Here is a 57,671-nt window from a genome sequence, read left to right on the forward strand (position 1 = left end):
CCAGAACGTTTAAAAAGACATGAGGATGCGGCTAAACATCCAAATGAAGAAGATTTTAGTAATGCTAGAAGTTTTGTGAAAGATATAATCAATAGTTTATAATAGGAGAAATTAAAATGAAGAAAATTGCTATTTACGGTAAAGGTGGTATAGGAAAATCAACTACTGTATCAAATCTATCTGCCGCCTTATCTAATTTAGGATATAAGGTTATGCAGGTAGGATGTGATCCAAAGGCAGATTCCACTAAAACCCTTATGGGAGGAAATTTTATACCAACAGTATTAAACGTTTTAAGGGATAAAGGTGATGATATTGATTTGGAAGACATAGTATTTGAAGGATATAATAGAGTTTTATGTGTAGAAGCAGGAGGACCTACTCCTGGAATAGGATGTGCAGGTAGAGGGATTATTACTGCATTTGAAAAATTGGAAGAATTAGAGGCTTTTGAGACCTATAGGCCTGATATTGTTATATATGATGTATTAGGTGATGTAGTTTGTGGTGGTTTTGCTATGCCTATTAGAAATCAATATGCTAAAGAAGTATATATTGTGACTTCAGGGGAGATGATGTCCATGTATGCCGCATCTAATATTTCTCGAGCTGTGATGCAGTTTAAGTCAAGAGGATATGCAGAACTAAGGGGACTTATATTAAATGCAAAAAATGTAGAGAATGAGATAGAATTAGTTAATAAATTAAGTGAAGAAATAGAAACTAATGTATTTCACTATATTCCAAGGGATCCAATTGTTCAAGAGGCAGAAAATATTGGACAAACTGTAATAGAAAGTTTTATAGATTCTGATATGTCAACGATATATATTGATTTGGCAAAAAAAATAATGGAGGTAGAATAAATGAAAAAAAATAACTTATTTATGATTTTAATGTTATGCCTTGTATTAAGTCTTGCAGCTTGTACTGATAAAAATAATGCAGTAGATTCAAATATAGAAGATGTTGAGTTAGAAGGAGATGCAGAAAAGGGACAAGATATAGTTGAAGAAATAGAACCTAAGAATATAATAGCTGGTACACTTATGTCAGCAGAATTATTGGATTTATTTGATATAAACCCAGTAGGAGTATTGACTACCGAAAAGAGTTTACCAGAAAGGTATAACGATATAACAAAAATAGGTTCTCCTATGAAACCAGATTTAGAAATAGTAGCTTCTTTAGAACCAGAGCTATATATAACAGATGCTAATTTAAAAGAAAGTCTTGAGGAGATTTTTAAAAGTACAGATTTTGAAATGATGTTTTTAAATAATAATTCCTATGAAGATATTTTTACAAATATTGAAAGTCTTGGAGAATATTTAAATAAAACAGATAAAAGTAATGAAATTATTCTTGAAATGAGAAATAAAGAAAAAGAAATAATAGATTCTATTTCAGGAAAAGAGTCACCAAACGTACTTATTATATTTGGAACTCCAGAAAGTTTTATGATTGCAACATCAAATTCTTATACTGGAAATTTAGTGGAGAAGCTAGGTGGAGTAAATGTGGCAAGTGATTTAGCCAAAGGAAGCCCAACTCCATATTTACCCTTTAGTTTAGAAACTATAGCAGACCTTAATCCAGATGTTATTTTAAGATTGACTCATGTAAGTCCAGAATTAAGTAAAAAAGCTTTTGATGAAGAATTTTCAAAAAGATTTTGGACCAATATAGATGCTGTTAAAAATGAAAGAGTATATGATTTAGATCCAAATTACTTTGGAGTAACAGCTAATTTAAGAGTGATGAAGGCCTTAGAAGCGTTAGCAGAAATCTTATATAATTAGGTGGAGTATCTATGCTTAAATCATTGGGTAGAAATAAATATGCTTATATAGCTTTATCAGTATTTGTTTTAATGTTTATTATTTTACTATCAATAAGAATGGGTAGCGTGGAATTTAGTTACTCTAAAATATTTAGTATTTTATTTAGTTCAGAAATGAATTCAAGTAAAAATGTCCTTTTAAATATAAGATTACCTAGAATAGTTATTGCTGCCATAGTAGGAGCAAATCTATCTGTATCAGGTGCATTACTTCAAGCAGTAATGCAAAACCCACTGGCTGACCCTGGTTTAACTGGGGTTTCAGCTGGTTCAAGTTTGGCAGCAATAATAATTATGTTGCTATTTCCACAGTATAGTTATTTAGTTCCAATGGCAGCATTTTTAGGTGGTACTGTGGCTTGTGCTTTAGTATATTCCTTAGCATGGAAAAATGGAATCAAACCTGTGAGAATTATACTGGCAGGAGTAGCTGTTAATGCCATATTAGGCGGAGGGACTTCTCTATTATCTATTTTATATAGTGATAGGATTCAAGGTGTATTACTTTGGGTTAATGGAAGTATTAGCGGAAAAACTTGGTCTGATGTAAAAGTATTATCTATATACAGTGCTATAGGTATAACGATGGCAATGTTCTGTATAAGGAAAGCTAATATTCTTCAGCTTGGAGATGAAATGTCATCAAACCTTGGTGTAGATACTAATAAATATAGAGTTCTTATTTCCCTTGTTGCAGTATTTTTAGCGGCTGTTTCAACAGCTTTAGTAGGGGTAGTGGGATTTGTAGGACTTATTGTGCCTCATATAGCCAGATTACTAATAGGATCTGATTATAAATATTCATTACCATTTAGTGTAATACTGGGAAGTGGACTTTTACTTCTTGGAGATACTTTTGCTAGAACTGTGGCTAGTCCAATAGAACTTCCAGTAGGTGTTATTATGGCAGTAGTGGGAGGTCCATTTTTTCTATACTTATTAAGGAGGGGAAATGCGTAATGATAGAAGCTAAAAACTTGAAAATATCATATGAAGAAAGAGTAGTAGTTAAAGATTTTTCCTTCAATATAGAGGAAGGAGAAATGGTATCTATTATAGGACCTAATGGCTCGGGAAAATCAACTATATTAAAAACTATATCAAAACTTCTTAAACAACAAGAAGGATTAATTTATCTAGAAAAAGAAGATATTAGCAATATGAATATTAAAAATATAGCAAAGAAGATGTCAACTTTATCTCAACACAACAAAAGTCCAGAAGACATAGAGGTAAAGGATTTAATATATTATGGAAGATTACCTCACAAAAAATGGTATGAAAGAAAAACTAAGGAAGATGAAGAAATTATAAATTGGGCAATTAGTCATACTTCCTTAAATGGATATGAAGAAAAAAAGGTATCAGAATTATCTGGAGGAGAAAGGCAGCGAGTCTGGATAGCCATGGCATTGGCACAAAAACCAAAGATTCTATTACTAGATGAACCAACTACATATCTTGACATATGTCATCAATTAGAAGTCATGGAGCTTATAAAATCTCTCAACAAAGAGCTAGGTCTTACTGTAATAATGGTTTTGCATGATTTGGGACAAGCGGCTAAATATAGCCATAGAGTAGTGGTTATTAAAGATGGGAATTTAGTGGCAAAGGGTAGTCCTTATGACATATTAACAGAGGAGTTAATTAAAGAAGTATATAAAGTAGAGGTATGTATTAGAAAGGATATATTAAAGGGAGAAATTATAATACATCCTCTGGGTGTTTGTAAATCTTGCGAAAAGAGGTGTCAATATGAAGCAATTTAATTTGGAAAAACTATCAAAATTAAGTGAAATAAATAAAAATGAAGATATAAAAGCTTTATCCCATGCCATATTTCCAGGTACTCACTGTCCATTATTTGGAGTTGCTATGATAGCATCATTTATTGAGGATTTAGTAGTAATAGTAGCTGGGACTCAAGAGTGTACATACTATGCTAAAGATTTTGCATATCAGAGACAATATGGTAAGGATAATTTTTATTCAGTAGTTACTAATAAGCACGATATTACATTTGGATGTGAAGAAAAAATAAAAGATGTAATATTTGAAATAGACAAGACTATTAAACCAAAAGCAATAATGATAGTATCGACCTGTGTTTTAGAGTTAATTGGTGAAGATTTTGTTTCCTTAGGAAGTTCTATTCAACATAAGGTAAATGCTAAAATATTAGTAGTACCTACAGAACATTTTAAGTGTAATAGTCATATTCCTGGTATGGAAAGGTCACTGGAACAGCTTGTTACCCTTATGGAAAAATGTCCCATAGATGAAAAGAGTATAAATATTTTAGGACATAGGCAGCATGGAGTAGAAAATACAGAACTTATGAAAATCCTAGTAGAAGAAGGTATTCATATTAATTCTGTTATTCCATCAAAAACAACTATAGATGAATTAAGATTTGCTCCAAAAGCCAGATTAAATATAGTCACTGACTTTGTGGCACTGCCCATGGCAAAGAAGATGGAAGAAAAATTTGGAATACCTTATGTCTATTTTGATAAGCATCTATCTTTAGAAAGAATAAGAAATAGTTATAGAAAATTAGAAGAATTTCTAGGAATAGAGATATTATCTAAGCTTAGTTCTAAGGAAGAAGAACTAATGGACCTTATGGAGGAAGCTAAAAAGGTATTGAAAGGTAAAACCTTTATATATGGAAATACTCCTATGATGGCATTTGAAGTTACTAGTTTCTTATGTGATTTAGGACTTGAACCTATATTGGTACAAGTTAGAGATTTATATGAAAATGATTCAATATATATGGAAGAAATCAAATCTCATGGATATGACCCATATATAAGTAGAATTGCCAATATAGCACCTATGCAGTATATATATGAAGAATGTAAGCCTAGTTTTTACTTTGGACATGAAAATCCTATGAATTTAGCTAAGAGAAATATTATACAGGTTACATTAGACGAAGTCACAAAGAAACTAGGATACGAAATACCTATAGACAGTATAAAGAAAATATTATTATCTTTCCAACAACATGAAGAAATTAAAGAAAAGATGATGAAAATAGCTGCTAAAGGAGGTATGAGACATGGAGTTTTATAAATTTTTTCCTACACCTTCTGATAGAATGGGAACCATATGGACATTAAGTACCATAAAAGATGCTTATATCATTGAATTTGGTCCAGCGGGAACAACCCATTTTGCCATAGAAGGGCTTATGCAGTTAAATGGTGAACATAAAGCTAATGTATATACTACTCATATTAATGAAACAGATATTTCCTTTGGGAAACAAGATAGATTAGAAAATGCTATATTGGAAATAGATGGGCAATATAATCCTAAATATATATTTGTTATGGCATCTTCCATATCAGCCATTATAGGAACAGATATTGAAAGCATTTGTTTTGAAATGCAGTCTAAAGTTAGTGCAAAGTTGATTCCCATAACTACTGGTGGATATAATGGAGATCATACATTGGGTATAGAAAGATCTTTAAATATGCTTTGTAAAGAAGTGGTAAAACCATCTGAAAACAAACAATCTAAAACTTATAATATTATAGGAAACAATGTAGATGTTTTTAATTTCTTATCAGAGATGGAAGAAATTAAAAACATGATGAAAAATGGATTTGATTTTGATCCAAATACTATTTTTACAGCATATACGTCTATAGATGAAATAGAAAAGACTACTATGGGTGAAATTAATCTTGTACTTAGGGGAGAAGGATTAAAAGCAGCAAAAACTCTACAAAAAGAGCATAATATGGATTACTATTATGGCAGGCCATATGGTTTAGAAGGAACAACTCTTTGGTTAAGAAATTTACAGGAAGCACTAGGGATTAATGTTAATGAAGATTATATAAGTAAAAAAACATCAGAAATAAGAAAACATTTAATGAGTTATAGATTTATGATTAGAGAAGTAAGAAATAAATCTGCAATATTAGTAGGAGATTATGATGTAGTTATAGGTTTAGCCAATTTATTGGAGGAATTAGGACTTTCAATAAAGAAAATAATAGTTAAACATAAATTATGTAAGGAAGTTAGAAAGTATATACCTGAAAAATGGGAAGAAATAATTGAGTTTAATTTAAGTGAAAGAGAATTAGAAGAATATTTAAAATCAGCACCTTCATATTTACTTTTGGCTGATGGAGGTACGTTAAAATTGGAAAATCAATCTAGACTCCATCTTCAAATAGCAAATCCCAATTTCTCAAAGTATAGTATTTATCCTTATACCCCCTTCGTAGGATATAACGGCACTTTATATATGGTACAATGTCTATTTGAGTTGGAAAAAAGCAAATCTAAATATTAGCAAGTTTTTAAGGTTAAGGAAAAAGGTTCCCTAAGGGGAATCTTTTTCCTTTTAAAACATTTATATATAAAATATAGTGGAAATCAAAATTAAAGATTTAGCTTAAATATAAGTTTTGAAGATTGGGAAAATAATTCCTTGTTTTATCATACAATTAAAAAAATACAATATATACAGAATATACTGTAAATATGGAAACGTGGTAATCTACATACCTTCCTCAAAGATTCATTAGCCTTTTAACATTTGGCATAATAGTTCCAATATACATTGACGAAATATAAAATAAGGGGGCATGTGTTAAATGTTAGATACAAGGAGTTTGAAATTAGTGGCAGATAGGCTTCATTTAGTAGATACTTTATTAGATGAGAATGTTTATGCAGATAAAGTATTGACAGGTGGTAAAGTTGTAAATGTGATTACTAAAGAAATTTATGAAGCAGAAATAGCCATTACAGGTGAGTATATATTAATGGTTGGAGACTGCTCAAAGCTTAAAGGACCTAAAACTGAAATAGTAGATGTTACAGGAAAATATATAATGCCAGGATTTATAGATGCACATATGCACTTTGAATCAGCAATGCTTACGGCAACTGAATTCTCAAGGCTATCTTTACCTACAGGTACAACTTGTTTAATATCAGACCCACACGAAATAGGAAATGTATTAGGAAAAGTGGGAATGAAGGCAATGGCTGAAGAAGTAGCCACTCTTCCACAGCATGTTTATTTAAGAGTTCCTGCTTTAACTCCAGATTCACCAGGACTTGAAACGGCAGGAAAGAATATAACATCAAAAGATATACCAGAAATGCTTTCTTGGGAAACCGTTACAGGAATAGGAGAAACCCAAGGGGTAACTACTATAAAATTTGTATACGAACATAACTATGAAGTTATAAAAGATACTATAGCTTCTACAGTATATGCCAGATCTATTGGAAAACAAGTTGATGGAAATATTGCAGGATTATTTGGGGAAGAACTAGCGGCTCATATAATCTGTGGAGGAACTGATATATCCTGTCATGAGACAACAACTAAAGAAGAAGCAGTTGAAAAACTAAGATATGGCGTATATGTTCTTATGAGAGAAGGATCTACTCAATATAATATGGCTCAATCTGTACGGGCTATAACTGAGGAAAAGTTAGATTCTAGAAGAGCAATCATTGCTACTGATGATATGTTAGCAGAAGATATTATAAACAAAGGACATATGAATGACATCATAAGAAGAACTATAAAAGAAGGGGTAGATCCAGTTGAAGCTATACAAATGGCTACTATAAATCCAGCTACTTGGTTAGGACTTAGCCAAATAGGAGTATTAGCACCGGGTAAATATGCTGATATAGCAGTTATAGATGGAAAGCTTGAGGATATGAATGTATCACAAGTATTTCTAAAGGGAGAAAAAATAGCTGAAAACAAGGAACTTCTAATTGATCTTCCTGTTTATACTTATCCAGATACAGTTAAGCAATCGGTAAAGAGAGAACCAATAACGGCTGAAAATTTAATGATAGCTTCTAATGATAATAAGGTGCTGGCAAATTGTATAGGACTTATTCCTCTAAACAATTTATCTGAAAAGCTACAGGTAGAATTACCAGTTGAAAATGGATATGTAAAATCAAATGTGGAGGACTTACTTCCAGTTGCAGTAGTTGGCAGACATGGGCAAAAGGATATAGGTAAATCATTTGTAAAAGGATTTGACCTTAAAGAAGGAGCTTTTGCCGAGACAGTATCTCATGATACCCATAATCTAATAGTTATAGGAACTAATTATGAAGATATGGCAGTAGCTGTAAATAGAGTTATAGAATTACAAGGCGGAGTTGTTATAGCTAAAGGTGGAGAAGTGGTAGATGAATTGCCACTTAGAATATCTGGACTTATGACAGATGAGTTAACAGCTTATGAACTTACAGATAAAATGACAGCACTCCATGAAAAGGCAAAAGAAGTTCTAAAATGTTCTATACCTGCACCTTTTATGCACTTAGCATTTTTATCTTTATCTACAAGTCCAAAGTGGAAGATAACTGATAAAGGAGTAGTAGATGTTGAAAACTATAGAGTAATACCATCTATTGAGCCTATAAAATAAGTAGAAATCAAAAAATAATTAGTAGATAATAATATTTATGGCTGGAGATATGTCTCCAGCCATATGTAAGAATTCAAGTGATTTTTATTAACTAAATACCACAAAATAAGAAAGAGGGTATAATATGATAGATGAAAAGCAAAAAATCACTAATAAGACTACAGCTTCTTTTCTTGGACTTATGATAATTTCAATAGTAGGTCTTATTTTATACTTATTATTGTCTAATATTATGATTGTAACAAAATGGCTTCCTTATGAGTCCATAGTAGAGGGCATAATGGAAAACAATATAATATCTAAATTTATTTGGATGATAAAAGATTTTTCTGAAGGACAGTTTTATGGAGGACTATTTGCAAGTATGAGTCTTATTATAGGTGCTATAATACCATGGAGATTAGATGTAAAAAAATCTAAATATGCTGGTATAAATATATCCTATGGCTTAAATATATGGCCATGGATATTTGCATCGCAGATTTTGACCATGTTAATAGCAGTATTTGTATTGGGATATTTGAGTCTTTTAGATAATGACACTTTTTCATGGATTCCTACATTTCTATTATTAGTGGGAGCGCCACAGGCAGTGTTGTGTGTATATGGACCTAGTGTTAAATCACTATTTACAGGTTCAATTTTAGGGGGATTGCTTACAGTTCCCATGGCAAATTGGATTAATAACTATATAATAGTACCTATTGGAATGCCAGGAACTATAGCAAATTACTTTGCCTTAGCAGGGGCTATAACTATAACTTTGCAAGTCTGTAGTTTGCTTCCATGGATGGAGAAAAGGCCATTTAATACCATTGATTATGGACCATCGCCTAATGAAGAAGAAATGTATAAAACTTTGAAAAATCCTCTATGGATTATTAGGAGAACTTTGGCAGATTTTACTGACCCACTTTTCTATGGAAATGAAATAGCTTCTTTTTTTCTAATAGTTGGAGCTATAATAGATTGGTTTCTAAACTCTAAACATGGATTTCTCGGTTCACAAGTTTTTCCAGCAATATTATTGTCTCAATTATTAAGCGGAGGAATAGGGGTATATTTGTATGGCAGAAAACATTTAGAAAATGGTTGGTATCCTACTTATGTACCAGTAGTAAGTATAGCTCCATTTTGTGTTTTAACTTTTGGAACTACTTTGCCTGTAATACTATTTTCTTCAATCTTTGGTGCAATAATAGGTGCGCCCTTTGCTGAATTATTAAACAGAAATCTTCCAGAACATCTTCATGGAGTTATACCAAATGTACTAGCCATGGGTATTACTACTATGTTTACGATAAGTGTTATGAATTATTTACCTTGGTTTTAAGGGTACCCTTTAAGGATACCCTTTTATTTTATTATTGGTAATATAATTTTTAGATTATATGGATTAATTGATTTTCAATAGGGTATTACTAGAATTAGAATATGATATAAAACTAGGAGGATTTATATGGCAAACTTTGAAACTGAAAGTTATTCTAAAATAATTGAATACATTTTAAAGAATCATCACACTCCATTGAAGAAGGAGTTACCTGAGTTGGAGAAATTAGTATATACAATATTTAAAGTTCATTTTGAAGATATGGGTGATGTTTTAGAGAAGGTTCATAAACTATATGGACAGCTAAAGATTACTTTAGAATCCCATATAATAAAGGAAGAAAGAGCATTATTCTTTAACATAAGGGACTATGATAAAGATAAATCAAAGGATTTATTAGAGGAAATACTTAAAGAAATCAAAAGTGTTGAAATGGATAATAAAGAAATAGAAGAACTGGTAAAGGAAATTAGAAAAGCAACAGATGATTATTTAATTCCACCTACCAGTTGTCCTACTTATGAAAATACTTATGATAGATTAAAAGATTTAGAGAAAAGCTTATATGAACATATAGAAATAGAAAATATATTATTTCTTAGATTAAAAGATGAAAAATAGTAGACAAAAATAAACATCTCAAACTGCTTATTAATGCAGTTTGAGATGTTTTATATATACTTAAATAAATTCTACTCTGTTCTTAAAGCCTCTACAGGATCTTTCTTAGCTGCCATTCTTGCAGGAAGCATACCTCCAAGTAATGTAAGAGCTACACTTATTCCTAATAAACTAAGTCCATGCAGTGGATGTAATTGTGCTACATTAGTTAAACCTGTCATGTTTTCAATTACTACATTTACTGGGAATGTAAGAAGATATGCAATGCCTATACCTAAAATACCAGAGAAGGTTCCTATGATAAAGGTTTCAGCATTAAATACACGGGTTATATCTTTCTTTCTTGCTCCAAGGGCACGCAATATGCCTATTTCCTTTGTACGTTCTAAAACAGATATATAGGTTATTATTCCAATCATAATTAAAGAAACTATAAGAGAAATTCCTGCAAAAGCAATAAGTACTATGGTAATGCCATCCATAATGCCACCAGTCATTTCTGTCATAGTGTTTGCAAGGTCAGAATAAATAATTGCATCTTCTTTAGATTTATCTCTATTATATGAATCCAGTTTATCTAAGACAGCATCTTTAGACTCAAAATCAGAAGGATATAGATAAATCATTTGAGGAATGGAATCTCCCCCTATATAAGCTAGAAATGTAGTTTTAGCTGTTTCATCTAATTTTTCCATAGTTATAACATTATGGTCTGCATCACGTTGTGCTTTTACAATTTCAGAATCTTTAGCTAAGTCTATTATGCGTTGAACAAGTTTGTCACTATATGCTATTCCGTTTCCAACAATACCAAAAGTCATATCTTCCTTTAATCGTACAATTCCAGATAGTTTTAAAGGAATATTATCCTTTGAGTTATACACTTCTTTGTAATCGGAACTAGGAAGAAAGGTATTCATTTCAGTCTTAGTATAAAAGTTATCATTGGAAATTAATTTGAATTCTGTTCCTACTAAGTCTTCAAAATCTATACTTTCTATATTGTCAGTGTCAAAGCCTAGATTTTTAAGTACTGAATAATCTATACGATTTTGATTGTCAATAACCAACACTAAGTCTGTTTCATCTTTTGGATATTCACCAGCAAGAAGATCATAATTTTTTTCTAAATAAGATATTCCTGAACTATCCAAAGGTTCAGGATATGATGATAAGCCACCTGTACCTAATGCCATAGGTTGACCATTTCCATTATTCATATTTAAGCCAATAGCCAAGGATACTGGCAATACTTCTCCATCTTTTTCACGAAGTATATTCATGCCTGTCATTCTAGTATATCCAATACTACTTAGGATTTCAGGATCCATATCATTAATATATCTAATATAGTCTTCTGTAATAATATTTTTGTGTGTTATGGTATTCTCAGTAGAGTCATAAAGATAAACTTTACTTGAATTTCTAATCTTAGTATTATTTTCTACATTGTTAGTATGCTCTCCATACATCTTCTCAAGACTTTCTTTATCTGTATCCATAGTATTTTGAGAAATTATAATAGGAAACTCCGAAAGTGCATCTCTTTGAAATTGGTCAATTTGAATTTTGAATCCAGTAGAAAGACTGAGTATCAATGCTATACCAATAAGACCTATACTGGAAGCAAAAGCAGTTAGAGCTGTTCTCCATTTTTTTGTTGCAATATTTTTTCCAGATAGCTTTAGTGCTGTAGTAAAACTCATGCTTGTTTTCTTTATTGAATATCCAGTTTCCTCTTTAATATCTTCATAAGGGTTGGAGTCATCTATAACTTGCCCATCTTTGAATTTCACAATACGATCTGCATATTGCTCTGCAAGTTCTGGATTGTGAGTAACCATAATGACTAGCTTATCATCAGCAATTTCTTTAATAAGCTCCATGATTTGTTTGCTGGTAGAGGTATCAAGAGCACCTGTAGGTTCATCTGCTAGAATGATGTCTGGATCATTGGCAAGGGCACGAGCTATGGCAACTCTTTGCATTTGTCCTCCAGAGAGCTGGTTTGGTTTCTTGTGCATATGATCCTTTAGACCAACTTTGTCCAATACCTCCATTGCCTTTTTGTACTTTTCTACAGAGGAAACACCACTTAAAGTCATTCCCATTTCCACATTATCAATAATACTTAAATGTCCAATTAAGTTATAGCTTTGAAAGATAAACCCTACACTATTATTACGATAAGCATCCCAGTCAGAATCCTCAAATTTCTTGGTGGATTTGCTGTTAATAATCAAATCCCCACTATCATACTGATCAAGACCGCCGATTATATTGAGACAGGTAGTTTTTCCCGAGCCACTTTGACCTAAAATAGCCACAAATTCATTTTGTCTAAAGTTTAAGCTTACATTATCTAAGGCGATTTGTGTAAAATCACCGGTAGTGTAGCTTTTTTTAATATTTTTTAATTGTAACACCATATCCTCTCCTTCGTTATTTTACTGCTATAAGGGAAGTATAATACATTATTATTAACTCAATATAAACTATAGATAACTAATATCATAATAAAAGATACTAAGAGAGTGCATTTGTAGAATATGGAATAGCTCCCAATGAATGAAGCTATAAAAGCCGTTAAGAAATTTATTTGTTTGAGGGAAGCGAGTTATAAATTTTAGGATTTTGTAGCTGAATGAATTGTAGGAGTTATCCATATTCGAAACAGCACGAACGTGTATTTTTTCATTATGGTTTATGTTAGTTATCTATAAAATAATTTTTAATTTTATATTTGTTTAAATTCAGTTAATAAAAAAGAGATATTATAAAAAATAGGATAATGAGTTAAAATTTAAATGTAAGTTTAACTATGATATAATAAATTCAAATTTTACTGGGAGGCTTGAATATGTTTAACATAATGGTTGTTGAAGATAATGATAATACTAGAAAACTAATGGAAGCTGTACTTTTAGAAAATGGATATATACCAGTTTTGGCAAAAGATGGCTTGGAGGCTTTGGAAATTTTAGATAGGCAACATATAGATTTAATAGTATTAGATATTATGATGCCCAATATGGATGGATATGAATTGACAAAAGTACTGCGGGAATCAGGATACAACCTTCCGATTTTAATGGTAACAGCAAAGGAGGAATCTTCAGATAAGAAGAAGGGATTTATCATAGGAACCGATGATTATATGGTAAAACCTGTAGATGAAGAGGAGATGATTTTACGCATAGCAGCACTTCTAAGACGTTCCAAAATTGCCAGTGAGCATAGACTGGTAATTGGAAAAACTGAACTATATTATGATGAACTTACAGTGAGACAAAAAGGGAAAATTGAAGAACTGCCTCAGAAAGAATTTATGTTACTTTTTAAATTGTTATCCTATCAAAATAAAATTTTTACTAGAAGGCAATTAATGGATGAAATATGGGGGCTAGAAAGTGATTCTGATGAACGTACAGTAGATGTACATATTAATAGACTTAGAGAGCGTTTTAAGAATAATAAGGATTTTGAAATCATTACAATACGTGGGTTAGGTTATAAGGCGGTGAAAGGTAAATGAATAGGTTCCGAAGCTTAAATTTTAGTCTTGTGGTTCTTGTATTTGTAATTATGATATTTTCTAGTATATTATCGGGACTTATCTTGTTTATATTAATTAGATGTGATTTTCTTTCCTATATAAGGGTAACTCCAAGACTATTTCTAATGATTGGACTTATTGTAAGTACAATTATTGGAACGATTCTTACTTTTCCCATAGGGAAGCACTTTTTAAGACCTTTAAATCAATTGATTGAAGCAACACAAGAAGTAGCTAAGGGGAATTTTAATGTTAAGGTAAAGGAACTCAAGAAAAATTATGAAATAGATAAACTTATTAGAAGCTTTAACATTATGACAAATGAATTAAGCAGTATAGAAATGTTTCGTAAAGACTTTATTAATAACTTTTCTCATGAGTTCAGAACACCAATAGTGTCCATAAGAGGATTTGCAAGACAACTTAAAAATTCCACTTTAACAGATGAAATGCGTAAGGAATATATTGATATAATAATTAGAGAGTCTGAAAGACTTACAAATATGTCCTCAAACATTTTGCTTTTAACAAAACTTGAAAATCAAGAAATAGTTACAGACAAAAAGTTGTTTTCATTGGACGAGCAGATTAGAAACTGCATACTCTTATTACAGATGGAGTGGGAGAGGAAAGATATTAGTTTTAATATTGAGTTAGACTCAGTTGAGTATTATGGAAATGAAGAAATGTTATCTCATGTTTGGTTAAATTTATTAGGAAATGCAATTAAGTTCAGCCACAATGGGGGAGAAATTAAAGTAAAATGTTGTAATGAGGGTAACTATATTAAAATCAAAATATCTGATAATGGTATAGGAATGAATGATGATACTAGACATCAAGTATTTGAAAAGTTTTATCAAGGGGACTCCTCACGTTCTTCAGAAGGTAATGGTTTAGGGCTTTCTCTTGTGAAACGTACTGTGGATTTATGTGAAGGGAAAATAAATGTAAAGAGCCGCTTGGGAAAAGGAACAGATATTGCTATTAGATTACCAAATTGAATAAAAATGAAAAGTTAAAGAGTATACAATTAAATTTAAATAGACAAAAGAGGTGTGTTTAAGATGGAAATAAAAGCAGCAGTAAATATGAATCAATTAAAGATGATGGAAAAGGAACTAAAGAGATTTTTAATGTCCTATAAGTTTGGACTTGAAGAAGTAAAGACAAAAATCAATATTTTGAATCAGGAATTTCAATACATTCATGACTATAATCCTATTGAGCATGTGAAATCTAGAATTAAAACTCCTGAAAGTATTATAGAAAAATTAAATAGAAAAGATTTAGAGATTTCTTTTCCTTCAATAAAAGAGAACATTAAAGATATAGCTGGGATTCGGATTGTTTGTTCATTTGTATCGGATATATATAAAATAAGTGAAATGCTAAAGCAACAGAAGGATTTGAAGGTCATAAAGTATAGAGATTATATAAAAAATCCTAAGCCCAATGGGTATCAAAGTCTTCACTTGATTTTACAGGTACCGGTATTTATGTCAGATAGGATTGAAGATGTTTATGTAGAAGTCCAGATTAGAACAATGGGGATGGATTTTTGGGCAAGTCTAGAGCATAAAATTTATTATAAATATAATAGTGACATTCCTCAAAGATTAAAGGACGAATTAAAGGAAGCTGCAATTACAGTGTCCCAATTAGATAGAAGAATGGAAAACCTTAGCAAAGAGGTTACAAAGATAAAGGATTCCAATAGTTCAGAGGAAAATTTAATAAATATTTTTGTGAAGGATAGTAACTTATACCTTCCTAATAGTTTTTTAAATTTAGAGAGAGAATTGGAAGCATAAATTTATAAATATAAAAGAAAAATATGCAAATTCTTGACATAGAAAAATAAATATGGTACATTTTTCTTATTAGCACTCTAATGATATGAGTGCTAATTTATTTAAAATAAGAATTGAGAAAGGGAAGATACTATGGAAAAGAGAGAATTTAGGGCAGAATCTAAGCGTTTATTAGATCTTATGGTAAACTCAATTTATACTCATAAGGAAATATTTTTAAGAGAATTAATTTCTAACTCATCTGATGCCATAGATAAAATTTATTACAAGGCATTAACAGATGAAAATATATCTTTCAACAAGGACGACTATTATATCAAAATAGTTGCAGATAAGGACAATAGAACCTTAACCATATCAGATACGGGAATAGGAATGTCTAAAGAAGAGTTAGAAGAACATCTTGGAGTAATAGCCAATAGTGGAAGCTTTGCATTTAAAAACGAAAACCAAATAAAAGATGGGTATGATATAATAGGTCAATTTGGTGTTGGATTCTATTCTGCATTTATGGTAGCAGATAAGGTAACAGTCATAAGTAAAACCTTTGGATCAGAAGAAGCATATAAATGGGAGTCAGAAGGAGCAGAAGGTTATATCATAGAAAATACGAAAAAGGACATAGTAGGAACAGATATAATTCTAAGTATAAAGGAAAACACAGAAGATGAAAAATATGATGAGTTTTTAGAAGAATATAGACTTAGGGGAATCATAAAAAAATATTCTGATTTCATTAGGTATCCTATTAAATTAGATATAACAAAGAGCAGACTTAAAGAAGGCTCAGAAGATGAATATGAAGAATATCAAGAAGAACAAGTAATTAATAGTATGGTTCCTATTTGGAGAAAAAATAAAAATGAGTTAAAAGAAGAAGACTATGAAAACTTTTATATGGAAAAACATTTTGGTTTTGATAAACCAATGAAATCCATTCATTTAAGTGTAGATGGAACTTTAAGATATAATGCTATATTATTTATACCACAGGAAGCACCTTATGATTTTTATACTAAGGAATATGAAAAAGGGCTGGAGTTATATTCCAATGGAGTCCTTATAATGGAAAAATGTGCTGATCTTTTACCAGATTATTTTAGTTTTGTAAAGGGAGTAGTCGATTCAGAAGATTTATCTCTTAATATATCTAGGGAAATATTACAACATGATAGGCAGCTAAAACTAATTGCTAAGAAGATTGAGGATAAAATAAAAGATGAATTAGCTTTAATATTAAAAAATAATAGAGAAGAATATGAAAAATTCTTTGAAAGCTTTGGTAAACAGTTGAAATTTGGTGTATATAGTGATTTTGGTATGAATAAAGAAGTTTTACAAGACCTGCTTTTATTCTATTCATCTAAGGAAAAGAAAATGGTTACATTAGATGAGTATATAAGTAGAATGGCAGAAGAACAAAAATATATTTATTATGCAGTTGGAGAATCAGTTGATAGAATAGATAAATTGCCACAGTCTGAAGTGGTAAAGGATAAAGGCTATGAAATTCTATACTTTACAGATGATATAGATGAATTTGCAATTAAGGTACTTATGAAGTATAAGGAAAAGGAATTCAAATCAGTATCATCAGGAGATTTAGGAATAGAAACTGATGATAATGATAAAGATAATGAAAAGGAAATGGAAGAAAATAAAGATTTATTTGGATTTATGAAAGATACTCTATTGAATAAGATAAAAGAAATCAAACCATCTAAGAGATTGAAAAATCATCCAGTTTGTTTATCCAGTGAAGGAGAACTTTCAATAGAGATGGAGAAGGTTTTAAATATGATGCCAGATAATCCAAATGTAAAGGCAGATAAGATACTGGAGATTAATGTAAATCACCCTGTATTTGAGACATTAAAATCTGCTTATGAAAATGATAAAGACAAATTAAAATTATATACTAATTTATTATATAATCAAGCTTTACTAATAGAAGGATTGCCTATTGAAGACCCTGTAGAATTTACAAATAATATATGTAAGCTTATGTAATATAGATAGATGGTTCTTTTATATAAAAGAACCATCTATACTTTGGAGGAGAAACGTATGAAATTAATAATACCAATTATAGTTGGAGCCATTATAGGATATTTTACAAACTGGCTTGCCATAAAAATGTTATTTAGACCTCATTATGAGAAGAAAATATTTGGCATAAAGATTCCTTTTACTCCTGGGTTAATACCTAAAGAAAAAGATAGAATAGCTAAGAGTATTGGTGAAACCGTAGGTATACATCTATTGTCTCCAGACACCATAATAGATTCTCTCGCTAATAAGGAAATAGACGATGAAATTAAGTCCTTTATTTATAATAAAATAGAGAAATTAAAGGAAAATCAACAATCTATAAAAGAATTTTTAGAAAATGTACTCAACAATTATGATGGATTTGTAGCAGAAATAGAAATAAAAATAAAAGATTTAATTATGATACAAATTAGAAAACAGAAATTCAGAAACTTATTAATTAAATCTATTACTGAAAAAGTCAATAATATGGAATGTGAAAATATTTATAAGGCATTAAATGAAAAGCTAAAGGAAGTTTTAGTAGAATTATCAAGTTCTTATGAATTAAAGAAAAAAATAATAGAACTGATAAAGTCAAAATTAAACAATTTATCAGATGATGAAAGAAAGTTATCTGAAATATTGCCAGAAGAAATAATTATTTCAATGAATAATTATATTGATGACAATAAAGATGAAATCGGAAATAATATAAGAAATGGTTTTAAAGACCCTGTTATACAACAAAAACTTAAAAATTCCATATCTGAATTGGTGTTGAAAAATATAAGTAAGGTAATTATGGCATTTGTAAGTCCAGATACCATAGCTGAAAAGATATTTCATATGATCGAAAAATATATAGATAGTGAAGATACAAACAATGATGTTGTAATGCTTATTAAGTCTCTATTGAATAAATTATTGGATTCAAAGGTTTCAGATATATCTCAAAGGGTATTGGACAGTACTTCTGAGGAAGAGCTTGAAAAAGTAGCAAGTATATTAATTGAATATATTTCTAATGAAGATAATCACAATATAATATTAAATATCTTAGGGGAGAAGCTAAAAAAATCTGAATTGGAAAATAAAGAAATTATAATATCTTATTTAGATGGAAATATAGGTAGGATTTTGGAAAGTGAAGAACTTGAAAAAAGTATAGATTCATTTATAAAAAGTATTATGGAGGAAGTTTTAAACAAATCCATTTCATCTATGGTAGAAAAAATAGATAAAGATAGTGTTTCAAGATTATATAGCTCTCTACGAAGCATATTTGATAAATTCGCCATAAATCAATTGCCAAAAATAATTGAATTCTTTAATATATCGAGAATTGTTGAAGATAAGATTCAAAGCTTTGATGTAAATTTTACAGAAAAGTTAATTTTAGATATTGCTGATAAAGAGTTAAAGGCTATTACATGGCTAGGAGCATTACTTGGTGGAATCATGGGAATACTAACTCCTCTTCTTCAAATGTTATATTAAGATAATTTAATATCTTTGATTTTTAAGATAATATTTGATAAATTGGGTATATGTTGTATATGAAATGTATAATATATACTATATATAGTTATATCAAATAGAGGGGGAGCAAAATGTTACAGGTTGAAAAACGAAATGGAAATATAGTTGTATTTGAAGAAGATAAAATTGTAAATGCCATCAAGAAGGCCATGGGAGAAACAGAATTAGGTATTGATGAAGATCTAGCTAAGGAAATTTCTCATAAGGTCTTTTTAGATTTTAATAAGCTAGAAATTGTAAATATAGAAAAGATTCAAGACTTTGTAGAAATAGAGCTTATGAAATCACGGCCAGATGTAGCAAAATTATATATAATCTATAGAGAAGAAAGAGCAAAGTTAAGAGAACAGGGATGGGTTATGTCTGACCTTCAAAGGGATATATATGAGAAAAAGTATCGCTATGAAAATGAATCTTTTGATGGATTTTTAACTAGAGTTAGTGGTGAAAATGATTCTATAAAAAAGGCCATAAAGGATAAGAAATTTATGCCAGCAGGACGTATTTTAGCTGGTAGAGGATTACACAAACTTGGAAGAAAAATTACACTTAGTAATTGTTATGTAATGCCTAAAGTTGAGGATAATATTGAATCCATATTTGATACTGCAAAATACCTTGCCAGAACTTATTCTTACGGTGGAGGAGTAGGGCTTACTATTTCTAAACTAAGACCAAAAGGTTCCAAAGTAAATAATGCTGCTAATACTACAACTGGAGCAGTTTCTTTTATGGATTTATTCTCCATGGTTACAGGATTAATTGGTATGAGAGGCAGACGTGGAGCATTGATGTTGAATATGGATTGCAATCATCCAGATATAGAAGATTTTATTGATGTTAAAAATGATTTGTCTAAAGTGAATTATGCAAATATATCTGTAAATATCGATGATAAGTTTATGAATGCAGTAAAAAATAATGAGGAATATGAGTTATACTTTAAAGTTGAAGCTACAGGAGAAGAAATAAGCAAGACAGTTGATGCAGGAGAATTATTTGAAAAGTTATCTAGAAACAATTGGAATATGGCAGAGCCTGGTATATTATTTCAAAATAGGATTAACTCATGGCATTTAATGAGTGAAGATAGAGACTTTGAATTTGCAGGAGTTAACCCTTGTGCTGAGGAGACCTTACCTGCGTTTGGAAGTTGTAATTTATCTTCTATTAACTTATCTGAATTTGTAAAAAATCCTTTTACCAAATATGCTTATTTTGAATATGAAAGATTTGGTAAAATGGTAAGGGATGGGGTAATTTATTTAAACGAAGTATTAGATGAAAATATGGAATTACACCCATTAGAGCAGCAAAGAGAAATGTCAAGAGAGTTGAGACAGATTGGTCTTGGAATTATGGGGTTAGCAGATATGTTTATTAAGTTAGGAATCAAATATGGAGGGAAAGAATCTATTGATTTAATTCATAAAATAGGTCATACCATGGTTAATGAAGCTTTAAGACAATCAGCTTTACTGGCTGAGGAATATGGACCATTCCCAAGATATAATAAAGAAGCAATCCTTAGTTCACCATTTCTTATAGATAATGCAACGGAGGAAGTGCTAGAGCTAATTAAGGAGTATGGGTTGAGAAATAGTCAGCTACTAACTATACCACCTACGGGAAGTATATCAACATTAATAGGATGCAGCAATGGAGTGGAACCGATATTTCAAGTGTCCTATACAAGAAAGTCTGAGTCTTTACATCATGTAGACACATATTATAAAGTATTTACACCTATAGTTAAAGAATATATGGATAGAAACAATATTTCTAAAGAAGAAGATTTGCCAGAATTCTTTATAACTACTTCAAACTTAAACTATAAAGATAGAATAGAGGTTCAGGCAGCTTGGCAGCAATATATAGATGCAAGTATATCTTCCACAGTAAATGTACCAAATGAGTTTACAGTTGAAGAAGTAGAAGACTTATATATGTATGCTTGGGAAAAGGGATTAAAAGGAATAACTATTTATCGTGATGGATGTGCAAGATCAGGAATTCTTATTACAAATAAGGAAAAGGAAAATAGATTAGAAAAAATAGATGAATTGAAAAATGAAATAAATAAATTAGCAGAAGAACAAATAAAAGAAGACCCAGATACTTGTCCTATGTGTGCTGGGGATATGATGCACAGTGGAGGATGCTCAGAGTGTCAAGACTGTGGATATAGTCCTTGCTCATTTTAATTATTAAAAAACAAGCTAAATGATTGCCATTTAGCTTGTTTTTATCTTATTTAATTATTCTTTTAATACCTTTATTTTTTTTCCTTTTTAAAGAAAGCTTCTAAAACTGGAACCATAATTCCTGCTACTATTCCACAAGAGAATCCATTATTATAAAGATTTAATCCATTATGTATCTGGAATACATTGGCTACAACAGAAACATGAAGGAAGCCAGCAACTATACCAGCTATACATCCATAAGACCCTGCAATAGGTGCTAATGCTGTACCAAATAATGCTGCCATAATTACAGTTGTTGAAGAAGCATTAAAAATCTTTATTATAGCCGCCAGATATACACCAATAAAAATAGGTATTGAATTTCTAGGATGTTTACCAAAAGGAGCAAATGCCATAACAGTTACTATTCCAGCAACTATAGGTCCATTAAACACACCCTTAGTCAACAAAACATAAAAAATACATATAAGTCCCATTATCCCAATGTTTATATAAGCAAGTCCAAAGCCAAAACGTTCAGTAAAGTCACCTAATGCGTGACCGCTAGATTTTAGAACATCAGAATAACCTTTAAAACTTCGATCATTCATTATATATCCTACAATTAAATAGAAGACAGAAATAAAAATCAATAAATACTTCATAAACACACTATATTCTGTGGATAAAATAGATTGGGTTCTTATACTAAAACCAAATCCTTGAATTAAAGAGGTAATAAGTGTTCCTATTATACCACCGACAAACCCCATATTATATAAATTATATCCAGAATGAAAATGCACAATATGAAGAGCAATAGGAATAATGATAAATCCAATTAGTATACCAGTTCCTATACCTAAAGGAATACTAATGTAATAACTTAAATTAAGACCAAATGCTATTTCACTAACTGCAGGAGCTAGTGTAGTTGCAAAGAGAATAGGAGTCAGAATAGTTTTAAATTCTATTTTTTTATGACGACAATATAATAATCCGCCAACTAAAATAGGCCATACATTTCCAACATTTTTTCCAATAAAACTAAAGCCTATGACAGTTAAAATTGCTGCAATTAAAGGTCCAGTTAGGGAAATCTTTAAAAAATATACGATTGAAATACATAATAGACCTAAAATTCCAGCATTTAGAAAGGTAGCTCCTATGCCACCTACTGCTAAATAATCAGTAAGTAATATATCAGGTGCTATAACTAAATCGTACAAACCTTTAAATATTTCTTTAGGAGAATCAATTAAAAACCCTAGAATAATTAATAGGCAAGGAATAAAAGATAGTAAAATAAGATTAAGATGCTGAGTGGAAAAATAGTATCGTTGTTTTTTCATCGGTACCTCCAAGCTCAAATAGATTATTTATGAATTCATATATTATAATAAGAGAGTTTTATTATAACATAGAATTAAGTTTTTATGCTAGATAAATTTTTATCGAGAACTATATTTTTAATTTATAGGGTCTGAGCATGACAAGTAATAAGTTATTGATTTTATCTTTAAAATAGGTGATACTATAATTAGTAATAAAAAGGTAAATAAATTAATAAAGATGAGGAGTGTACTCAATGCATGAAGAATCACCTACAGTTTTAAAAAAATTAGAAAAGAAGATAAAACATTTTATTCTGTGGATAGAAGTTATAATGGCAATATTTATACTTGCCACAGTAATTGTAAGCTGTAAGGATATAATTGTTCTGATTTATAAAGTATTTATTACAGAGGCCAGTTCTTCTTATGTAGTCTTGCAAGGACTATTTGTACATATATTACTTCTAGTAGTAGGTTTAGAGTTAGCACTTATGTTAATAGGTCATACTGCTGGAAATGTTCTTGAGGTAATTCTGTATGCAATAGCAAGAAAAATGTTAATTAGCAGTTCAAATAGTATAGATATACTTTTAGGTGTAATTGCTTTGGCAATAATATTTGCAGTTGATAAGTATTTACATACAAAAGATGTAAAAAGACATTTATAAATATAATTTATTATTTGAGTTAAAGAGTTAATCTTTAGCTCTTTTTTTAAATGATAATATAATTTGAATTAGGGTAAAAGTCTCATAAGATAAGGTAAAATAAAGGAGAAATCATATGAAGAAAATAAAGCTATGTGCAGATATAAAGCATCCGCCTTATGAGTTTATAAATGATAAAGGAGAAGTAGATGGATTTAATATAGATATTAGTAAAGCCATAGGGAAAGAAATGGATATAGAAGTTGAGGTGGAGTTATTAGATTGGACGGAGGCAATAAAAGCCATGGATAATGGGGAATATGATGGCATTGAAGGAATGTCTTTCTCTGGTAATCGGCAAGAAAAATATGTTTTTGGTCCAGAGTATATTACAGTATTTCATTCTGCTTTTGCTTTGGAAGGTAGGCAAGATATAAAAGATATTATTAATTTATATAAATATAGAGTGGCAGTACAAAAAAATGATGTTGGATTTGAAATAATAACTAGAATGAGTTCCAATAAAAATCCAATATCAATATTTGTAGTATCTAGTCATGAAGATGCACTAAAATTACTGCTAGAAGGCAGAGTAGATTTAGTAGTGGGAAACAAGCTGACAATACTTCACTATGCAGAGAAATCGGGTTTTAAAAATAAATTGAAATTAGTTGGTTCACCAATTCACTTGACTAAGTATGGAATAGCATTTAAAAAAGGAAATGAAGTTATTGCAGATAAATTTACCATAGGTATGAAAAAAATAAAAGATAATGGTAAATATGAAGAAATATATGATAGCTGGTTTAATCACAAAATGGGCTATTTTGGAAAACAAATAATAGAAAATATAGATACAGGAGTAATATATATAGATAGACTAGGCAGAGTTACTGCAATAAACAAGTTTGCTAAGGGAATTTTAAATTTACCATTAGAAAAAATATTATTTAAATCATTTTATGAAACAGATATAGCTAAAATATTTAATACAACGGTTATACATAATATATTAGATGGTGTTGAAGATACTTATTATGCTAAAATAGAAATAGATAATATGGATAATAAAAAATATCTAGAAGTTAATTATACTAAATTACTAGATGATAAAAATATCCTGATCGGTGTATTAATTAATTTTATAGATATTACAGAACGTAAGAAGATGGAAGAAACCTTAATTAGAAAAGATAAAATGGAGTCTTTAGGATTTCTTTTATTGAATATTGCACATGAATTAAGAAATCCCCTTACCAGTATTAAGAACTTTATTGAACTTATACCAGAGCATATTGAAGATAAAGAATTTAAAGAATCTTTAATTTATCATGTTCCAAAACAAATAGATTATATAAATAAACTCTTTACTAGTCTATTAGAATACTCTAAGCCAGATGAAGCCAATATATCCACAGTAAACATAAAGGAATTATTGGAAAATGACATTATGAGGTCACTATGTAAACTTTCCAATGACTCTAAAGGAATAAAATTTAATATAGCCATAGGAGGTGACTTTACACTAAATGTAGATAAAAATCAGATAAAACAAGTATTGATCAATTTGCAGTTGATGGAGTTAAAGATACTGGTAATATAAATATCTACACTAAAGAAAACGATGAGAAAAAGACAATTTTAATAGAAAATGATGGGGATCAAATTTCAGAATCAAATATTTCAAAAGTATTTGATCCATTTTTTACAACTAAGAAAAATGGAACAGGTTTGGGATTGTTTATATCATATAACCTTATTAAAGAAAACAATGGGACTATTGAAGTTTCAAATATAGACAATGGAGTTAGAGTTTCTTTAAATTTTCAGATATAGGAAGTGATAAAAATGGAAAAAATATTAATTGTAGATGATGATGAGCCCATAGTAGAATCTTTGAAGTTTGCATTTAAAAATCAATATAAGGTTTATTTAGCGTATAATTCAGAAGAAGCATTGGAACATTATACAAACAATGAAATATCAGTTACCATCTTAGATTTGAAGCTAGGAAATGAAGATGGAATGGAATTATATTCTAAAATAAAAGATATGAATCCAGAAGCTGTTGTAATAATTGTTACTGCCTATGGCACTATTAAGTCTTCTATTGAAGCCATAAGAAGTGGAGTATTTCATTATTTAACAAAACCTATAGACATAAAAGAATTAGAATTTCTAATAGCCAAGGGTGCTGAAGTCAATAATCTTTATAAACAAATAAATTTTTTAAGTGCTGAATCTAGAGAAAAATATATAAAAGATGGAATTATAGGAGAGTCTGGTTCAATAAAAAGTATATTAAATACTATAGAAAAAATTAAGGATATAGATTCTAAAGTCTTGATTACTGGAGAAAGTGGCACTGGAAAAAGTTTAATAGCTAAGGCAATACATAGACAAGGAAATAGAAGACATAAGAAGTTTTATGCAATAAACTGTGCTGCAATACCAAAGGATTTATTAGAAAGCGAATTATTTGGATATAAAAAAGGTGCATTTACTGGTGCTTTAACAGATAAAAAAGGATATTTTGAATTGGCTCATGGTGGAACATTGTTTTTAGATGAAATAGGAGATATGGACCTAGGGATGCAAGGAAAATTATTACAAGCAATTCAGGAAAATGTAATAACCCCCATAGGTTCAGAGGAACCTATAGTTGTAGATGTAAGAATTATAACTGCTACCAATAGAGATTTACTTAATTTGGTAAAGGAAGAAAGGTTTAGAGAAGACTTATATTATAGATTAAATGTAATCAATATTCATATGCCTGCTTTAAGAGACAGACCAGAAGATATTGTTCCTTTAACTAATTATTTTATTTACAAGTATAGTAGATTATTGAACAAGGAGATTAAAAAAATAGAATATGATTTTATTGAAACTCTAGAGAAATATGAACTAAATGGAAATGTTAGAGAGTTGGAAAATCTGGTGGAAAGAGCCATAGCGCTAGTAGAGGGAGATGTTTTAACTAAAAAAGACATATTATCTCATATAAATAAGGATGAAAAATCAGAGACTTTTATAAATAAGAAACTTATTCCAATATTTGTAGGACAAACTTTAGAAAATATTGAGAAGAAGGTTATTGAATCTACTTACATGGAATGTAATTATAATCAAAGAGAAACAGCAAAAATACTTGGAATAACTGATAGAACCATAAGAAATAAATTAAAGAAATATATAGAACAGAATGATAAAAATCAATAGAATCAGGAAAAAAATACCTAAGAGGAAAAAGATTCCTTTAGGTATTTTTTCTTTTAAATTAAGATAAATAAAAGGATTTGGATTATTGGATATTTTCTAAACACTTCGAGTAGGAAAAAGTTTCTTCTTTTAGAATTGCTACAAAAAGGAAAATACTGTAAAAGGCTACTTTAGACAGCATAAAAGGTTGGCATAAGAATTGCTTTTAATAGATGTATATAATAAAAACTAAAGGAGTGTTAATATGAACTTTAATCAAAGATGGGAGATTATTGACCTAAGCCAAGAGATATATCAAGGTATGCCATTATTCGGTATACATCAGCCAACTTTTATAATGACAAACCAAACTCATGAGGAGAACATGAAGGCTACTGGTAGTGAAACATTGGGATTTTATGCAAGAAATATTTTAATGAGTGAACATGCTGGAACTCACTCAGATGCAGTTATTGAATATAAGCCAGGTGGAGCTCCAATGGAGGAAATGCCTTTAGAATATTTCTTTGGTGATGCTATATGTGTTGATTTAAGACATATTAGATACCCAGACTATATAGAAATAAAAGACATTGAAGAGGCTTTAGAGAAACATGGATTAGAAATCAAGAAAGGTGATATTTTCATAATGTATACAGGACATTATGATAGAACATATCCAGATAATGGATATGGTGGATTAAGTGCAAAACATTCAGGGGTTTCCTACGAGTCAGCAAAGTGGTTAGCAGAAAAAGGAGTAGTAAATATTGCTGTTGATTCACCAGCAATTGACCAAACTCCAGATGATTTAGATTTCTCAGGTCATCTAGTATGTGGAGAATATGATATTACAAATACAGAGCATTTATGTAATTTAGATAAAGTTGTTGGAAAGAGATTTCTATATATGGGATTACCTTTAAAAATCAGGGGAGGTACTGGTTCGCCAGTAAGAGCAATTGCACTATTACCTAAGAACGAATAATTATTATCTCTAGTATAATTTTTTAATGGAATTAGCATTGGAATATCTCATTATGCTATACTTACAAAAAAATTATCATAAATATATTTAATTTATTTGGGAATATATACTTAAATAAGGGAATATATAAATAAATATTAAATATTAGGAAGTAAGAGGTGGAAATAATGGGAAAGTATAATATGGAAGAATTACATGAACAGACTATAGCAATGCTTGAAAGAAGAGGCGTAAAATTAGAAGATATAGGAGAAATAGTATTACTACTTCAGAAAAATTATTATCCTGATTTAACATTGGAGTTCTGTGTAGAGAATATTAAAGCTGTACTAACAAAGCGAGAGATAATCCATGCTATTTTAACAGGAATAGCTTTAGATGAATTGGCAGAAAAAAAACTATTACCAGAACCGCTTCAAGATATAGTTGAATCCGATGAAGGATTATATGGAATTGATGAAATAATCCCTCTATCCATAGTAAATGTTTATGGAACCATAGGACTTACAAACTATGGATACTTAGATAAAGAAAAGATTGGAATCATAAAAAAACTAGATGGAATGAAAGGTGTTGCAGTTCATACATTTTTAGACGATTTAATTGCAGCCATAGCAGCTGCAACTGCCAGTAAGATTGCTCATTCAAGAAAAGATTAAAAATAGGTTCGATTAACGAACCTATTTTTAGTTATATGATTTCTTCAATTATTGCAGCAACCAACTGACTAGTTTTAACTAAATCTTCTATGGATATATATTCATCTACACTATGAGCATTAAACATACCAATTCCAAGGGTAGCTGTTTTGATTCCTTTTCCATTGAATATATTAGTATCAGAGCCACCACCTGTGGAACAAGGTCTATATGAAATATTTAACTTATTCATAGCTTTTTCTATTGTCTTTAACATAGGTTCTTCTTTGTCTAATTTAAAAGTAGGATAAGCATAGTTTACTTCAGTATCTACTGTACCATTGAAAACTTTAGCAGCCTCTTCCATGGTATCTACCATATGTTTAACTTGGTTATTTAATTTTTCTTCATTTAAGCTTCGAGCTTCAAATTCTATTTCAACTAAATCTGCAACAATATTAGTTGCAGAACCACCTTTGATAACTCCTATATTTGCAGTAGTCTCTTCATCTATTCTAAGTAAATTCATTTTATCTATGGCTCTTGAGGCAATTTGAATAGCACTTATACCTTTTTCTGGACTAAGACCAGCATGGGCTGCCTTTCCATGAAATTTTGCAAAGATTTGAGCTTGAGCTGGACCTTGGATATTTACGCCCCCAATTTCTCCACTGGCATCTAATATAAATGCTGTTTTAGATTTTATTTTGGAGTAGTCTAAATATTTAGATCCATATAATCCAACTTCTTCACATATGGTGAATACTACTTCTATATCACCGTGAGGTATATTATTTTCTTTTATATATTTGATTCCCTCTAAAATACCAACTATACCTGCCTTATCATCAGCAGAAAGAATGGTATTTCCTTTAGATTTAACAATGCCATTTTCAATAATAGGTTCAATATTTTCACATGGAGTTACAGTATCCAAATGAGCACAAAACATTATAGGTTCTGCTTCTTTATTTCCCTTTAAATAACCAATAAGGTTGCCAGTGTCTGAATTTGCCTTTATTCCTGCATCATCAATTATTACATCTAAACCTAAGCTTTCCATATCTTCTTTAACCTTTTTAGCAAAGTTTCCTTCTTTATAACTAGGACTTGATATTTTTACATAATCTAAAAATCTTGATAGAATTCCATCTTTATTCAAATTAAAATCCTCCCATCTATAGTATGATTTATATAAATCATACTATAGATGGAAGGTGATTTCAAATATAAGTTTTATTTAACTAGTTTGTTTCCAGAAATTTTATTTACCATAAGAGCTATAGCTCCATCTCCAGTTACGTTTGTTGCAGTACCAAAACTATCTTGGGCAACATATAAAGCTATCATTAGTGAAAGCATAGGCTGTGGGAAACCTAACATAGTTTCCAAAAGCCCTAAAGCTGCAATAATTGCTCCACCAGGAACTCCAGGAGCTGCAACCATAGTGATACCAAGCATTAGTATAAATGGAAAGAAAGATACAAAGCTTATAGCCATGCCATTTAACATCATTATGGCCATAGAACAAGAAACTAAAGTGATTGTACTTCCAGATAAGTGTATAGTAGCACATAGAGGAATTACAAAGTCAGCAATATCATCCTTAACTCCATTTTTCTTAGTTTGGGTCAGTGTAACAGGTATAGTAGCTGCTGATGATTGAGTTCCAATAGCTGTTAAATATGCAGGAATCATATTTTTTAACATTCTTATAGGATTACCTCCAGCTATTGTACCACCAATGAAGAATTGGATAACTAATGTAATTATATGAAGTGCAATTACCATTAGGAATACTTTCGAGAATACAGAAAGAATAGTTACTACTTGACCTGCATAAGTCATGTTTGCAAATATTCCAGCTATATGAAAAGGTAATAAAGGTATTACTATACTGTTTATAAGCTTTTCAATTATCTCTTGGAAATCGTTCATAAATTTCTTTAATGTATCACCTTTAATTGCTGCAATACCAAGTCCTAAAGTAAATGCGAGTAATAAGGCTGTCATAACATCAAATATAGGTGGCATTTCAACTGTAAAAAATCCAGTTAGTAAAGCCTCTTCAGGATTAGCAGCATTTAAGCTTAAACTGCCTGATTTTAAGAAAGTTGGCAATATAATGGAACCTGCAAGGTATGCGAAACTACCTGAAAGAATAGTGGAACCATAGGCAATTCCTGCAGTAATAGCCAATAGCTTTCCAGCTCCATCACCTAGATCACCAATTCCGGGGGCAACAAATCCTATGATTATTAATGGTATAGCAAACCCTAAGAAGTTGCCAAATATGCCATTGAAGGTTGCAAGGACCCTAACGGACCATTGTGGTCCAAAACTTCCTATTAGTATACCAATAATTATGGCAATAATTAGTCTAGGTAGTAAGCCTAATTTTTTCAAAATAATCTCCTCCTTCGTAAGATTTATAATATTATATCACTAATTTCGTTATGTAATACACTACAAATTTTGAAAGTAAACTCATAATATGCAATTAACACAAATAATAATATAAGTATAAGTTTTTAAATTATCTTAAAGGGTACATATATATGAAGAGACGGTTAATAAATATAATTTAATAAAAGAATTGACATAAAGGAGGAAATATGATTAGTTTAGGAGATGTTTCTATACCCATAGCTTTTGGGGCAGGATTTCTGTCTTTTTTTTCCCCATGTATACTTCCGCTGATACCAGTGTATATAATGTATATGACAGGAACTAATATGGAAGAGGAGTTGGAAAAGAAAAAATTCTTTGCTTTGACAAGAACATTTGGTTTTGTAATAGGTTTTACAATTATTTTCATGATAATGGGTACATCTGCCAGTTTTTTAGGGAAGATATTTGTAAGAAACAAAGAAGTCTTTGGAAAAATAAGTGGAGTTCTTATAATATTATTTGGATTAAATATAATGGGAGTATTGAAACTTAATTTTTTAAATTTTGAAAGAAGAGCTAAAGCACCTAAGAAGGTGACTAATTGGTTTAGTTCTATTTTAATGGGCATGGCCTTTGCAGCTGGATGGACTCCTTGCTTTGGGCCTGTATTGGCATCTATACTTATGTACGCAGGAGCTACAGCTACTGTTTCAAAGGGAGTATATTTATTATTAGTATATTCCATAGGAATGGCAATACCTTTTATATTGACTGCATTATTTATAAATGGATTTACTAGATTAATGAATAAAGCAGATAAATTCATGAGATATATGCCTATAATCAGTGGATTTATTATGATTATTTTTGGATTCCTTGTATTTTTCAATAAAGTTATAAATATAAGTAGAATTCTGCAATAAGGAGGAGAATATGAAGAAAATATTGATAATGATTTTAGCATTAATATTATTCGTAGGAGGATGCAGCAAACAAGGAAAAGATGAGATAGATGAAGTGGAAAATAATGTGGAAAATGAAGCTCCTAATGAAGAAATATCAGAGGAAGAGGAAGATGTAAAAATAGAAGCACCAGATTTTACTCTCAAAAATTTACAAGGTGAAGAAGTATCCTTATCTGATTATAGAGGGAAAATAGTCCTAATAAACTTTTGGGCAACTTGGTGTACTTGGTGTGATAAAGAGATGCCAGATTTACAAAAGTTAAAGGATGAAAATGATGATTTAGTAGTTCTGGCAGTAGATGTAATGGAAGATAAGGAAACTGTTGAGAAGTATATTCAAGAAGGAGAATATGATTTTGAAGTAGTTTTAGATGAAGACGGAAATGTGTCTCAAACCTATATGGTAGGAGGATTTCCTACATCATATTTTGTAGATAAAGATGGAATTCTATTAGGTGGAGTACCAGGAGCAATGACTTATGATGATATGGTTAAAATATTAGAAAGTATAAGGGAAGAAAAATAAGACAGGAAATTCTGTCTTATTTTTTAACTAAATCCTTTAATCTATAGCTGCCAGCCGTAAATAATGCTAGAATTATCAATAATACTATAAATACATTTGGAAACAATATGGATTTTTCTAAGCTATCAAATATCCAATATTGTGGAGTAAATTTACCTAGATTTATTATAAACTTAGGAAGGTTTTGATACATTCCTCCTTGTGCAAACATTGCTAAAAGTAATGTCAATATAGAAAATAAAGATGTAACTAAAGAAGCAGAATGTTCATTTTTAAATAATCTAGTCATAGCCAAGGACAAAGTAATGGAAAAAAGACTTGCCAAAACAATATTTATGGTGATAATAGGAAAATTAACTATACTATATCCAGTGAATTTTGTACCTATTAATGCAATTAATATATTTCCTATGACTTGGAAGAACAATAGGGATAGACCTAGGCTTCCTAAAATCACACCACTCTTATTTGGAGTAGTAATGGCTCTTGATATAATATTTTTTTTTCTAAAATCCATTAATTCTGTAACAATAGAAGATGAACCTAGAATTATGAAATATATCAGCATCATAGTTACTAAATTCATATCTCCAGTAACTGCTTTTTTATTTTTTTCAAGTATAGTCTTAGTTTGGGAAATATATAAGTCCTCTTTATCTGAGATTATACCTTTATCCAGAAGTAGTTTTTCTTTGATAAATTCATTTATCTTATTATTTATTTCCATTTCCAGTGGAATTGTTATATTTCCTTCTTCCCTTTTATAAGATTCTATAATTGGCTTTTCATAATTATTTATTTTTTTACTAAAATCAGCAGGAATATTATATACTACAGCAACCTCATTGTTTTCAAGTAATTCCAAGGCTTTTTCTTTTTCATGTTGAAAAATCCATTGAGATTTAGAAGGAGAATCATATATTGTTTCCCATAAACTGCCTCGATCTTCAATATTATAAGCCACATTAACATTTGACATTCCACTAAATGTATTTGTATCTCCACTTTCTAGGAAATGAACAAAGAATATTACTGCAATAGGTGTTACAAGCATAATACCAACTTTAGCAGGGTCTTTAAGCATCCTCTTTATATTTACAACAATCAACTGAATTAGATTCATCTATTTACACCCCATTTCATTTGTATTAATAAAAGATTGACTAAATAAAGTATCATAGATATTCCTAGCATAATGAACAAATAATTATATATGGAAGAAAGATTATTATTTATTATATAATTTCTATAACTGTTTACAATAACAGCATCTGGTTTAAATTTAGCAAAAAAGCTAAAGATTGGGCTACTGTTCCATTTATCTAAAGGACCTATCATTCCACCAAAGATCATTTGAACTACTAAGAAGACTTGTAAAATAGGAATACCATATTTTTTCTTGAATAATGTGGAAATGAGACTACCTATGATTGTTATCATAAGACTTTGTACAAGGACAATTAAAAGCAAAATAGGTAATGATCCTTGAAAAGATAATCTACTAAGTCTAAAAGCTCCCACATAAATTAAATTAGCCACTATTATAGTTAGATAATTTGACATAAAACCATAATTAAAATATTGTATTCTTGTCATAGATGTAGACATTATCCTACTATATAGACCGTTTTCTTTTTCTAAGGAATCTGATGCAATAACTGCCATTAAAAATACAATAAAAGAAAAATTTAAAAAGGTAATAGAATAGTATTCAAAGGAACTTAAACTTTTTCTTACTTCATAAATATTGTTTTCTATTGAATTTGTACTGTATATATTATTTAATATATGATTTATTTCCATCATTAAGCTTTCTTTGTTTTCCTCAGATAATGAATTCCCCTCAAATCCTTTTTCAATGACCAATTTTTGACTGATTTCCAGATTATATTTATCTATTATATTGACTAAGATATTTCCCATAGTAGTAGAAGATTTTTCTTTTGCTTCTATCTTTATAGATGCTGGATTTTTACCAAGTAAGCTATTTCTATATCCTTCTGGAATTCTAAGGGTATAATCAAATTTATCACTATCTGTTGGCTCTATAGTAAGAACTTTAGACATTTCCCCACTACTTAAAAAAGATATTAATCCTTTAGACTCCCCAGTATTATCTTCATCTACTATTATAATTGAAAAAATAGGGTCATTAATTGCAGGAGTAAACATATCCTTTTGTACATATCCCATTACCAATGCAAGTATTATGGGAAAAATTGCATAGGATAAGACAAATGAAGGAAATTCTTTTATTAATCCTTTTAATGCAACTTTTAAATAAGCTAATAATTTCATTGTATCACTCCTAATCCCGTAAATTCTTTCCTGTAAGGCTTAAAAATACTTCTTCTAAATTTGGCTCATCTACATTGATGCTTTTTATTACTGAATTATTTTTCTCAAGGATTTTTAATAATGGCTCTAATTTAAAACTATCTCCCTTTACCAATAGTTTAATTTCATCATGATATACTTCACAATTTATTATAGAATCTAATAATTCAATACTATTGATTAAATCTCCATTGATATTGTCAGCTCTTAAATTAACTTTGTTATTATCACTAATCATAGATTTAACTGTTTTTTTATCTCCATAGGCTATTTCTTTACCTTCATCCATTATAAATATATTGTTGCAAAGATATTCTACTTCTTCCATATAGTGTGAAGTGTAAAGAATAGTGGTATTCTTTTCTCTATTTATAGATTTAATAAATTGAAAAATATGATTTCTTGATTGAGGGTCTATACCCACTGTAGGCTCATCGAGAATCAATATTTTTGGTTCGTGCATTATGGCAGCAGCAAGATTAAGTCTTCTTTTCATTCCACCAGAAAACTTTTTCACTTTATCCTTTCTTTTTTCGCTTAGTCCAGTTATATCTAAGGCATAGCCAATTTTCTCCTTTAAGGCTTTTCCTTTTAATCCATAAAGACTGCCAAAAAACTCTAGATTATCATAAGCAGATATGGTTTCCATTAATGCCAATTCCTGAGGAACTAACCCTAAGAATTCCTTTGCCTTTAATGATTCTTTCTTTATATCGAATCCACCGATTGAAATGTTACCATTGTTGGGATCTAGTAATCCAGTCATGATATTTATCAATGTGGATTTTCCAGCACCATTTGGACCAATTAAACCAAATATATCCCCTTCTTCAATGGTAAAAGAGATATTATCAAGTACAATTTTGTCTTCAAACTTTTTACTTATGTTTTTAACTTCTATAATTTTCATATAAATCCCTCCTATATTTTTATTATATGGTAAACTATGGTTAAATTTAATTGCCGTAGGTAATGAAAAAGTAGTGACTTTAGTCACTACTTAGTAAGATTATTTTTAAAGGCAAAGACTACTATTTGTGTACGATCACGAAGTTTAAGTTTTGATAGAATTGTACTTACGTTGTTTTTAATAGTTCCTTCAGAAAGAAATAGCCTTTCACCGATTTCTTTATTAGAGAGACCATCGGCAATATATTTTATAATTTCATATTCTTTATGGTTTAAATCATACTCTTCAAGGATATTATCTATATTATTTTCTGTTGAACTATGATTAAGAATATCATTTGCGATTTCAGGATGAATTACTATATTACCTTTTATAGCAGCCTTAATTCCTCCATAAATCAAATCAGGAGAGCTATCCTTTAAAAGATAGCCAGATGCTCCATTTTTTAAAGCTTCTTGTATGTACTCCATATCTTTAAATGTAGTTAAAATTAAAACTTTAGTATTTGGAAATTTCTCTTTGATAATCTTTGTACCAATTACTCCATTACATATAGGCATTCGTACATCCATTAAAACTAAATCAATATCATTGGATTCACATATATTCAATGCTTCATATCCATTTTCCCCCATGGAAACAACATCTATATCTTCATAGGTGGAGAGAATGATTTTAAGTCCTTCTTGTATTAATTTTTCATCATCAACAATTGCTATTTTAATTTTCTTCATGATATTTACCTCCATTTACTGCTTTCAAAACTATTCTAAGGAGAAATCCATTATTCTCCCTACTTTCATAACTAATGCTTCCCCCAAGTTCATTTACTCTTTCAGATATACTAGTTAGACCTATGCCTCTATTGATTATATTTGTTCCTACTCCATTATCCTGCAAGGTAAGAATTAAATCATCACCAAAGTGTAGAAAAATATTGATTTTAGTAGCCTTTCCATGTTTGGCAGAATTAGATAAAAACTCCTGTATAGCTCTATATAAAACTAAAGAAGTCTCTTCATTAATTTGCCATTTGTTTTTAGAAAATCCAAACTTAACATCTATACCTGTTAATTTGTTAAAATCTTTTATTAGATTTTCAATAATTAGTAAGGATTCATATTCTTGAAATTCCTTAGGTTTAAGTTCTCTTAAGGCTTTTCTAATTTCTTCAAGTCCATTTTTAGCAAAGTTTTTTAAATTTGAAGCCATTAAAGATGCAGCTTCTCCATTACTCTTTCCTATTTTTTCTATGGCACCTAGTTGAATTATTATAGTAGATAGACTATGGCCTACACTATCGTGAATTTCCCTTGAAATCCTATTTCTTTCTTTAAGTATAGATAAATCTCTAATTGAATCTGCATAAATTTCTAACTCTCGGTTTGTTTTAATCAAATTTTCTTCTGATAGTTTAAGTCTATGGTATAAGTCTTCTAATTTCAACTTATTATTATGTTCTTTTCCGATTATATCTGAAATAAATATTAAGGAAACCATAGAGGCTAAGAAGGATAATAATTGTTCTATAGATAAGTCCTTACCAGCATATAAAAGTATAATAATACCTAAAAAGCTGATGATATACCTACTGAAGTTTTTAATTAAAAATAAGCTGTCTGTTATACCTATAATGAAGTAAGGAAGAAGTAGGCCTTGGCATTTTGTATACAATATATATCCAAATATAAAATCAAAAAAAATAGATAAAAATACAATAGATGAAATATTACTAAAAAGAAAATAACGTAGTTGATTATTTATAATAAAAATCAAAGTTATTATAATGGAGAAAGTAGAAAAACTTTGTACTTCTGTAAGGGTAACTCCAAGTATTATTATACATAAGTTTATATATCTTATAATTAAAAGGTTTTTATTTTTCATATGGTACTCCCGCTTTTTATTTAAGTTTTATTTACATTATATCATTTAGAAATAAACATGGTTTATAAATAATGTAAAAAACAAAAAACTAATTAGAAAACATAGAAAATTCTAAAAAAACTTCCTTAAAGTATTGAGTAAAAGTATAAGGTGTGGTATCATATAATAAATTTAAAATCATATATTAAAATGAAAGGAAGTGGTTCTATGGAAAACAAACCTATAAGACAATGCAGCTACTGTAAAAAAGAGTTAGACAAGAGAGAATACAAATGTTCATACTGTGGTAAAGACAGCAGAAACTTTTTTATGCAGAATAAGGTATTATCGGGAATTATAATAGTTGTAATTATTTTTGTTGTTAGTAGAATGTTTGGCGGTGGTGGTGGCGGAAAAGCAAATGATGATGTGGTACAAGGAATAAATGATGTAAGTGGTGAAATTGTAATTACAGCAGAGGATTTAGCCAGAGCATTTGAAGAAGATAATGATAAGGCAGAGAGTGATTATAAAGGAAAAGTTGTTAGTATAGAAGGTACTATAATGAAAAAGGCAACGGCTATGGGAAAGACATATGTAGCACTTTCTACATATGACGGCGCTGAAGTAAGAGATGTTAGATGTTTCTTTAAAGAGCAAGAAGAAATAGATAAACTAGCAGATGTAAATGAAGGAGATACCATTATAGTAGAAGGAGAAATAACTCAAAAGGCAGTATTTATAACAGTAGAAAATTGTAAACTTAAATAAATTTAAGGGTAAAGATTTGTGCAAATCTTTACCCTTAAATTATTTTATTATTTGTCAATGTTTTTAAATATATGTTCAAGAATTTCAATACAGTTTGTAACAGTTCTTTTATCTTCATTGTCAATTACAGGATTTAATTCTACAAAATCCATAGAGGTAATAAATTTCTCACTTAAAAGTTGAGTGAATACTTCTTTTCCTTCATCTATGGAAAAACCATTGGGAACAGGCGTACCAGTTCCCGGTACTAAACTGGAATCAAGCACATCTATATCAAAACTTAAATGTACTCCGTCTACATTAGATTCTTTTATTTTTTCTATTATTTCTTTTAATACATTTTCTAATCCTCTTTCACCAACTGTTTCCATAGTATACATATTAAGGTTGAGTTCATTGGCAAGAGCTAATTCTCCAGAGTCAATATCTCTGCATCCTAAAAGGTACACATTTTCAGGTTTTACTTTTTCACCATTATAGTATATATTTGTAACACTACTATCTCCTACATTCATTGATGCAGCTAAAGGTACACCATGTAAATTTCCTGAAGGAGAAGTTTCAAAGGTATTTATATCTCCATGGGCATCAACCCAAATTACAGCCATATCTTTAAAAAAATTACTTGCACCTGCAATACTTCCCATACCTAGTGCATGGTCTCCTCCTATTACAAAAGGAAAACCACTTCCTTTAAGTGAGCAGTATACGTTATTAGCTAAGTTGGTATTGATTTCTATTATTGGATTCAAATATTTCATTTTTGGATGATCCCGATACTTTAATTCTTTTGATAGAGTTGGAACATATATATCCCCCATATCAAAAACATTGTGTCCATTTTTTTTAATAATGTCAATAATTCCATATTCCCTAAGAATCTTAGGTCCGAAATTTACACCATCTATATCACAACCATAACTTAAAGGTACTCCAATTACATTAATATCCACTTATCAAGACCTCCTTAATATATAATCTACTATATTATACCATGTATTAAAGAAGAGTGTTAAAAAAACTAGTTTCTCTAGGAAGAAATTATTATGTTATAATTAATATATTAATTATATAGAGGTGACAAGATGGCAAAGTTTTACTATGGAGTAAGAAAAGGAAGATTTCCTGGTATATATGAAACGTGGAAGAAATGTGAGGAACAAATAAGAGGATATTCAGGTGCGGAATATAAGAAATTTCCCACATATGAAGAAGCCTTAATGTTTATAGATGGGGGAAATCAGGCTATAGATTTAGTAGATGAAAAGGATTTGAAAGAAAATGAAGCCATAGCTTATGTAGATGGAAGTTTTGATATTAAAAACTTTACATATAGTTATGGAGTAGTATTTATAGATAGTAACAGAAAAGAAACATATAGTGGAAGAGATAATAATAAAGAATTGGCAGAAATGAGAAATGTATCAGGAGAAATAAAGGGAGCTATGGTGGCCATGGAATTAGCCATAGAAAAAAGAATAAAAACTTTATACCTTCATTTTGATTATACTGGAATAGAACAATGGGCAATAGGCAGCTGGAAAACCAATAAAAATGGAACAAAGGCATATAAAGAGTTCTATGATTCTATAAAGGATAAATTAAAAGTAGTGTTTATAAAGGTAAAAGGTCATTCTGGAGTAAAATATAATGAAGAAGCAGATAAATTAGCAAAAGAAGCTATAATGGAATAAGAATAACTTCGATTTTGGTGCTTTGCACCAAGAATCGGAGTTATTCTATTTTTTGAAAACTAATATTATTTTTATTAAGTAATTCTATGGCATAATCGTCTATTCTGTAATCATTTTTATAATATATACTTTTAATTCCAGATTGGATTAATGCCTTTGTACAATTGAGGCAAGGAAAATGAGTTACATAGGCAGTACATCCTTTTACAGAAATTCCTTCCCTAGCACAATATAATAGGGCATTAATTTCAGCATGAATAGTGGCTATACAATGTCCATCTCTCATGGTATGTCCAACATCATCACAATGAGGATTGCCAGAGACTGAACCATTATATCCGCTAGATACAATTCGATTATCATCATTAACTAATAAACAACCTACAAAAGCCCTATTACAAGTAGAACGTGTTGCTACTAATTCTGTGATTTCCATAAAATATTTTTTCCAAGATTTTCTTCTTTCCATATCTATCCTCCTAAATTTATATGAAATATTATATCATAGAAAACAAGAATAATAACATAAAGTATAGAGGATAATATAAAAGCATAAAGGAGAACTTTTCTATTCATTATAAAAAAATTATAGGTGAAGTTTTTATATTGTTGGGTATATTTAATATAATTAACAATTAATTACAGGAGGATTAAATGAAAAAAAGATTTTATTTACTTATGGCAATAGTAGGTATATTTTTAGGTTTATTTTCTGTTAAAGTTGTAGAAGTTTTAGGAGATAAAAATTATACTATGATTCAAGTAAGGGAAAATGCAGGAGAGGAAATAATAAAAGAAACACCAATAGATGTAGAAAAAGTAGTGGGTTTTACAGAAGAAACAGAGGAGTTTCAAAACCTTAGTATTTCTTTAATAGGGGATATATTAATGGATGGAAGTGTAAAGACATATATAAATAAAAATGGTTTTAATTATCCTTGGGATAATGTACGTGAATATTTTCAAAATGATGATATAACCATAGGAAATTTGGAAACCAGTATTACCAACAAGGGAACAAAATGGCCTAATAAGCAATTTAACTTTCGTTCTAATCCAAAGAATATAAAAGCCATGGAGGAGGCGGGAGTAGATATAGTGTCACTTTCTAATAATCATTCTTTAGACTATGGTTATGATGGACTTATAGATACATTAAAGCATATAGATAACAGCAAAATAAAAAGAGTTGGGGCTGGATATAATAAAAAAGATGCAATTAAAGGTACCATAGTTGAAAGAAATGGAATTACAGTAGGAGTTTTAGGATTCTCTAGAGTAGTACCTGATGTTAAATGGTATGCATCAGGAAAAAGAGCAGGACTTGTGGGAGCATATGACCCTCATGTACAAGAAGTATTGGACAGAGTGAAGGAAATGAAAGAGGAAGTAGATATATTGGTTTTGGCTATTCATTGGGGAGTAGAAAGAAGTGATACTCCTAGAAAGCAAGAGATGGATTTAGCGAAAAAACTAGTTGATTCTGGAGTGGACATAGTAATGGGTCATCATCCTCATGTTTTACAAGGGATAGAGATTTATAAAGGCAAACCAATATTTTATAGTTTAGGCAACTTTGTATTTGGAACATCTTCTGAACTTACATCAAATACTATGATTGCACAAGTAAATTTAGTTGAAAAGAATATAGATAATATTAAAATAATACCTTGCGAAATAGTACATGGTAGACCTGTACCTTTACATAAGGAGAAAAGAATAGCGAAAATAAACTATTTATATAAAATATCTAAAAACTTTGGAACTAATATAGATGAAAATGGGTTAATCAAAATAGTAAAGGAGTAAGGATGTGTTATAAATGTATGGTTTGGTTCTAGAAGGCGGTGGTGCTAAAGGTTCTTATCATATTGGCGTATATAAGGCCCTAAAAGAACTGGGTATAGAAATAAGTGGAATAACAGGTACTTCAATTGGAGCTTTAAATGGTGCAATGATAGTGCAAAATGATTATGAAAGGTGTTATGATCTTTGGTGTGACATAACTTATTCTATGGTGGCGGATGTAGATGATGAAGATATAGATAAGATAATGCAGCTGAAACTAGTAAAAGAAGATTTATCTTTTTTAAAGGAAAAAATAAAAACACTTATAGTAGGAAGAGGATTAGATATTACTCCATTAAAAGATTTGTTGGATGTATATATAGACGAAGAAAAAATTAGAAATTCCAAAATGGATTTCGGAATGGTAGCAATAAATTTAAGTCAAAGAAAACCATTATATTCGTTTATTGAAGATATACCAAAGGGTGAATTAAAAAATTATTTAATGGCAAGTGCATATCTGCCAATATTCAAATCAGAGAAGATAAATGGTGAACGCTTTTTAGATGGAGGTTTTTATGATAATTTACCATTTAAGATGTTAGTAGAAAGAGGATATAAGGACTTGATTTTAATAAGAACTCATGCTATGGGATATACTAGGAAAATAGATTTGCCTCTAGATGTAAATGCGAAAATTATATCTCCCTCTGATAATATAGGCAAGTCCTATGAATATGATGGAAATAAAGCTAAGAGCAATATAGAGCTTGGATACTATGATGGATTAAAAGCTATAAAAGGATTGAAGGGCAATAGATATTATATATGTCCTGAAGATAATAAGGATTATTATCTTGAATTTTTCCTCAGTATTAAAGAAGAAGAAGTAAGAAAGATGGAAAAAATATTGAAGCTTCCAGAGATGTACTATAGAAGGTCTTTATTTGAACATATAATACCAAAAATATGTTCAATGATTGCTATGGATAGGGACTGCAGTTACGAGGAAATATTTATCTATTTATTAGAAAAAAAAGCAGAATATTTAAAGATAGAAAGATTTGAAATTTATGATGTTAAGAATTTATTATCTTTAGTAGAAGATAGTGCAATAGATGTAGATAAAGAAGAATTAGGAACTCTAGATAAAATAATAGAAAAGGTAGATATTCTTCCTGTGCTGAATAAGGAAAGTATATTACTTCAAATTGCAAATATAATCTTTAGGAGAAGAGATTAAAATAAATGATAATTATTATCAAATATATGTTTAGATTGTAAATAGAAGGATATAAATACAATAGTGAAACACATCACGAATAAAATTATAAATTACGGAGGTATAAAATGGATAGAATAGTTGGGAAAAAAGCACCAGATTTTAGGATGAATACTTGCGATGGTCAAACTTGCGATTTTGGTGAAGTAAAGTTATCAGATTATGAAGGAAAATGGTTAGTTATGTTCTTTTATCCACTAGACTTTACTTTTGTATGCCCTACAGAAATTACAGCATATAGTAAGAGAATTGAAGACTTTAAAAAAGAAAATGCAGAAGTATTATCTGTCTCAGTAGATAGTGAACATTCACATAAAGCATGGATTAATTCCAGTTTAGGAAAAGTAAATTTTCCAATGGCTTCTGATATGACTAAACAAGTATCAAAAGACTATGGAGTATTACTAGAAGAAACAGGAGTTGCTTTAAGAGGATTATTTATCATAGACCCAGAAGGAATAGTTAGATATTCAGTAGTTCATGATTTAAATGTAGGAAGATCAGTAGATGAAACTTTAAGAGTTCTTAAAGCCCTAAAAACAGGGGGACTTTGCCCAGTAGATTGGGATGAAGGAGAAGAACTGCTTTAAAATAAAAGGAGTCTAACAGACTCCTTTTATTTTTATCCTTATTTATTAGCCAGAGGAGGAAACAATGGATATAGAAAAGATTAGTGAAATAATTAGAGATAGAACTCCTATGCCCATAGATATAAAAAAGAATTACTCTGTACTTATACCAATTATTGAAAAGGATAATAGGTTGGAAATAATATATGAACTTAGGTCTAAAAATCTAAATAACCAACCTGGTGAAATATCATTTCCTGGTGGAGAAGTAGAGCATAAAGAAACATTTGTAGATGCAGCCATAAGGGAAACTATGGAAGAGTTAAATATAGAAAGAAAAAATATAAATATAATTGGAGAATTAGATTATTTGGTTTCCTATGCAAATATGACCATTCATTGTTTTCTAGGCACAATATCTGGATTAAATGTGGATAATATAGTTCCAAATGTTTCTGAAGTAGATCATATATTCACAGTGCCATTAGATTTTTTCTTAGAAAATGAGCCTGATATTTATTATTTAGATTTAAAAACTGTATTAAATGATGAATTTCCCTATAATTTAATTCCTAAGGGAAGAGATTATAATTGGAGACGTGGCAGACACTCGGTTATGTTTTATCATTATAATAACTATATAATTTGGGGATTTACTGCTAGAATGACTAAACAGTTTATAGATATAATAAGAGGACTAGTTTAAACTAGCCCTCTTATTATGCTCTTATATTGTGGTTTTATCACTATTTAGATTTTTGACACTCCTAGTTACAAAATATATAGTAATTATAGAAGCTACCAAATCTGATATAGGTCCCGCCAACCAAACTCCTGTTAATCCATAGATTTTAGGTAAAATAATTAATGCAGGAATAAGTACTAAAACTTGTCTTGATAAGCTAAGTAACATAGCATGTTTTGGTTTTCCAATGGCTTGAAAATAATTGGAGCTTACCACTTGAATTCCTACAATTGGAAACATTGCCAAATATATTCTCATACCAGGAACGCCTATTTTAGAAATCTCTGTTAGATTTCCACCTTTACTTATGAACATTTTATATAACTGAATAGGAAATAATTGAGTCAGTATAAATCCAGTCGTAGTTATACAAGTAGCGCCTATAATCGCATATTTTAAAGTCTTTTTAACCCTATCATATTTTTCTGCCCCATAATTAAATCCTATAATAGGTTGTGCACCTTGATTTATTCCAAAAACAGGCATCATTACCATCATAGCAATACTATTAATAACAGCCATACTAGAATTGGCTAAGTCACCACCATAGTTTTTTAGACTATTATTTAATAATACAGTTACCATACTACCTGCCAACTGCATACTAAAAGGTCCAAGACCAATGGCAACAATATTTTTTGCTATATCTAATTTTGGTTTTAGATATTCTTTTTTAATAGTAAGCATACTATTTCCACCAAAGAAATACCTCATAACCCATATAGCTGATAAGGCTTGAGAAATAATAGTTGCTAATGCTGCACCGCTTACGCCCATATTAAACCAAAATATAAAAATAGGATCAAGTATAGTATTTGAAATAGCTCCTATTAACATGGTTTTCATTGCAATAGTTGGACTGCCTTCACCACGAATAAAGTTATTCATACCAAGACCAATAGCTTGGAATACAGCACCAATAAGTATGATTTTCATATAATCATAAGCATATTGAAAATTAGAGGGAGATGCACCAAACAAATCGAGTAAAGGTTTTAAAAATATAAGTCCAAATATAGTTATAAGTAATGAAGTAAGTATTAAAAGAATAAATGAATTTCCTGTAACTTTTTCAGCTTCTTCTTTTTTATTTTGCCCTAGCTTGATGGAAACCAAAGTATTTCCACCTATACCTATTAACATACTAAATGCCATTATGATTAAGGATATGGGAGAGCTAATAAATAACCCACCTATGGCAAGGTCGCCTACACCTAAACCGATAAAGATTCTATCAACAACGTTATATAAGGCATTTACCACCATTCCAGTAATTGCTGGAATGGAAAATTTAATAAGTAATTTTCCAATAGGTTCCTCACCGAGCAATTTTCTTCTTTGGTTTTCTTTGTCCATTCTATCACCTACATAAAATAATTAGTCTCCCCAATATTTAGGGAGACCAATTATTATTATACCACAAAAAAGTATATATATTTAAAAAATATTTTTATTTTAAATTAGTTGGTAAACATTTGAGTCCAATAGTTTGTCCCATTGCTTGACTTTGCTAAGCCAACACCTATTTTATTAAAGCTTGGATTCATTATGTTCGCCCTATGTCCAGATGAATTCATCCATCCGTTAACTACAGATTGGGCAGTAAGTTGACCTTTTGCAATGTTTTCTCCAGCAGTATTATATTTGATACCAAAGGATTTCATCATGTCAAAAGGTGAACCATAAGTAGGTGATGTATGACTAAAGTAATTCTTTGATGCCATATCTTCTGATTTTTTTCTAGCTACATTTGAAAGTTCAGAACTTGCTACAAATGGCTGTAAACCTTCTTTTTGTCTTTCAATATTTACAAGCCTTACTACTTCAGCTTCCATTGCTGATAAACCAGGTGTTGATGGAGTCTCAGTTGCTGGTGGAGTAGGTGTAGTTGGGTTTGATGGATTTGATGGTTCTGATGTATCCGGTTTACTTGGTTTTGATGGTTCTGATGTATCTGGTTTACTTGGAGTACTTGGCTTTGGAAGTTCCACAACATTTCCAGGTCTATTTGTTGGTTTAGTAACTACTACAGACCAATTGAATGTAGGGTACTTATCAACCACTGTATTTTGTTGGATATTTGAGTTATTTTTATATTTATTGTTATAATTATAGTTTAAAGTATAACCATTGTTACAGTTAAAATTATTAAAGTCATAACTTGCAGCATTAGCTGTAGATAAACTTAATATAGTACCAGCCAACAGTGAATAAACTACCTTTTTCTTCATACTCTTCATTTTTTGTATCCTCCTTAAAAATCTATATAAATTTAACTTCTTCCACTTGCCTCCTTTCAAATTGGTTACAAATGTATTACAAATGTATTACATTTTTTAAAGTATAACACTTAATACATGGAGAGAGAAACCCTCAGATTATGACAGTTGTGGATAATCATGGAATCATATATACTATATATAGTAGGAAATAATTATGATTTTTGTTGACTAGTATTATAAATTAGAATTATTAAGGAAATAGTGATAATTTGTATAATATCTACATAGGATTATTATCTGCCAAGTAATATAATACTTTTATATTATAAGGATTCAGATAATTTATAAGGAGTGATGAATTATGAATAATATGGTATTGAAAGGTGATATTGCATTTACACCAACTAAGGATATAATGGAAATTCATAAGAATTCATACATAATCATAGAAGAAGGAAAAGTAGTAGATATTTGTAACCAGTTAGATAATTCCTACAAAGGCTATCTTCTAAAAGATTTCACAGGGAAAATAATTATACCAGGATTTGTAGACTTACATCTTCATGCTCCTCAATATCCTAATATGGGATTAGGACTAGATAAAGAGCTTATTCCTTGGCTAGATACTTATACATTTCCAGAAGAGGGAAAATATGATGATTTAGATTATGCTAGAAAAGTATTTTCTAAACTTATAAAGGATTTATGGAGATTTGGAACTACAAGATCTGTTGTGTTTTCAAGCATACATAAGGAAAGTACCAAGCTTCTTATGAATATGTTCATAGCATCAGGATTAGGTGCTTATGTGGGCAAAGTAAATATGGATAGAAATACAGCTGAAGAATTGATGGAAAATACTAAAAAGTCCATAGAAGATACAGAAGAAATATTGAAGGAATGTTGTGAATCAGATTTAGTGAAGCCTATAGTAACCCCTAGATTTGCACCTACTTGTTCAGAGGAAATGCTGTCAAAGTTGGGGGAACTGGCTATTAAGTATGATGTACCTGTGCAGTCACATTTAAGTGAAAACACATCAGAAGTTATTTGGGTAAAAGAGCTTTTCCCTAATTCTAAAAATTATGCTTCAGTTTATGATGAATTTAATCTTTTAGGTAAAACAAAAACTATAATGGCACATTGTGTATATAATACTGATGAAGAAATCGACTTAATGGGTAGAAATAAAGTGTATGCTGCTCATTGTCCTTATTCAAACTATAATTTATCCAGCGGTATAATGCCTGTTAGGAAATATTTAGACAAAGGCGTACCAGTAGGATTAGCATCAGATATTTCTGGTGGAAATAGTTTAAGTATAATGGATATCATAGGAGGCACTATCCAAGCTTCTAAGATGAAGTGGCTAGAAAGCAATAAAGAGCTTCAGCCTCTTACATTTAACGAAGGGTTTTTCCTTGGAACTAAAGGGGGAGGAAGTTTCTTTGGTGAAGTAGGAAGTTTTGAAAAAGGTTATGATTTTGATGCACTTATAATAGATGATAGTTCTTTAATAGGATTAAATGAATTATCTATAGAAGAAAGACTACAAAAAATAATATATACAGGCGATGATAGAAATATAATTGAAAGATATGTAAAGGGAATAAAAATAGAGGAGCCCTTTACATCTTAAAAGGAGTTTTTCTATGTCTAGACAAAATGGCATTAGTATAGAGGATATGTTAAAATTAGAGGTAATGGAATCCTGCAAATTAATTGCAGGATTTCGAGGTGCTAGAAATACCATATCTAGAGTAAATATAATGGCAGACCCAGATATATTAGAATGGACAACAGAGGGAGAGTTTTTATTAACGACTGCATACTCCTTTAAAAAGGATACTATTGAATCTCAGAAAGAACTTATAAAAGAATGTGCTTCTAAAAATTTAGCAGGGTTGGGAATTAAAATATCACCTTATTTAGAAAATCTATCTCAAGAGGTTCTGGATTTGGCTAATGATCTGAGTTTCCCCATAATAGATATTAATTATTCCATACCTCTATCTGATATAATGATGGTAACCTTTAGGGAGATATTTAATAAACAAGCTTCACTACTAGAAAGAATTGAAAAGGTTCATGAAAAGTTAATGGGGGCAATGTTAGAAGGAAATGGATTAGAGAATTTAGTTGAAATAGTTAGGGAAAACATTAAGAATCCTGTAATACTCCATCTAAATTTCTCCAATGAAACTATAAAAGCCTTAGAAGGAAGTGACCCTAATAATATTCATGAGTTGTGCAAAGAGGTAAAAGAGTTTTATGAACACAATAATAATAAAAGTAAATTGAAAAAATTAATTGAAGATAAAGTAATAATCGATGGAAAATATATAAAAAGGATGATAATGCCCATAGTATTGCGAGAACATGTATATGGACATTTATTTGCTTGGGGTACAGATATGCCCATAGGTGGGTTTGATTTGGCTATTATAGAATCTGCATCAACTACTATTGCCCTAAGTATATTACAGGAACTATCTATAAAGGAAGTAGAAATAAGATATAGATCAGAGTTTTTTGAGGATTTAATTTCTATTGACAGTAAGAGGAAGAGGAAAGCATTAGATAGGGCGAGGTTCTTTAATTTACAGCTTGAGGATTCCTATGTTATAGAGGTAATGAGTTTTAAACATAAAAATGAAGATGATGAAAATGAGTTAATGGTAAATTATATACAGGATTTTATAAATCCAATGGTACATACAATAGAGGAATTTATGAATTATTTAAATTTAAAGGGAATTGTATCTACTAAAGCAAATGGAATTCAAATTCTTTTAAGTTTTACAACAACAGATTTTATTCAAGATAAAATTAAAGAATTTAATCAAAAGATACTAGAATCTATTAGAAATAAATCAGATAAGTTAGATGTAAAAATAGGAATAGGAAGAGTATATAAAAAATTAGAAAATGTAGATAAAAGCTTCCAAGATGCAGTAAGAACAGTACGAATAGGTAAGATTATTACAACAAAGGAAATAGTTACCTTTGACGAGCTGGGAATATTTAAAATTTTATCTGAGGAGATATTAAAAGATGAGTTAGAGGATTTTTATAACTCTACTTTAAAGCCTTTAGTGGACTATGATAGTAAGAAATCCACAGAGCTAGTAAAGACCTTAGATGTATACTTTAAAAACAATGGAAATTTAACTAGAATATCGGAACAGCTATTCACCCATTATAATACGGTACTTTATAGAATAAATCGTATTACTGAAATAACAAAAATGGATTTAGAGGACCCGAATCATAGATTAAATCTAGAAATTGCACTAAAAATTAAAGAACTATTAGATAAATAAATGCCAGAGTTTCTCTGGTGTTTTTTTATTTGATTTAAATATTTATCTTTGTATATTGTAGAATTATAGTATAATTAATGGTAGCAAAGGAGAGATAAAAATTGGAGATACAAGTGAGTAATGCTATACTTCATATATTGGATTCTATAAATTCATTACCTGTATATTCTCAGGAAGTTTTAGACTTAACTAATGAAAAGATACAAGAATTTATTGGAAAACATATTGAAAGAATGTTTAATGACCAAGGGGTTAAATTAGGAAGATTTACAGAAAGTTCAAAGATTAAAGATTTAACTATAAATATTAATGAGGACTTTATTGGGACAAGTATATTAATTGCAGAAAAACTATATGAAATTATGGTAAGATATACGGAAATTCCCAGCGGAGATTTATTAATAGCATCATTGATTATAGAAAATCAAAATTATATAATGTTGGTAAAGTTAAACTATAAGGAGGGTTATACCCATTATGTGGATTATGGGGACAATGGGACTGCAAATAAGATAGTTGTTAACAAAGTAATGTTTCCATCAGAAACCCAGAAAAGTATTGAAGCTGCTTTAATTAAATCGGAGGATTTATCCATAAAGATATTTGAAAGGGAATATGATATTGAAGGAGAAAAGATATTATATTTTTCTAAAATGTTTCTAGATTGTGATACTGACCTTTCTATTAAGGAGAGTATAAAGGTAATTAGAGATGTGGCAAAGAAAATGACTAAAGAATACTATGAAGATGATTTTGAAAAAGTATCTGCCATAAAGGAAGCAATATATGATAATCTAGATACTGGTGTTATTGAAGTAGAAGAAGTGGCAAACAAAGTATTTAGCAATAATATTGATATAAAAAAAGAGTATATAGAAAGAATTGAAGAGGCAGGAGTAAGTAAGGTTGTAGATTTAGAAGGAAAGAAACCAGAAAAGAAACTAACTGTACATAAAATAAAAATAGATAATGGAATACAGTTAGATATTCCAGTGGACCTTTATAGAGATAGAAATATAGTAGAGTTTATAAATAATACAGATGGAACCATATCTATACTTATAAAAAATATCAGTAAGATAAAGCAGGGAAATTAGTAGAAGTTCTCAATTAGTTCAGAGAGGAGAGATTATTTTGTTTTCTGAAGAAGGTTTGCATTTGAGGATAAATGATATATTGGACTCATCTTATGATGGGATTTATATAACTGATGGAGATGCCAATACAATAATGGTAAATAAGGCTTATGAAAGGATTGCTGGTATAAAGGTTGAGGAACTAATTGGGAGAAATATGAATGATTTAGTAAAGGAAGGATATATATCTCAATCGGCTACTCTATTGGTATTGAAAGATAGAAAGATAAACACCATTGAACAGAATTTTAAGACTGGAAAAAAAGCATTGGTTACATCTACTCCCGTATTTAATAGTGCAGGAGATATTACAATGGTAGTTACAAATGTAAGAGATATTACTGAATTATATGAACTGAAGGAAAAATTAGATGAAAAAGAAAGCCTTACTAAGAAGTATTCTGTAGAACTTGAAGCTTTAAAAATAGAACTACTAAAGAATAATGATTTAATTGCCATGGATAAAAAGATGTTAGACATTATTCAAATGGCAATTCGAGTAGCTCCAATTGATACAACAGTATTGATAACAGGGGAGACTGGAGTAGGTAAGGAAGAGATTTCAAAATTGATATATAAAAATAGTAGTAGAGCAAATAAACCATTTATAAAAATTAATTGTGGATCTATACCTAAGACATTAATAGAAGCAGAATTATTTGGCTATGAAAAAGGCTCATTTACAGGGGCAAATAGAGAAGGAAAAATAGGTTTATTTGAAGTAGCTGATGGAGGAACAATATTTTTAGACGAAATAGGAGAATTGCCTCCTGATATGCAGGTAAAATTTCTAAGAGTACTTCAAGATGGGCAATTTACTAGAGTTGGTGGAATAGAAGAGATAACAGTAGATGTTAGAATTTTAGCAGCTACCAATAGAAATCTTGAAGAAATGGTAAGAGAAAAGGTATTTAGGGAGGATTTATATTATAGATTAAATATAGTACCAATTATAATACCTCCATTGAGAGATAGGCGAGATGACATTATTCCACTTATACACTATTTTTTAGATAAATTAAATAAGAAATATAAATTTAAAAAAACCATATCCAGTGAAGTGATGAAAACATTATATGCCTATGAATGGAAGGGGAATGTACGAGAACTGAGAAATATTATCGAAAGAATGGTTGTAATGTCTGAGAAAGATATAATCAGTAAATCAGACCTTCCTAAATCAGTATTAGCTTGGAACGAATCTCAAAATATAATCAATGAAAATGAAATAGTGCCATTAAAACAAGCATTAAATAAAGTTGAAAAGCATCTATTAGAAATTTCATTCGATAAATATGGAAATGTACGAGATGCTGCAAAAGCATTAGAAATAGACCCTTCTACTTTTGTAAGAAAAAGACAAAAATATAAATAAGCGTTGTAAAATTGCAACTAATTGCAATTTTACAACATAGATGGAAAGAATAGATAATTAGTATTTTAACCAATAGGATTGATAAATACCTAATATTTCCAGAAAAAAGTTGTTGCAATAATACAACAAAAGAAACTGGAAATATTTCTTTATACAATATAGTTAATTATTTAACGAGAAGAACAGAGGGGTATAGAGAAATGTTAAAAAATTGGCATATTTATTGCAATAGATAATAACAAAATTTAGAAAAGAGGGGTTGCCAAGTGGATAAAACAGTTATAGACATTATGGTGGAAAAGGCTAGAGAAGCACAAAGAGTATATGAAACATTTAATCAAGAAAAAGTAGACAGCATTGTCAAGGCAATAGGAAAGGTAATTTATGATAATGCTGAAATCTTAGCCAAAGAAGCCGTAGAAGAGACAAGAATGGGAGTATACGAAGATAAAGTAGCAAAAAATAGAGGAAAATCCAAGACTATTTGGAATAGTTTAAAGGACAAAAAATCCATAGGTATAATAGATGAAGATGTTGAAAATGGATTAATCTCCATAGCTAAACCTATAGGAGTAGTATGTGCTGTTACTCCTACTACAAATCCAATTGTTACACCTATGTGTAATGCAATGTTTGCCTTAAAAGGCGGCAATGCCATAATTGTTGCGCCACATCCTAGATCTAAAAAATCAAGTACTCATGCAGTAGAATTGATGAATGAAGAAATTAAAAAACTAGGAGGACCTGATAATCTTATACAAATAATCGAAGAGCCATCAATAGAATTAACAAATGAACTAATGCAGAAATCAGATGTTGTACTTGCCACAGGTGGAATGGCTATGGTTAAATCAGCATATTCCAGTGGAAAACCGTCTTTTGGAGTAGGAGCTGGTAATGTTCAAGTAGTTTTAGATAGAGATATAGATTATATAGAAGCTACTGAGAAAGTAATAGCAGGAAGAAAATTTGATAATGGAATTATTTGTTCAGGAGAACAATCCATCATAGTACCAGAAGATAAATATGAGGATGTTGTGAAAGCTATGGAAGCAAATGGAGCTTTCTATGTTGGAGATGAAGAAACTGTAAGTAAGTTTAGAGAAGTTTTATTTAAAAATGGAATGATAAATGGCGATGTAGTAGGACAGTCAGTACAATTTATTGCAGATTTAGCAGGTGTTGAAGTACCAAAGGAGACTAAGGTAATATTATTAGAACCAACAGGAGTTGGAAAAGAAGATTTACTTTGTAAGGAAAAGATGTGTCCAGTAATGATAATAATTCCTTACAATACATTTGAAGAAGCAGTAGAGATAGCTCAAACAAATCTTGAATTAGAAGGTAAAGGACATACAACTGCGATTCATTCCAATAATCAAGAACATATAAAATATGCTGGATTAAATCTTACAGTTTCAAGACTAGTTGTAAATGCACCATCATCTACTACAGCAGGTGGTTCATTATTTAATAGCTTATCACCAACCACTACTTTAGGTTGCGGAACTTGGGGAAATAACAGTATATCAGAAAATCTAAACTATAAACATTTAATAAATGTATCAAGAGTAGCCTTCGTGAAAACAGGAGTTACTGCACCTACAGACGAAGAAATTTGGGCTTAGATATAATAAGGGGGTAATTAAATGAGACAATTAGTTGTAAAACCTGAAATATATAAATTTAATAGCTGTGATGAATTTGTAGAGACGTTTCCAATTACTGAGAAGGATTTGGTGCTTACAAATGAATATATTTATCAGCCTTATTTTGGAGACTTTAAATTACCATGCCATGTTGTATATCAAGAAAAGTATGGATTAGGAGAACCTTCAGATGAGATGATAGACAAAATATTTGCTGATATAAAAGACGTTGACTTTAATAGAGTAATTGCAATTGGTGGAGGTTCTGTAATAGATATTGCAAAATTATTTGTAATTAAGAATGCTTCAAATACATTGGAGCTATTTGAAAAATCTATTCCAATGATAAAGGATAAAGAGTTAATAATTATTCCTACTACATGTGGTACAGGTAGTGAAGCTACTAATATTTCCATAGCTGAATTAAAATCTAAAGGAACAAAGATGGGATTAGCAATAGATGAATTATATGCAGATTATGCAATCATGATACCTGAAATGCTAAAAACATTACCATATAAATTTTTTGTGACTAGTTCCATAGATGCTTTAATCCATGCAATAGAATCTTTAGTTTCACCAAAATCCAATTGTTATACTGAACTATTTAGTATAAAAGCTATTGAAATTATCTTAAAAGGATATTTAGAAATTATTGAAAAAGGTGAAGACTATAGAATTGAAATAATAGAGGATTTCTTAATTGCAAGTAATTATGCTGGAATAGCTTTTGCAAATACAGGGGTAGGGGCAGTTCACGCTTTATCTTATCCAGTGGGAGGTACTTATCATGTGCCACATGGAGAGGTAAACTACCAATTCTTTGTGGAAGTATTTAAGACATATAATAGATTGAATCCAGATGGAAAGATTAAAGATGTAAATAAGATGTTAGCAGATATAATAGGAACTACAGCTGAAAAGGTATATGATGAACTTGAGAAAATATTAAATAATTTACTTCCTAAAAAATCACTTAGAGAATATGGCATGAAGGAAGAAGAAATAGAAGAATTTACAATATCTGTACTTGAAAAACAACAAAGATTATTAGCAAATAATTATACAGAATTATCAAGAGATGAAATAAAAGGTGTTTTTGCTAGATTGTTTTAGGAGTGATTATATGGATTGGAAATTAGAATATAACAATAGATTAGTATCTAAAGAAGAAGCAGTAAAACATATAGAGTCTGGTGATAGAGTAGTAATAGGTCATGCTGTAGGTGAACCAACTTTAATAATAGAAGCCATGGTGGCAAATAAATCTCAATATGAAAATGTAGAAATAGTTCACATGGTTCCAATGGGAAAAGGTGAATATTTGGAAGAGGGTATGGAGAAGCATTTCCGTCACAATGCCATATTTGTAGGTGGATCTACTAGAGAGGCGGTAAACTCAGGGAGGGCAGACTATACACCATGTTTTTTCTCAGAAGTTCCAAGGCTTTTTAGAGATGGCAGTCTTCCAGTAGATGTTGCACTTATAAGTGTTAGTAAACCAGATGAAAATGGATATTGCAGCTTAGGTACATCTGTAGACTATACAAAAGAAGCTGCTAAATCTGCAAAAATAACCATAGCTCAGATAAATGAAGAGATGCCAAGGACAATGGGAGATTCTAATATTCATGTGTCAGAATTAGATTATATAGTGGAAGGCAATATGCCTATTCCAGTTTTAAATCCTCCTAAGATTTCTGAGGTAGAAAGAGCTATAGGAGAACATTGTGCTTCATTAGTTGAAGATGGCTCTACACTTCAATTAGGTATAGGGGCAATACCAGATGCAGTATTATTATTCTTAAAGGATAAAAAGGATTTAGGTATCCATTCTGAAATGATTTCTGATGGTGTTGTAGAACTATACGAAGCAGGAGTAATTACAAATAAGATGAAAACTTTACATCCAGGGAAAATGGTAGTTACATTTTTAATGGGTACAAAGAGACTATATGATTTTGTAAACAATAATCCAGAACTGGAAATGTATCCAGTAGACTATGTAAATGACCCATGTGTTATAATGCAAAATTATAAAATGGTATCCATTAATTCTTGTATCCAAGTGGATTTAATGGGGCAAGTGGTTTCAGACACAGTAGGCAAGAAGCAATTCAGTGGAGTAGGAGGACAGGTAGACTTTGTTCGTGGTGCTTCCATGGCAAAGGATGGAAAGTCAATTATAGCAATGCCTTCTACAGCAGCAAAAGGAAAGATTTCAAGAATAGTACCTATAATAGATGAAGGTGCAGCAGTTACTACTTCAAGAAATGATGTACATTATGTAGTTACTGAATACGGAGTAGCAAATCTTAAAGGAAAAACCTTAAAAGCGAGAGGAAGAGCTTTAATAAATATAGCCCATCCAGATTTCAGAGACCAGTTAATCAAAGAATGGGAAATTAGATTTTCCGGTAAGTTCTAATATAAAGGGGGCATTATAGCCTCCTTATGTTAGAGTTGTTATATATTATTATAAATATATTTAAAAGGAGATGTGTCAAATGGCATTAATGACCAGGGAGGAATATATAGAAAGTTTAAGAAAAATGAATCTAAAGGTGTATTTATTTGGGGAACTTGTTGAAAATCCTGTAGATCATCCAATAATCAGACCTTCTATGAATTCAGTAGCAATGACCTATGAATTAGCACAGCAAGAAGAATATAAGGATTTAATGACTACAAAATCTCATTTAACTGGTGAAGTAATCAATAGATTCTGCCATATTCACCAAAGTACTGAAGATTTAATTAAAAAAATAAAAATGCAAAGACTATTAGGTCAGAAAACTGCATCTTGTTTCCAAAGGTGTGTAGGAATGGATGCTTTCAACGCAATATATTCTACTACATTTGAAATGGATAAAGAATATGGTACAAATTATCATGAGAGATTTGTAAATTACTTAAAATTCATTCAAGAAAATGACTATACAGTAGATGGAGCCATGACAGACCCTAAAGGAGATAGAGGACTTTCACCATCTCAACAGGAAGACCCAGATTTATATCTTCGCATTACAGAAGTAAGGGAAGACGGAATCGTAGTAAGAGGGGCAAAGGCTCACCAAACAGGAGCTGTAAACTCTCACGAACATTTAATCATGCCGACCATTGCATTAAAAGAAGAAGATAAGGACTATGCAGTATCTTTTGCAGTTCCATCAGATGCTGAAGGAGTAATTATGATTTATGGTCGTCAATCATGTGATACAAGAAAGTTAGAAGAAGGTGCAGATATTGACCTTGGAAATGCTCAATTTGGTGGACATGAAGCATTGGTAATATTCAATGATGTATTTGTTCCAAATGATAGAGTATTTATGTGTCAAGAGGCGAAATATGCTGGTATGTTAGTAGAAAGATTTGCAGGATACCATAGACAATCTTATGCTTGTAAAACAGGTGTAGGTGATGTTCTAATAGGTGCAGCGGCTTTAGCAGCAGATTATAATGGTGCAAATAAGGCTAGTCATATAAAGGATAAGTTAATCGAAATGACACATTTAAATGAAACTCTATGGGCATGTGCTGTTGCCTGTTCAGCAGAGGGAAGTAAAACAGCATCAGGAAACTATTTAATAGATTTATTACTAGCAAATGTATGTAAACAAAATGTAACTCGTTTCCCATATGAAATCTCAAGATTAGCAGAAGATATAGCTGGGGGACTGATGGTTACAATGCCTTCAGAAAAAGATTTTAAAGATCCAGAAATAGGAAAATATGTTGAAAAATATTTAGTTGGCAAAACTGGAACTTCAACAGAAAATCGTATGAGAGTGTTAAGATTAATTGAAAATATTACATTAGGTACAGCAGCAGTTGGATATAGAACTGAATCAATGCACGGTGCTGGTTCTCCACAGGCTCAGAGAATAATGATTGCTCGTCAAGGAAACCTTGAATCTAAGAAAGAAATGGCAAGAAAAATTG

51 protein-coding genes (2 of these 51 cut by a window edge) are annotated in these 57,671 nt (G+C 30.2%); 38 read left to right on the forward strand and 13 right to left on the reverse strand.

Annotated features, from left to right (window positions below):
* From KQI41_RS03010 to KQI41_RS03055, 10 genes are all read left to right on the forward strand, one after another.
* On the forward strand, window positions 1–102 hold the final stretch of the coding sequence (locus KQI41_RS03010) for a flavodoxin family protein (protein ID WP_216584853.1). It extends 408 nt beyond the left edge of the window; 102 of the gene's 510 nt are visible here — the last part of the coding sequence; its start codon lies off the left edge, out of view; its stop codon occupies window positions 100–102.
* Window positions 103–116: 14 nt separating this feature from the next.
* Window positions 117–866, forward strand: coding sequence for a nucleotide-binding protein (locus KQI41_RS03015; protein WP_216584854.1), 750 nt, complete (start codon window positions 117–119; stop codon window positions 864–866).
* Entirely contained in the window at window positions 867–1,802 is a 936-nt protein-coding gene (locus KQI41_RS03020; protein WP_216584855.1) for an ABC transporter substrate-binding protein, read from the forward strand.
* A gap of 11 nt (window positions 1,803–1,813) precedes the next feature.
* On the forward strand, window positions 1,814–2,803 hold the full coding sequence (locus KQI41_RS03025; RefSeq protein WP_216584856.1) for a FecCD family ABC transporter permease: 990 nt from the start codon (window positions 1,814–1,816) through the stop codon (window positions 2,801–2,803).
* Window positions 2,803–3,615 (forward strand): ABC transporter ATP-binding protein, encoded by an 813-nt coding sequence (locus KQI41_RS03030; RefSeq protein ID WP_216584857.1) that lies wholly within the window; start codon window positions 2,803–2,805, stop codon window positions 3,613–3,615. The genes KQI41_RS03025 and KQI41_RS03030 overlap by 1 nt, the downstream gene beginning before the upstream one ends.
* The gene (locus tag KQI41_RS03035; RefSeq protein WP_216584858.1) at window positions 3,602–4,927 is read left to right on the forward strand and encodes a nitrogenase component 1; all 1,326 of its coding nucleotides are present in this window, start codon (window positions 3,602–3,604) and stop codon (window positions 4,925–4,927) included. Before KQI41_RS03030 ends, KQI41_RS03035 begins: the two co-directional genes overlap by 14 nt.
* A complete protein-coding gene (locus KQI41_RS03040) occupies window positions 4,914–6,167 on the forward strand; it encodes a nitrogenase component 1 (protein ID WP_216584859.1) in 1,254 nt (417 codons plus the stop codon). The genes KQI41_RS03035 and KQI41_RS03040 overlap by 14 nt, the downstream gene beginning before the upstream one ends.
* A 304-nt stretch (window positions 6,168–6,471) precedes the next feature.
* Window positions 6,472–8,289 carry an adenine deaminase gene (locus tag KQI41_RS03045; RefSeq protein WP_154438924.1) on the forward strand — a complete coding sequence of 606 codons (1,818 nt, stop codon included), beginning with the start codon at window positions 6,472–6,474 and terminating at the stop codon, window positions 8,287–8,289.
* A gap of 124 nt (window positions 8,290–8,413) precedes the next feature.
* Window positions 8,414–9,622: a hypothetical protein gene (locus KQI41_RS03050; RefSeq protein WP_154438925.1), complete on the forward strand. Its 1,209-nt coding sequence runs from the start codon at window positions 8,414–8,416 to the stop codon at window positions 9,620–9,622.
* 126 nt (window positions 9,623–9,748) lie between these two features.
* Window positions 9,749–10,243: a hemerythrin domain-containing protein gene (locus tag KQI41_RS03055; protein WP_154438926.1), complete on the forward strand. Its 495-nt coding sequence runs from the start codon at window positions 9,749–9,751 to the stop codon at window positions 10,241–10,243.
* Window positions 10,244–10,314: 71 nt separating this feature from the next.
* Here KQI41_RS03055 and KQI41_RS03060 read toward each other — a convergent pair whose 3' ends face one another.
* A complete protein-coding gene (locus KQI41_RS03060; protein WP_216584860.1) occupies window positions 10,315–12,669 on the reverse strand; it encodes an ABC transporter ATP-binding protein/permease in 2,355 nt (784 codons plus the stop codon).
* 434 nt (window positions 12,670–13,103) lie between these two features.
* Here KQI41_RS03060 and KQI41_RS03065 point away from each other — a divergent pair, with 434 nt between their 5' ends.
* The 6 genes from KQI41_RS03065 to KQI41_RS03090 all read left to right on the forward strand — a co-directional run bounded on the left by KQI41_RS03065 (window position 13,104) and on the right by KQI41_RS03090 (window position 21,390).
* A complete protein-coding gene (locus tag KQI41_RS03065; protein ID WP_154438928.1) occupies window positions 13,104–13,778 on the forward strand; it encodes a response regulator transcription factor in 675 nt (224 codons plus the stop codon).
* Window positions 13,775–14,803: a HAMP domain-containing sensor histidine kinase gene (locus KQI41_RS03070; RefSeq protein ID WP_154438929.1), complete on the forward strand. Its 1,029-nt coding sequence runs from the start codon at window positions 13,775–13,777 to the stop codon at window positions 14,801–14,803. The genes KQI41_RS03065 and KQI41_RS03070 overlap by 4 nt, the downstream gene beginning before the upstream one ends.
* 63 nt (window positions 14,804–14,866) lie before the next feature.
* Window positions 14,867–15,613, forward strand: coding sequence for a GTP pyrophosphokinase (locus tag KQI41_RS03075; RefSeq protein WP_154438930.1), 747 nt, complete (start codon window positions 14,867–14,869; stop codon window positions 15,611–15,613).
* Window positions 15,614–15,745: 132 nt separating this feature from the next.
* Window positions 15,746–17,623 (forward strand): molecular chaperone HtpG, encoded by a 1,878-nt coding sequence (gene htpG / locus KQI41_RS03080; protein WP_154438931.1) that lies wholly within the window; start codon window positions 15,746–15,748, stop codon window positions 17,621–17,623.
* A gap of 57 nt (window positions 17,624–17,680) precedes the next feature.
* Window positions 17,681–19,144: a DUF445 family protein gene (locus tag KQI41_RS03085; protein ID WP_195837907.1), complete on the forward strand. Its 1,464-nt coding sequence runs from the start codon at window positions 17,681–17,683 to the stop codon at window positions 19,142–19,144.
* A gap of 113 nt (window positions 19,145–19,257) precedes the next feature.
* Complete coding sequence (locus tag KQI41_RS03090; RefSeq protein WP_154438933.1) at window positions 19,258–21,390, forward strand: adenosylcobalamin-dependent ribonucleoside-diphosphate reductase; 2,133 nt, start codon at window positions 19,258–19,260, stop codon at window positions 21,388–21,390.
* Between the two features lie 71 nt (window positions 21,391–21,461).
* Here the strand turns inward: KQI41_RS03090 and KQI41_RS03095 are convergent, their stop codons facing one another.
* Window positions 21,462–22,724, reverse strand: a complete 1,263-nt coding sequence (locus KQI41_RS03095; protein WP_154438934.1) for a DUF1576 domain-containing protein — start codon at window positions 22,722–22,724, stop codon at window positions 21,462–21,464.
* 236 nt (window positions 22,725–22,960) lie between these two features.
* Here KQI41_RS03095 and KQI41_RS03100 point away from each other — a divergent pair, with 236 nt between their 5' ends.
* The 6 genes from KQI41_RS03100 to KQI41_RS03125 all read left to right on the forward strand — a co-directional run bounded on the left by KQI41_RS03100 (window position 22,961) and on the right by KQI41_RS03125 (window position 28,201).
* Window positions 22,961–23,374, forward strand: a complete 414-nt coding sequence (locus KQI41_RS03100; RefSeq protein ID WP_154438935.1) for a hypothetical protein — start codon at window positions 22,961–22,963, stop codon at window positions 23,372–23,374.
* A 115-nt stretch (window positions 23,375–23,489) separates the two neighbouring features.
* The gene (locus KQI41_RS03105) at window positions 23,490–24,956 is read left to right on the forward strand and encodes a transporter substrate-binding domain-containing protein (protein ID WP_154438936.1); all 1,467 of its coding nucleotides are present in this window, start codon (window positions 23,490–23,492) and stop codon (window positions 24,954–24,956) included.
* Window positions 24,957–24,997: 41 nt separating this feature from the next.
* Window positions 24,998–25,189 (forward strand): ATP-binding protein, encoded by a 192-nt coding sequence (locus KQI41_RS19370; RefSeq protein ID WP_412034775.1) that lies wholly within the window; start codon window positions 24,998–25,000, stop codon window positions 25,187–25,189.
* 12 nt (window positions 25,190–25,201) lie between these two features.
* Window positions 25,202–26,575, forward strand: a complete 1,374-nt coding sequence (locus KQI41_RS03115; RefSeq protein WP_154438937.1) for a sigma-54-dependent transcriptional regulator — start codon at window positions 25,202–25,204, stop codon at window positions 26,573–26,575.
* 244 nt (window positions 26,576–26,819) lie between these two features.
* Window positions 26,820–27,542 carry a cyclase family protein gene (locus KQI41_RS03120; RefSeq protein WP_154438938.1) on the forward strand — a complete coding sequence of 241 codons (723 nt, stop codon included), beginning with the start codon at window positions 26,820–26,822 and terminating at the stop codon, window positions 27,540–27,542.
* A gap of 167 nt (window positions 27,543–27,709) precedes the next feature.
* Window positions 27,710–28,201: a phosphatidylglycerophosphatase A family protein gene (locus KQI41_RS03125; RefSeq protein ID WP_154438939.1), complete on the forward strand. Its 492-nt coding sequence runs from the start codon at window positions 27,710–27,712 to the stop codon at window positions 28,199–28,201.
* A 31-nt stretch (window positions 28,202–28,232) separates the two neighbouring features.
* On the opposite strand, the gene KQI41_RS03130 is transcribed toward KQI41_RS03125, so the two are convergent.
* A complete protein-coding gene (locus KQI41_RS03130) occupies window positions 28,233–29,342 on the reverse strand; it encodes a M20/M25/M40 family metallo-hydrolase (RefSeq protein WP_154438940.1) in 1,110 nt (369 codons plus the stop codon).
* Window positions 29,343–29,416: 74 nt separating this feature from the next.
* The gene (locus KQI41_RS03135; RefSeq protein ID WP_154438941.1) at window positions 29,417–30,586 is read right to left on the reverse strand and encodes a dicarboxylate/amino acid:cation symporter; all 1,170 of its coding nucleotides are present in this window, start codon (window positions 30,584–30,586) and stop codon (window positions 29,417–29,419) included.
* Between the two features lie 209 nt (window positions 30,587–30,795).
* Between KQI41_RS03135 and KQI41_RS03140 the strand changes: the two genes are divergently transcribed.
* Entirely contained in the window at window positions 30,796–31,494 is a 699-nt protein-coding gene (locus KQI41_RS03140; RefSeq protein WP_154438942.1) for a cytochrome c biogenesis CcdA family protein, read from the forward strand.
* Between the two features lie 10 nt (window positions 31,495–31,504).
* Entirely contained in the window at window positions 31,505–32,062 is a 558-nt protein-coding gene (locus KQI41_RS03145; RefSeq protein ID WP_154438943.1) for a TlpA family protein disulfide reductase, read from the forward strand.
* A 16-nt stretch (window positions 32,063–32,078) separates the two neighbouring features.
* Here the strand turns inward: KQI41_RS03145 and KQI41_RS03150 are convergent, their stop codons facing one another.
* The 5 genes from KQI41_RS03150 to KQI41_RS03170 all read right to left on the reverse strand — a co-directional run bounded on the left by KQI41_RS03150 (window position 32,079) and on the right by KQI41_RS03170 (window position 37,196).
* Complete coding sequence (locus KQI41_RS03150) at window positions 32,079–33,185, reverse strand: ABC transporter permease (RefSeq protein WP_154438944.1); 1,107 nt, start codon at window positions 33,183–33,185, stop codon at window positions 32,079–32,081.
* Window positions 33,182–34,360 (reverse strand): ABC transporter permease, encoded by a 1,179-nt coding sequence (locus tag KQI41_RS03155; protein ID WP_154438945.1) that lies wholly within the window; start codon window positions 34,358–34,360, stop codon window positions 33,182–33,184. The genes KQI41_RS03150 and KQI41_RS03155 overlap by 4 nt, the downstream gene beginning before the upstream one ends.
* 10 nt (window positions 34,361–34,370) lie before the next feature.
* A complete protein-coding gene (locus KQI41_RS03160) occupies window positions 34,371–35,309 on the reverse strand; it encodes an ABC transporter ATP-binding protein (RefSeq protein ID WP_154438946.1) in 939 nt (312 codons plus the stop codon).
* An 86-nt stretch (window positions 35,310–35,395) separates the two neighbouring features.
* Window positions 35,396–36,043 (reverse strand): response regulator transcription factor, encoded by a 648-nt coding sequence (locus KQI41_RS03165; RefSeq protein ID WP_154438947.1) that lies wholly within the window; start codon window positions 36,041–36,043, stop codon window positions 35,396–35,398.
* A complete protein-coding gene (locus tag KQI41_RS03170) occupies window positions 36,030–37,196 on the reverse strand; it encodes a sensor histidine kinase (RefSeq protein ID WP_154438948.1) in 1,167 nt (388 codons plus the stop codon). Before KQI41_RS03170 ends, KQI41_RS03165 begins: the two co-directional genes overlap by 14 nt.
* Window positions 37,197–37,403: 207 nt before the next feature.
* Here KQI41_RS03170 and KQI41_RS03175 point away from each other — a divergent pair, with 207 nt between their 5' ends.
* Window positions 37,404–37,946 (forward strand): OB-fold protein, encoded by a 543-nt coding sequence (locus KQI41_RS03175; protein WP_195837908.1) that lies wholly within the window; start codon window positions 37,404–37,406, stop codon window positions 37,944–37,946.
* A gap of 47 nt (window positions 37,947–37,993) precedes the next feature.
* Here the strand turns inward: KQI41_RS03175 and rocF are convergent, their stop codons facing one another.
* Window positions 37,994–38,899: an arginase gene (gene rocF, locus KQI41_RS03180; protein ID WP_216584861.1), complete on the reverse strand. Its 906-nt coding sequence runs from the start codon at window positions 38,897–38,899 to the stop codon at window positions 37,994–37,996.
* Between the two features lie 132 nt (window positions 38,900–39,031).
* On the opposite strand from rocF, the gene KQI41_RS03185 reads away from it, so the two are divergent.
* On the forward strand, window positions 39,032–39,640 hold the full coding sequence (locus KQI41_RS03185) for a ribonuclease H1 domain-containing protein (protein ID WP_154438950.1): 609 nt from the start codon (window positions 39,032–39,034) through the stop codon (window positions 39,638–39,640).
* A gap of 40 nt (window positions 39,641–39,680) precedes the next feature.
* On the opposite strand, the gene KQI41_RS03190 is transcribed toward KQI41_RS03185, so the two are convergent.
* Window positions 39,681–40,109 carry a deoxycytidylate deaminase gene (locus KQI41_RS03190; RefSeq protein WP_154438951.1) on the reverse strand — a complete coding sequence of 143 codons (429 nt, stop codon included), beginning with the start codon at window positions 40,107–40,109 and terminating at the stop codon, window positions 39,681–39,683.
* 185 nt (window positions 40,110–40,294) lie between these two features.
* On the opposite strand from KQI41_RS03190, the gene KQI41_RS03195 reads away from it, so the two are divergent.
* From KQI41_RS03195 to KQI41_RS03210, 4 genes are all read left to right on the forward strand, one after another.
* Entirely contained in the window at window positions 40,295–41,449 is a 1,155-nt protein-coding gene (locus KQI41_RS03195; protein WP_154438952.1) for a CapA family protein, read from the forward strand.
* Window positions 41,450–41,462: 13 nt separating this feature from the next.
* Window positions 41,463–42,671 carry a patatin-like phospholipase family protein gene (locus KQI41_RS03200; RefSeq protein WP_154438953.1) on the forward strand — a complete coding sequence of 403 codons (1,209 nt, stop codon included), beginning with the start codon at window positions 41,463–41,465 and terminating at the stop codon, window positions 42,669–42,671.
* A gap of 107 nt (window positions 42,672–42,778) precedes the next feature.
* Window positions 42,779–43,300, forward strand: coding sequence for a peroxiredoxin (locus KQI41_RS03205; RefSeq protein WP_154438954.1), 522 nt, complete (start codon window positions 42,779–42,781; stop codon window positions 43,298–43,300).
* A gap of 64 nt (window positions 43,301–43,364) precedes the next feature.
* Entirely contained in the window at window positions 43,365–43,985 is a 621-nt protein-coding gene (locus KQI41_RS03210; protein ID WP_154438955.1) for an NUDIX hydrolase, read from the forward strand.
* Between the two features lie 21 nt (window positions 43,986–44,006).
* Here KQI41_RS03210 and KQI41_RS03215 read toward each other — a convergent pair whose 3' ends face one another.
* Both KQI41_RS03215 and KQI41_RS03220 read right to left on the reverse strand, forming a co-directional pair.
* On the reverse strand, window positions 44,007–45,380 hold the full coding sequence (locus tag KQI41_RS03215) for an MATE family efflux transporter (protein ID WP_154438956.1): 1,374 nt from the start codon (window positions 45,378–45,380) through the stop codon (window positions 44,007–44,009).
* 104 nt (window positions 45,381–45,484) lie between these two features.
* Window positions 45,485–46,264 carry a CAP domain-containing protein gene (locus KQI41_RS03220; RefSeq protein WP_216584862.1) on the reverse strand — a complete coding sequence of 260 codons (780 nt, stop codon included), beginning with the start codon at window positions 46,262–46,264 and terminating at the stop codon, window positions 45,485–45,487.
* Window positions 46,265–46,607: 343 nt separating this feature from the next.
* Between KQI41_RS03220 and guaD the strand changes: the two genes are divergently transcribed.
* From guaD to KQI41_RS03260, 8 genes are all read left to right on the forward strand, one after another.
* Window positions 46,608–47,885 carry a guanine deaminase gene (gene guaD / locus KQI41_RS03225; protein ID WP_154438957.1) on the forward strand — a complete coding sequence of 426 codons (1,278 nt, stop codon included), beginning with the start codon at window positions 46,608–46,610 and terminating at the stop codon, window positions 47,883–47,885.
* Window positions 47,886–47,898: 13 nt separating this feature from the next.
* On the forward strand, window positions 47,899–49,569 hold the full coding sequence (locus tag KQI41_RS03230) for a PucR family transcriptional regulator (RefSeq protein WP_154438958.1): 1,671 nt from the start codon (window positions 47,899–47,901) through the stop codon (window positions 49,567–49,569).
* Between the two features lie 101 nt (window positions 49,570–49,670).
* Complete coding sequence (locus tag KQI41_RS03235; protein ID WP_154438959.1) at window positions 49,671–50,666, forward strand: nucleoid-associated protein; 996 nt, start codon at window positions 49,671–49,673, stop codon at window positions 50,664–50,666.
* A gap of 37 nt (window positions 50,667–50,703) precedes the next feature.
* Window positions 50,704–52,080 carry a sigma-54 interaction domain-containing protein gene (locus tag KQI41_RS03240; protein WP_154438960.1) on the forward strand — a complete coding sequence of 459 codons (1,377 nt, stop codon included), beginning with the start codon at window positions 50,704–50,706 and terminating at the stop codon, window positions 52,078–52,080.
* Between the two features lie 266 nt (window positions 52,081–52,346).
* Window positions 52,347–53,708: an aldehyde dehydrogenase family protein gene (locus KQI41_RS03245; protein WP_326828292.1), complete on the forward strand. Its 1,362-nt coding sequence runs from the start codon at window positions 52,347–52,349 to the stop codon at window positions 53,706–53,708.
* Between the two features lie 21 nt (window positions 53,709–53,729).
* The gene (locus KQI41_RS03250; protein ID WP_154438961.1) at window positions 53,730–54,845 is read left to right on the forward strand and encodes a 4-hydroxybutyrate dehydrogenase; all 1,116 of its coding nucleotides are present in this window, start codon (window positions 53,730–53,732) and stop codon (window positions 54,843–54,845) included.
* A gap of 10 nt (window positions 54,846–54,855) precedes the next feature.
* The gene (locus tag KQI41_RS03255) at window positions 54,856–56,157 is read left to right on the forward strand and encodes an acetyl-CoA hydrolase/transferase family protein (RefSeq protein WP_154438962.1); all 1,302 of its coding nucleotides are present in this window, start codon (window positions 54,856–54,858) and stop codon (window positions 56,155–56,157) included.
* A 79-nt stretch (window positions 56,158–56,236) separates the two neighbouring features.
* On the forward strand, window positions 56,237–57,671 hold the 5' portion of the coding sequence (locus KQI41_RS03260; protein ID WP_154438963.1) for a 4-hydroxyphenylacetate 3-hydroxylase family protein. It continues 29 nt past the right edge of the window; 1,435 of the gene's 1,464 nt are visible here — the first part of the coding sequence; the start codon lies at window positions 56,237–56,239; its stop codon lies off the right edge, out of view.

Source organism: Tissierella pigra (genome assembly GCF_018917845.1).
Classification (GTDB): Bacteria; Bacillota; Clostridia; order Tissierellales; family Tissierellaceae; genus Tissierella; species Tissierella pigra.

Coding starts and splice junctions, on each gene's coding strand:
- KQI41_RS03250 (WP_154438961.1), top strand. CDS start 53,730: ATGAGACAATTAGTTGTAAAACCTGAAATATATAAATTTAATAGCTGT.
- KQI41_RS03165 (WP_154438947.1), bottom strand. CDS start 36,043: ATGAAGAAAATTAAAATAGCAATTGTTGATGATGAAAAATTAATACAA.
- KQI41_RS03185 (WP_154438950.1), top strand. CDS start 39,032: ATGGCAAAGTTTTACTATGGAGTAAGAAAAGGAAGATTTCCTGGTATA.
- KQI41_RS03200 (WP_154438953.1), top strand. CDS start 41,463: ATGTATGGTTTGGTTCTAGAAGGCGGTGGTGCTAAAGGTTCTTATCAT.
- KQI41_RS03175 (WP_195837908.1), top strand. CDS start 37,404: ATGGAAAACAAACCTATAAGACAATGCAGCTACTGTAAAAAAGAGTTA.
- KQI41_RS03255 (WP_154438962.1), top strand. CDS start 54,856: ATGGATTGGAAATTAGAATATAACAATAGATTAGTATCTAAAGAAGAA.
- htpG (WP_154438931.1), top strand. CDS start 15,746: ATGGAAAAGAGAGAATTTAGGGCAGAATCTAAGCGTTTATTAGATCTT.
- KQI41_RS03045 (WP_154438924.1), top strand. CDS start 6,472: ATGTTAGATACAAGGAGTTTGAAATTAGTGGCAGATAGGCTTCATTTA.
- KQI41_RS03195 (WP_154438952.1), top strand. CDS start 40,295: ATGAAAAAAAGATTTTATTTACTTATGGCAATAGTAGGTATATTTTTA.
- KQI41_RS03190 (WP_154438951.1), bottom strand. CDS start 40,109: ATGGAAAGAAGAAAATCTTGGAAAAAATATTTTATGGAAATCACAGAA.
- KQI41_RS03085 (WP_195837907.1), top strand. CDS start 17,681: ATGAAATTAATAATACCAATTATAGTTGGAGCCATTATAGGATATTTT.
- KQI41_RS03150 (WP_154438944.1), bottom strand. CDS start 33,185: ATGAATCTAATTCAGTTGATTGTTGTAAATATAAAGAGGATGCTTAAA.
- guaD (WP_154438957.1), top strand. CDS start 46,608: ATGAATAATATGGTATTGAAAGGTGATATTGCATTTACACCAACTAAG.
- KQI41_RS03155 (WP_154438945.1), bottom strand. CDS start 34,360: ATGAAATTATTAGCTTATTTAAAAGTTGCATTAAAAGGATTAATAAAA.
- KQI41_RS03170 (WP_154438948.1), bottom strand. CDS start 37,196: ATGAAAAATAAAAACCTTTTAATTATAAGATATATAAACTTATGTATA.
- KQI41_RS03205 (WP_154438954.1), top strand. CDS start 42,779: ATGGATAGAATAGTTGGGAAAAAAGCACCAGATTTTAGGATGAATACT.
- KQI41_RS03100 (WP_154438935.1), top strand. CDS start 22,961: ATGCATGAAGAATCACCTACAGTTTTAAAAAAATTAGAAAAGAAGATA.
- KQI41_RS03145 (WP_154438943.1), top strand. CDS start 31,505: ATGAAGAAAATATTGATAATGATTTTAGCATTAATATTATTCGTAGGA.
- KQI41_RS03030 (WP_216584857.1), top strand. CDS start 2,803: ATGATAGAAGCTAAAAACTTGAAAATATCATATGAAGAAAGAGTAGTA.
- KQI41_RS03055 (WP_154438926.1), top strand. CDS start 9,749: ATGGCAAACTTTGAAACTGAAAGTTATTCTAAAATAATTGAATACATT.
- KQI41_RS03040 (WP_216584859.1), top strand. CDS start 4,914: ATGGAGTTTTATAAATTTTTTCCTACACCTTCTGATAGAATGGGAACC.
- KQI41_RS03035 (WP_216584858.1), top strand. CDS start 3,602: ATGAAGCAATTTAATTTGGAAAAACTATCAAAATTAAGTGAAATAAAT.
- KQI41_RS03125 (WP_154438939.1), top strand. CDS start 27,710: ATGGGAAAGTATAATATGGAAGAATTACATGAACAGACTATAGCAATG.
- KQI41_RS03015 (WP_216584854.1), top strand. CDS start 117: ATGAAGAAAATTGCTATTTACGGTAAAGGTGGTATAGGAAAATCAACT.
- KQI41_RS03210 (WP_154438955.1), top strand. CDS start 43,365: ATGGATATAGAAAAGATTAGTGAAATAATTAGAGATAGAACTCCTATG.
- KQI41_RS03140 (WP_154438942.1), top strand. CDS start 30,796: ATGATTAGTTTAGGAGATGTTTCTATACCCATAGCTTTTGGGGCAGGA.
- KQI41_RS03215 (WP_154438956.1), bottom strand. CDS start 45,380: ATGGACAAAGAAAACCAAAGAAGAAAATTGCTCGGTGAGGAACCTATT.
- KQI41_RS03220 (WP_216584862.1), bottom strand. CDS start 46,264: ATGAAGAGTATGAAGAAAAAGGTAGTTTATTCACTGTTGGCTGGTACT.
- KQI41_RS03050 (WP_154438925.1), top strand. CDS start 8,414: ATGATAGATGAAAAGCAAAAAATCACTAATAAGACTACAGCTTCTTTT.
- KQI41_RS03025 (WP_216584856.1), top strand. CDS start 1,814: ATGCTTAAATCATTGGGTAGAAATAAATATGCTTATATAGCTTTATCA.
- KQI41_RS03090 (WP_154438933.1), top strand. CDS start 19,258: ATGTTACAGGTTGAAAAACGAAATGGAAATATAGTTGTATTTGAAGAA.
- KQI41_RS03020 (WP_216584855.1), top strand. CDS start 867: ATGAAAAAAAATAACTTATTTATGATTTTAATGTTATGCCTTGTATTA.
- KQI41_RS03070 (WP_154438929.1), top strand. CDS start 13,775: ATGAATAGGTTCCGAAGCTTAAATTTTAGTCTTGTGGTTCTTGTATTT.
- KQI41_RS03115 (WP_154438937.1), top strand. CDS start 25,202: ATGGAAAAAATATTAATTGTAGATGATGATGAGCCCATAGTAGAATCT.
- KQI41_RS03065 (WP_154438928.1), top strand. CDS start 13,104: ATGTTTAACATAATGGTTGTTGAAGATAATGATAATACTAGAAAACTA.
- KQI41_RS03075 (WP_154438930.1), top strand. CDS start 14,867: ATGGAAATAAAAGCAGCAGTAAATATGAATCAATTAAAGATGATGGAA.
- KQI41_RS03095 (WP_154438934.1), bottom strand. CDS start 22,724: ATGAAAAAACAACGATACTATTTTTCCACTCAGCATCTTAATCTTATT.
- KQI41_RS03160 (WP_154438946.1), bottom strand. CDS start 35,309: ATGAAAATTATAGAAGTTAAAAACATAAGTAAAAAGTTTGAAGACAAA.
- KQI41_RS03230 (WP_154438958.1), top strand. CDS start 47,899: ATGTCTAGACAAAATGGCATTAGTATAGAGGATATGTTAAAATTAGAG.
- KQI41_RS03105 (WP_154438936.1), top strand. CDS start 23,490: ATGAAGAAAATAAAGCTATGTGCAGATATAAAGCATCCGCCTTATGAG.
- KQI41_RS03120 (WP_154438938.1), top strand. CDS start 26,820: ATGAACTTTAATCAAAGATGGGAGATTATTGACCTAAGCCAAGAGATA.